At 57.3% G+C, this 54,437-nt stretch carries 72 protein-coding genes (1 of these 72 cut by a window edge); 28 read left to right on the forward strand and 44 right to left on the reverse strand.

Annotated features, from left to right (window positions below; genetic code table 11):
• The coding region (locus WKI84_RS01980; protein ID WP_337861838.1) for a hypothetical protein at positions 1-336 on the forward strand (336 nt) is incomplete at its 5' end.
• 20 nt (positions 337-356) lie between these two features.
• On the opposite strand, the gene WKI84_RS01985 is transcribed toward WKI84_RS01980, so the two are convergent.
• A complete protein-coding gene (locus WKI84_RS01985) occupies positions 357-1,277 on the reverse strand; it encodes a zinc ribbon domain-containing protein (protein WP_337861839.1) in 921 nt (306 codons plus the stop codon).
• A 180-nt stretch (positions 1,278-1,457) separates the two neighbouring features.
• Here WKI84_RS01985 and WKI84_RS01990 point away from each other — a divergent pair, with 180 nt between their 5' ends.
• Entirely contained in the window at positions 1,458-1,778 is a 321-nt protein-coding gene (locus WKI84_RS01990; RefSeq protein WP_337861840.1) for a hypothetical protein, read from the forward strand.
• On the opposite strand, the gene WKI84_RS01995 is transcribed toward WKI84_RS01990, so the two are convergent.
• The 4 genes from WKI84_RS01995 to WKI84_RS02010 form a co-directional block, all read right to left on the reverse strand.
• Complete coding sequence (locus tag WKI84_RS01995) at positions 1,779-2,096, reverse strand: hypothetical protein (protein WP_337861841.1); 318 nt, start codon at positions 2,094-2,096, stop codon at positions 1,779-1,781.
• 232 nt (positions 2,097-2,328) lie between these two features.
• Entirely contained in the window at positions 2,329-2,484 is a 156-nt protein-coding gene (locus WKI84_RS02000) for a hypothetical protein (protein ID WP_337861842.1), read from the reverse strand.
• Positions 2,485-2,561: 77 nt separating this feature from the next.
• On the reverse strand, positions 2,562-4,436 hold the full coding sequence (gene dinB / locus WKI84_RS02005; RefSeq protein WP_337861843.1) for a DNA polymerase IV: 1,875 nt from the start codon (positions 4,434-4,436) through the stop codon (positions 2,562-2,564).
• A gap of 128 nt (positions 4,437-4,564) precedes the next feature.
• Positions 4,565-4,804, reverse strand: coding sequence for a hypothetical protein (locus tag WKI84_RS02010; RefSeq protein ID WP_337861844.1), 240 nt, complete (start codon positions 4,802-4,804; stop codon positions 4,565-4,567).
• On the opposite strand from WKI84_RS02010, the gene WKI84_RS02015 reads away from it, so the two are divergent.
• Complete coding sequence (locus tag WKI84_RS02015) at positions 4,805-5,293, forward strand: peptidylprolyl isomerase (protein ID WP_337861845.1); 489 nt, start codon at positions 4,805-4,807, stop codon at positions 5,291-5,293.
• Positions 5,294-5,319: 26 nt separating this feature from the next.
• On the opposite strand, the gene WKI84_RS02020 is transcribed toward WKI84_RS02015, so the two are convergent.
• Complete coding sequence (locus tag WKI84_RS02020; protein WP_337861921.1) at positions 5,320-5,895, reverse strand: TetR/AcrR family transcriptional regulator; 576 nt, start codon at positions 5,893-5,895, stop codon at positions 5,320-5,322.
• A gap of 166 nt (positions 5,896-6,061) precedes the next feature.
• Between WKI84_RS02020 and WKI84_RS02025 the strand changes: the two genes are divergently transcribed.
• The gene (locus tag WKI84_RS02025; protein ID WP_337861846.1) at positions 6,062-7,276 is read left to right on the forward strand and encodes an MFS transporter; all 1,215 of its coding nucleotides are present in this window, start codon (positions 6,062-6,064) and stop codon (positions 7,274-7,276) included.
• Positions 7,277-7,299: 23 nt separating this feature from the next.
• Positions 7,300-8,070: a DM13 domain-containing protein gene (locus WKI84_RS02030; RefSeq protein WP_337861847.1), complete on the forward strand. Its 771-nt coding sequence runs from the start codon at positions 7,300-7,302 to the stop codon at positions 8,068-8,070.
• Between the two features lie 12 nt (positions 8,071-8,082).
• On the opposite strand, the gene rnhA is transcribed toward WKI84_RS02030, so the two are convergent.
• The gene (gene rnhA / locus WKI84_RS02035) at positions 8,083-8,565 is read right to left on the reverse strand and encodes a ribonuclease HI (protein WP_337861848.1); all 483 of its coding nucleotides are present in this window, start codon (positions 8,563-8,565) and stop codon (positions 8,083-8,085) included.
• Positions 8,566-8,570: 5 nt separating this feature from the next.
• Positions 8,571-8,771 carry a hypothetical protein gene (locus WKI84_RS02040; protein ID WP_337861849.1) on the reverse strand — a complete coding sequence of 67 codons (201 nt, stop codon included), beginning with the start codon at positions 8,769-8,771 and terminating at the stop codon, positions 8,571-8,573.
• 134 nt (positions 8,772-8,905) lie between these two features.
• Here WKI84_RS02040 and WKI84_RS02045 point away from each other — a divergent pair, with 134 nt between their 5' ends.
• A complete protein-coding gene (locus WKI84_RS02045; protein ID WP_337861850.1) occupies positions 8,906-9,079 on the forward strand; it encodes a hypothetical protein in 174 nt (57 codons plus the stop codon).
• 81 nt (positions 9,080-9,160) lie between these two features.
• Here the strand turns inward: WKI84_RS02045 and WKI84_RS02050 are convergent, their stop codons facing one another.
• A complete protein-coding gene (locus WKI84_RS02050; RefSeq protein WP_337861851.1) occupies positions 9,161-10,006 on the reverse strand; it encodes an SIMPL domain-containing protein in 846 nt (281 codons plus the stop codon).
• A 325-nt stretch (positions 10,007-10,331) separates the two neighbouring features.
• On the opposite strand from WKI84_RS02050, the gene WKI84_RS02055 reads away from it, so the two are divergent.
• Together WKI84_RS02055 and WKI84_RS02060 are read left to right on the forward strand one after the other, a co-directional pair.
• Complete coding sequence (locus WKI84_RS02055; RefSeq protein WP_337861852.1) at positions 10,332-12,659, forward strand: beta-propeller domain-containing protein; 2,328 nt, start codon at positions 10,332-10,334, stop codon at positions 12,657-12,659.
• A 229-nt stretch (positions 12,660-12,888) separates the two neighbouring features.
• A complete protein-coding gene (locus tag WKI84_RS02060) occupies positions 12,889-13,338 on the forward strand; it encodes a hypothetical protein (RefSeq protein ID WP_337861853.1) in 450 nt (149 codons plus the stop codon).
• A 79-nt stretch (positions 13,339-13,417) separates the two neighbouring features.
• On the opposite strand, the gene WKI84_RS02065 is transcribed toward WKI84_RS02060, so the two are convergent.
• Both WKI84_RS02065 and WKI84_RS02070 read right to left on the reverse strand, forming a co-directional pair.
• A complete protein-coding gene (locus WKI84_RS02065; protein WP_337861854.1) occupies positions 13,418-14,080 on the reverse strand; it encodes a hypothetical protein in 663 nt (220 codons plus the stop codon).
• An 85-nt stretch (positions 14,081-14,165) separates the two neighbouring features.
• The gene (locus tag WKI84_RS02070) at positions 14,166-14,342 is read right to left on the reverse strand and encodes a hypothetical protein (RefSeq protein WP_337861855.1); all 177 of its coding nucleotides are present in this window, start codon (positions 14,340-14,342) and stop codon (positions 14,166-14,168) included.
• Between the two features lie 146 nt (positions 14,343-14,488).
• On the opposite strand from WKI84_RS02070, the gene WKI84_RS02075 reads away from it, so the two are divergent.
• Complete coding sequence (locus WKI84_RS02075) at positions 14,489-14,686, forward strand: hypothetical protein (RefSeq protein ID WP_337861856.1); 198 nt, start codon at positions 14,489-14,491, stop codon at positions 14,684-14,686.
• 29 nt (positions 14,687-14,715) lie between these two features.
• Here the strand turns inward: WKI84_RS02075 and WKI84_RS02080 are convergent, their stop codons facing one another.
• From WKI84_RS02080 to WKI84_RS02095, 4 genes are all read right to left on the reverse strand, one after another.
• Positions 14,716-15,069 carry a hypothetical protein gene (locus WKI84_RS02080; RefSeq protein ID WP_337861857.1) on the reverse strand — a complete coding sequence of 118 codons (354 nt, stop codon included), beginning with the start codon at positions 15,067-15,069 and terminating at the stop codon, positions 14,716-14,718.
• A gap of 31 nt (positions 15,070-15,100) precedes the next feature.
• The gene (locus WKI84_RS02085) at positions 15,101-15,343 is read right to left on the reverse strand and encodes a hypothetical protein (RefSeq protein WP_337861858.1); all 243 of its coding nucleotides are present in this window, start codon (positions 15,341-15,343) and stop codon (positions 15,101-15,103) included.
• Between the two features lie 32 nt (positions 15,344-15,375).
• Positions 15,376-16,653: a FlgD immunoglobulin-like domain containing protein gene (locus WKI84_RS02090; protein ID WP_337861859.1), complete on the reverse strand. Its 1,278-nt coding sequence runs from the start codon at positions 16,651-16,653 to the stop codon at positions 15,376-15,378.
• A gap of 130 nt (positions 16,654-16,783) precedes the next feature.
• A complete protein-coding gene (locus WKI84_RS02095) occupies positions 16,784-18,436 on the reverse strand; it encodes a FlgD immunoglobulin-like domain containing protein (protein ID WP_337861860.1) in 1,653 nt (550 codons plus the stop codon).
• Positions 18,437-18,703: 267 nt separating this feature from the next.
• Between WKI84_RS02095 and WKI84_RS02100 the strand changes: the two genes are divergently transcribed.
• The 6 genes from WKI84_RS02100 to WKI84_RS02125 are packed head-to-tail and all read left to right on the forward strand — an operon-like array spanning position 18,704 to position 22,989.
• Positions 18,704-19,714, forward strand: a complete 1,011-nt coding sequence (locus tag WKI84_RS02100) for a site-specific DNA-methyltransferase (protein ID WP_337861861.1) — start codon at positions 18,704-18,706, stop codon at positions 19,712-19,714.
• A gap of 7 nt (positions 19,715-19,721) precedes the next feature.
• Positions 19,722-20,072, forward strand: a complete 351-nt coding sequence (locus WKI84_RS02105; RefSeq protein ID WP_337861862.1) for a hypothetical protein — start codon at positions 19,722-19,724, stop codon at positions 20,070-20,072.
• Positions 20,069-20,437 carry a hypothetical protein gene (locus WKI84_RS02110; protein ID WP_337861863.1) on the forward strand — a complete coding sequence of 123 codons (369 nt, stop codon included), beginning with the start codon at positions 20,069-20,071 and terminating at the stop codon, positions 20,435-20,437. Before WKI84_RS02105 ends, WKI84_RS02110 begins: the two co-directional genes overlap by 4 nt.
• Positions 20,438-20,477: 40 nt before the next feature.
• Positions 20,478-21,221 carry an NAD(P)H-hydrate epimerase gene (locus WKI84_RS02115; RefSeq protein ID WP_337861864.1) on the forward strand — a complete coding sequence of 248 codons (744 nt, stop codon included), beginning with the start codon at positions 20,478-20,480 and terminating at the stop codon, positions 21,219-21,221.
• A gap of 1 nt (position 21,222) precedes the next feature.
• Positions 21,223-21,867 carry an MBL fold metallo-hydrolase gene (locus WKI84_RS02120; protein ID WP_337861865.1) on the forward strand — a complete coding sequence of 215 codons (645 nt, stop codon included), beginning with the start codon at positions 21,223-21,225 and terminating at the stop codon, positions 21,865-21,867.
• 3 nt (positions 21,868-21,870) lie between these two features.
• The gene (locus WKI84_RS02125; protein ID WP_337861866.1) at positions 21,871-22,989 is read left to right on the forward strand and encodes a TIGR00303 family protein; all 1,119 of its coding nucleotides are present in this window, start codon (positions 21,871-21,873) and stop codon (positions 22,987-22,989) included.
• Positions 22,990-22,996: 7 nt separating this feature from the next.
• Here WKI84_RS02125 and WKI84_RS02130 read toward each other — a convergent pair whose 3' ends face one another.
• The 5 genes from WKI84_RS02130 to WKI84_RS02150 form a co-directional block, all read right to left on the reverse strand.
• On the reverse strand, positions 22,997-23,350 hold the full coding sequence (locus tag WKI84_RS02130) for a hypothetical protein (protein ID WP_337861867.1): 354 nt from the start codon (positions 23,348-23,350) through the stop codon (positions 22,997-22,999).
• A gap of 68 nt (positions 23,351-23,418) precedes the next feature.
• Positions 23,419-24,096, reverse strand: coding sequence for a DNA-3-methyladenine glycosylase (locus WKI84_RS02135; RefSeq protein ID WP_337861922.1), 678 nt, complete (start codon positions 24,094-24,096; stop codon positions 23,419-23,421).
• A 2-nt stretch (positions 24,097-24,098) separates the two neighbouring features.
• The gene (locus WKI84_RS02140) at positions 24,099-24,710 is read right to left on the reverse strand and encodes a uracil-DNA glycosylase (protein ID WP_337861868.1); all 612 of its coding nucleotides are present in this window, start codon (positions 24,708-24,710) and stop codon (positions 24,099-24,101) included.
• Between the two features lie 24 nt (positions 24,711-24,734).
• Positions 24,735-25,082, reverse strand: coding sequence for a hypothetical protein (locus WKI84_RS02145; RefSeq protein ID WP_337861869.1), 348 nt, complete (start codon positions 25,080-25,082; stop codon positions 24,735-24,737).
• The gene (locus WKI84_RS02150) at positions 25,079-25,978 is read right to left on the reverse strand and encodes a transglutaminase-like domain-containing protein (RefSeq protein ID WP_337861870.1); all 900 of its coding nucleotides are present in this window, start codon (positions 25,976-25,978) and stop codon (positions 25,079-25,081) included. The genes WKI84_RS02145 and WKI84_RS02150 overlap by 4 nt, the downstream gene beginning before the upstream one ends.
• A gap of 289 nt (positions 25,979-26,267) precedes the next feature.
• Here WKI84_RS02150 and WKI84_RS02155 point away from each other — a divergent pair, with 289 nt between their 5' ends.
• From WKI84_RS02155 to WKI84_RS02165, 3 genes are all read left to right on the forward strand, one after another.
• Positions 26,268-27,728, forward strand: coding sequence for an ammonium transporter (locus tag WKI84_RS02155; protein WP_337861871.1), 1,461 nt, complete (start codon positions 26,268-26,270; stop codon positions 27,726-27,728).
• 95 nt (positions 27,729-27,823) lie between these two features.
• Entirely contained in the window at positions 27,824-28,240 is a 417-nt protein-coding gene (locus tag WKI84_RS02160) for a hypothetical protein (RefSeq protein WP_337861872.1), read from the forward strand.
• A gap of 56 nt (positions 28,241-28,296) precedes the next feature.
• Entirely contained in the window at positions 28,297-28,482 is a 186-nt protein-coding gene (locus WKI84_RS02165) for a hypothetical protein (protein WP_337861873.1), read from the forward strand.
• Between the two features lie 12 nt (positions 28,483-28,494).
• Here WKI84_RS02165 and WKI84_RS02170 read toward each other — a convergent pair whose 3' ends face one another.
• On the reverse strand, positions 28,495-29,661 hold the full coding sequence (locus tag WKI84_RS02170; RefSeq protein ID WP_337861874.1) for a cation:proton antiporter: 1,167 nt from the start codon (positions 29,659-29,661) through the stop codon (positions 28,495-28,497).
• A gap of 182 nt (positions 29,662-29,843) precedes the next feature.
• On the opposite strand from WKI84_RS02170, the gene WKI84_RS02175 reads away from it, so the two are divergent.
• A complete protein-coding gene (locus WKI84_RS02175) occupies positions 29,844-30,023 on the forward strand; it encodes a hypothetical protein (RefSeq protein WP_337861875.1) in 180 nt (59 codons plus the stop codon).
• A gap of 21 nt (positions 30,024-30,044) precedes the next feature.
• On the opposite strand, the gene WKI84_RS02180 is transcribed toward WKI84_RS02175, so the two are convergent.
• Positions 30,045-31,073 (reverse strand): DNA glycosylase, encoded by a 1,029-nt coding sequence (locus WKI84_RS02180; protein WP_337861876.1) that lies wholly within the window; start codon positions 31,071-31,073, stop codon positions 30,045-30,047.
• Between the two features lie 41 nt (positions 31,074-31,114).
• On the opposite strand from WKI84_RS02180, the gene WKI84_RS02185 reads away from it, so the two are divergent.
• Positions 31,115-31,432, forward strand: a complete 318-nt coding sequence (locus tag WKI84_RS02185) for an AbrB/MazE/SpoVT family DNA-binding domain-containing protein (protein WP_337861877.1) — start codon at positions 31,115-31,117, stop codon at positions 31,430-31,432.
• A gap of 54 nt (positions 31,433-31,486) precedes the next feature.
• Here WKI84_RS02185 and WKI84_RS02190 read toward each other — a convergent pair whose 3' ends face one another.
• The 3 genes from WKI84_RS02190 to WKI84_RS02200 all read right to left on the reverse strand — a co-directional run bounded on the left by WKI84_RS02190 (position 31,487) and on the right by WKI84_RS02200 (position 33,271).
• On the reverse strand, positions 31,487-32,314 hold the full coding sequence (locus WKI84_RS02190; protein ID WP_337861878.1) for an alpha/beta hydrolase: 828 nt from the start codon (positions 32,312-32,314) through the stop codon (positions 31,487-31,489).
• Positions 32,315-32,446: 132 nt separating this feature from the next.
• On the reverse strand, positions 32,447-32,956 hold the full coding sequence (locus tag WKI84_RS02195) for a hypothetical protein (RefSeq protein ID WP_337861879.1): 510 nt from the start codon (positions 32,954-32,956) through the stop codon (positions 32,447-32,449).
• A gap of 93 nt (positions 32,957-33,049) precedes the next feature.
• Complete coding sequence (locus WKI84_RS02200; protein WP_337861880.1) at positions 33,050-33,271, reverse strand: hypothetical protein; 222 nt, start codon at positions 33,269-33,271, stop codon at positions 33,050-33,052.
• Between the two features lie 100 nt (positions 33,272-33,371).
• Here WKI84_RS02200 and WKI84_RS02205 point away from each other — a divergent pair, with 100 nt between their 5' ends.
• On the forward strand, positions 33,372-33,737 hold the full coding sequence (locus WKI84_RS02205) for a hypothetical protein (protein ID WP_337861881.1): 366 nt from the start codon (positions 33,372-33,374) through the stop codon (positions 33,735-33,737).
• Between the two features lie 20 nt (positions 33,738-33,757).
• Here WKI84_RS02205 and WKI84_RS02210 read toward each other — a convergent pair whose 3' ends face one another.
• The 13 genes from WKI84_RS02210 to WKI84_RS02270 form a co-directional block, all read right to left on the reverse strand.
• Positions 33,758-34,237 (reverse strand): plastocyanin/azurin family copper-binding protein, encoded by a 480-nt coding sequence (locus tag WKI84_RS02210; protein ID WP_337861882.1) that lies wholly within the window; start codon positions 34,235-34,237, stop codon positions 33,758-33,760.
• Positions 34,238-34,291: 54 nt separating this feature from the next.
• Positions 34,292-35,962, reverse strand: coding sequence for a cytochrome b N-terminal domain-containing protein (locus WKI84_RS02215; RefSeq protein ID WP_337861883.1), 1,671 nt, complete (start codon positions 35,960-35,962; stop codon positions 34,292-34,294).
• Positions 35,940-36,518, reverse strand: a complete 579-nt coding sequence (locus WKI84_RS02220) for a twin-arginine translocation signal domain-containing protein (RefSeq protein WP_337861884.1) — start codon at positions 36,516-36,518, stop codon at positions 35,940-35,942. Before WKI84_RS02220 ends, WKI84_RS02215 begins: the two co-directional genes overlap by 23 nt.
• Positions 36,519-36,629: 111 nt before the next feature.
• On the reverse strand, positions 36,630-37,127 hold the full coding sequence (locus WKI84_RS02225; protein ID WP_337861885.1) for a pentapeptide repeat-containing protein: 498 nt from the start codon (positions 37,125-37,127) through the stop codon (positions 36,630-36,632).
• Between the two features lie 80 nt (positions 37,128-37,207).
• The gene (dph5, locus tag WKI84_RS02230) at positions 37,208-38,323 is read right to left on the reverse strand and encodes a diphthine synthase (protein WP_337861886.1); all 1,116 of its coding nucleotides are present in this window, start codon (positions 38,321-38,323) and stop codon (positions 37,208-37,210) included.
• Positions 38,324-38,369: 46 nt separating this feature from the next.
• Positions 38,370-39,524 (reverse strand): M20/M25/M40 family metallo-hydrolase, encoded by a 1,155-nt coding sequence (locus WKI84_RS02235; RefSeq protein ID WP_337861887.1) that lies wholly within the window; start codon positions 39,522-39,524, stop codon positions 38,370-38,372.
• An 18-nt stretch (positions 39,525-39,542) separates the two neighbouring features.
• Positions 39,543-40,484 carry a lysine biosynthesis protein LysX gene (gene lysX / locus WKI84_RS02240; RefSeq protein WP_337861888.1) on the reverse strand — a complete coding sequence of 314 codons (942 nt, stop codon included), beginning with the start codon at positions 40,482-40,484 and terminating at the stop codon, positions 39,543-39,545.
• Positions 40,481-40,651 (reverse strand): alpha-aminoadipate/glutamate carrier protein LysW, encoded by a 171-nt coding sequence (locus WKI84_RS02245; protein ID WP_337861889.1) that lies wholly within the window; start codon positions 40,649-40,651, stop codon positions 40,481-40,483. The genes lysX and WKI84_RS02245 overlap by 4 nt, the downstream gene beginning before the upstream one ends.
• A gap of 9 nt (positions 40,652-40,660) precedes the next feature.
• Positions 40,661-41,890, reverse strand: a complete 1,230-nt coding sequence (locus WKI84_RS02250; RefSeq protein ID WP_337861890.1) for a 2-isopropylmalate synthase — start codon at positions 41,888-41,890, stop codon at positions 40,661-40,663.
• 159 nt (positions 41,891-42,049) lie between these two features.
• Positions 42,050-43,522: an argininosuccinate lyase gene (gene argH / locus WKI84_RS02255; RefSeq protein WP_337861891.1), complete on the reverse strand. Its 1,473-nt coding sequence runs from the start codon at positions 43,520-43,522 to the stop codon at positions 42,050-42,052.
• A 20-nt stretch (positions 43,523-43,542) separates the two neighbouring features.
• Entirely contained in the window at positions 43,543-43,791 is a 249-nt protein-coding gene (locus WKI84_RS02260) for a hypothetical protein (RefSeq protein ID WP_337861892.1), read from the reverse strand.
• A complete protein-coding gene (locus WKI84_RS02265) occupies positions 43,737-44,072 on the reverse strand; it encodes a hypothetical protein (protein ID WP_337861893.1) in 336 nt (111 codons plus the stop codon). The genes WKI84_RS02260 and WKI84_RS02265 overlap by 55 nt, the downstream gene beginning before the upstream one ends.
• On the reverse strand, positions 44,069-44,317 hold the full coding sequence (locus WKI84_RS02270) for a hypothetical protein (RefSeq protein ID WP_337861894.1): 249 nt from the start codon (positions 44,315-44,317) through the stop codon (positions 44,069-44,071). The genes WKI84_RS02265 and WKI84_RS02270 overlap by 4 nt, the downstream gene beginning before the upstream one ends.
• A 184-nt stretch (positions 44,318-44,501) precedes the next feature.
• Here WKI84_RS02270 and WKI84_RS02275 point away from each other — a divergent pair, with 184 nt between their 5' ends.
• Positions 44,502-44,792 carry a hypothetical protein gene (locus tag WKI84_RS02275; RefSeq protein ID WP_337861895.1) on the forward strand — a complete coding sequence of 97 codons (291 nt, stop codon included), beginning with the start codon at positions 44,502-44,504 and terminating at the stop codon, positions 44,790-44,792.
• 316 nt (positions 44,793-45,108) lie between these two features.
• The gene (locus WKI84_RS02280; RefSeq protein ID WP_337861896.1) at positions 45,109-45,459 is read left to right on the forward strand and encodes an iron-sulfur cluster assembly protein; all 351 of its coding nucleotides are present in this window, start codon (positions 45,109-45,111) and stop codon (positions 45,457-45,459) included.
• 22 nt (positions 45,460-45,481) lie between these two features.
• Here WKI84_RS02280 and WKI84_RS02285 read toward each other — a convergent pair whose 3' ends face one another.
• Genes WKI84_RS02285 through WKI84_RS02300 form a run of 4 tightly spaced genes read right to left on the reverse strand, consistent with a single transcriptional unit; the run spans position 45,482 to position 48,947 of the window.
• Positions 45,482-46,345 (reverse strand): succinate dehydrogenase iron-sulfur subunit, encoded by an 864-nt coding sequence (locus tag WKI84_RS02285; RefSeq protein WP_337861897.1) that lies wholly within the window; start codon positions 46,343-46,345, stop codon positions 45,482-45,484.
• A 23-nt stretch (positions 46,346-46,368) separates the two neighbouring features.
• Positions 46,369-46,719 (reverse strand): succinate dehydrogenase, encoded by a 351-nt coding sequence (locus WKI84_RS02290; protein ID WP_337861898.1) that lies wholly within the window; start codon positions 46,717-46,719, stop codon positions 46,369-46,371.
• 7 nt (positions 46,720-46,726) lie between these two features.
• On the reverse strand, positions 46,727-47,227 hold the full coding sequence (locus tag WKI84_RS02295) for a succinate dehydrogenase (protein ID WP_337861899.1): 501 nt from the start codon (positions 47,225-47,227) through the stop codon (positions 46,727-46,729).
• A 1-nt stretch (position 47,228) separates the two neighbouring features.
• On the reverse strand, positions 47,229-48,947 hold the full coding sequence (locus WKI84_RS02300; RefSeq protein ID WP_337861900.1) for a succinate dehydrogenase/fumarate reductase flavoprotein subunit: 1,719 nt from the start codon (positions 48,945-48,947) through the stop codon (positions 47,229-47,231).
• A 186-nt stretch (positions 48,948-49,133) separates the two neighbouring features.
• Between WKI84_RS02300 and WKI84_RS02305 the strand changes: the two genes are divergently transcribed.
• Positions 49,134-49,523, forward strand: coding sequence for a hypothetical protein (locus WKI84_RS02305; RefSeq protein WP_337861901.1), 390 nt, complete (start codon positions 49,134-49,136; stop codon positions 49,521-49,523).
• Between the two features lie 41 nt (positions 49,524-49,564).
• Entirely contained in the window at positions 49,565-49,936 is a 372-nt protein-coding gene (locus WKI84_RS02310; RefSeq protein WP_337861902.1) for a hypothetical protein, read from the forward strand.
• A 59-nt stretch (positions 49,937-49,995) separates the two neighbouring features.
• On the opposite strand, the gene WKI84_RS02315 is transcribed toward WKI84_RS02310, so the two are convergent.
• Positions 49,996-50,781 carry a matrixin family metalloprotease gene (locus tag WKI84_RS02315; protein WP_337861903.1) on the reverse strand — a complete coding sequence of 262 codons (786 nt, stop codon included), beginning with the start codon at positions 50,779-50,781 and terminating at the stop codon, positions 49,996-49,998.
• 308 nt (positions 50,782-51,089) lie between these two features.
• On the opposite strand from WKI84_RS02315, the gene WKI84_RS02320 reads away from it, so the two are divergent.
• The gene (locus tag WKI84_RS02320) at positions 51,090-51,365 is read left to right on the forward strand and encodes a hypothetical protein (RefSeq protein ID WP_337861904.1); all 276 of its coding nucleotides are present in this window, start codon (positions 51,090-51,092) and stop codon (positions 51,363-51,365) included.
• Here WKI84_RS02320 and hisS read toward each other — a convergent pair.
• Positions 51,362-52,651, reverse strand: a complete 1,290-nt coding sequence (gene hisS / locus WKI84_RS02325; RefSeq protein ID WP_337861905.1) for a histidine--tRNA ligase — start codon at positions 52,649-52,651, stop codon at positions 51,362-51,364. The two genes, WKI84_RS02320 and hisS, sit on opposite strands and share 4 nt — an antisense overlap.
• A gap of 99 nt (positions 52,652-52,750) precedes the next feature.
• Here hisS and WKI84_RS02330 point away from each other — a divergent pair, with 99 nt between their 5' ends.
• Both WKI84_RS02330 and WKI84_RS02335 read left to right on the forward strand, forming a co-directional pair.
• Positions 52,751-53,194 (forward strand): archease, encoded by a 444-nt coding sequence (locus tag WKI84_RS02330; protein ID WP_337861906.1) that lies wholly within the window; start codon positions 52,751-52,753, stop codon positions 53,192-53,194.
• Between the two features lie 121 nt (positions 53,195-53,315).
• Positions 53,316-54,437 carry the 5' portion of a hypothetical protein gene (locus WKI84_RS02335; protein ID WP_337861907.1) on the forward strand. The gene runs 3 nt beyond the window's last position, so only the first 1,122 of its 1,125 coding nucleotides appear in the window; the start codon lies at positions 53,316-53,318; its stop codon lies beyond the right edge, outside the window.

Raw genomic sequence — 54,437 nt, forward strand, 5'->3', positions numbered from 1 at the left:
CTTGCGGCAAGGGAAGGCATCAGGGGGACGCTGATCCCGGGTCGGGCGATAATCGCAAGGGCAGAGGGAGAGATGACGCGCCTTGCCGAGTTTTCCGGCTGCGTCATGCTTCTGTACGGCATGGACGGCGACCCCGGATGGGGCGGAAGGCAGACGCGCTTTATGGGCGAGGTGTACGCAGGCGACGCGCTTGAAGCAAGATACAGGGTGGCAGGCAAAAAGAATGATGATGAAGAGAAATACGGCATCCTGCGCATAGACTACGAGATAGCGAAAAAAGGAGAGGCCCGCCCGGCCGTCGTGTCGCGGGGCAACCTCTACAGGATAAAGAAATAAAGAAAGAGAGGTTTTTTCAATCACTGCTTTTGGCCGCACGCGGGGCAAAAGCGCGCGTCCTTTGACATCGACGACCCGCAGCTAGTGCAGTATTTCGTCGCAGTCGTCACGTTCATCTGCCCAAAGCTGCGCAGCACCTTGTCCTCGCCGACCAGCTCGTCTATGCCGGCAAGCACGCCGCGTATGATGTCGTCGTTCAGGTTAAAGACCGGCCTGGCGGCCCTGCCCTTGTCGTCTTTGCAGGCAAGCTGGATCATCAGGTCGTCCTCATGCAGCCCCTTTTTCCTTGTGATTATGGTGGCCTCTGAAATGTCTGTTGCAGGTATGATCATCTCTTCCACCCCGGAGGTGGGCTTGAAGACCAGCCGGTTCTTGCCGCCCTTTTCTCTAAAGAGCACCAGCTTGCCCCCAAGCGACTGCCCCTTCCATCCCGGCCACCCTTCAACATAGTCGCAGTCGTAGGCCCGGCTGTCGACGGCCGCGGCTGACGGCGCGCCTGCAGCATCTCGTGCCCCTGCCGTGGCAGGGCCTGCTCTTGCGCTGTCTGCCAGGAACCGTGCTTGGTCGCGTACGAACTTCCACAGGTTGTCTTCGAATTTCTTGGCAGTGTACAGCTTGACAAGCGACGCAGTGATGCCTACAACAGGCACGATGAACAGGGGCGCAGAAGTCACCAGGTTCTTGCCCCACTCGCCGGTGCCTACGGTGACTTCAAACTTTTCAGGCGAGCCCTTTATGGTAATGTCGGTGCTGCGCCTCGCCCCTGCAGCCGTCCTGAGCGCGCCCGCCTTTCTCGCTTGTATGAAAAACCACGAGGCCGGCTCGGTCTGGTCCTTGGAGAACGCGACTTCAAAGTTGTTCTCCTGGAGGTAGGTCTCGATCCTAGTGGCCAGCCTTCCAAGATCTGTATACAGGTTGGTAAAAGTCTCTGTTTTGCCCATGGGTTGCGGTTTTCCAGCGTCTTTCCTATATTGCTTTCCGGTTTCGACGGCTTTGTTAAAAAGTCAGGAGTTGAGTGGGAAATCTTGAGCTTACGATCCTAATTGAACGGGGCCATATCACTTTTTACACAAAGCCGGTTTCGACACTAAGTTTTTTTAACCTAAAACCATTGGGTAAAGGTGGGAGTGCCGGGGCTAAAGCACGACAGGGTAGCAGCGGTTGTGGTTTCAAACCTTGAAGGGGTTCTGGGCCACCGCATCATGGACGCCCTGGTGGACAAGATAAACTGCGACTACCTCGGGAGCGAGATGGAAGTCGTGCAGGCCATCGAAAGCCGGCCCGAGCTGTTCGAAAGGGCAGTGTCGTCGATACTCGGCAAGGGAGGAGACGTCATACTCTCCGTGGTGTGCAGAAAGGTGTACCAGGAGCTTGGTCTCGACCCGGCAGCGTGCGAAGGCAGGGGCTTTGCAGAGAGCATCAAAAAGCTGCGCGACTGCTGACTAAAAGCCTGCCTTTTTCAGCTTTGAGCCGCAGTTTGGGCACGACGCCTTGTTGTGCTTTGTTCCGCAGTTCATGCAGTAATAGTCTATGCCCTTTGAGGCAAACGGGTTGCCGCCGCCAAAGAAGGACGGGCCGGCCTGCCCCATCCGGCGCATCATTGCGCGCCTGCGCCAGTACGCTATCCCGATTATGACTCCAATCAACACGACCAGCGATATAGGGAAGGGGAGGATCAGCGAGATGGCTATGCTGATGGCAAAATAGATGCCTATCCACATCAGCTGGTTCATCATGAATTTCTTGGTCGCTTCGTCCATCGGCAGCAGCTCTCTAGAATATCTTGGATATGCCCTTATTTAAAAAGATGCGAGGCCCGCCCCCGAGATGAACCTCTTATGGGGAAAGGTTTGTTGGAGGCGGGCGCGTACCTCGGCGGCCCCTCTCATCTTGTAGAGGGGCGGGTTGGCTGGCGGTACGATAGGGATTGTTGGCTGCAGGATGGTAATAATGAGTGGGTGTACAGTGTCTTGCAGTTTACGCGCAGCACTGTTATTCAGAAGCAGCAAAAGGGGCGAGCCGGTGCATCGCATGGCTAGATATCGCCTCGTGGGCGGATGCGTCCCTCGGGTCCAGAAACACCAGGCTGCACTGCTCGCAGTAGAACAGGACTTCGGCGTCAGGCACGGTTTCTGGCCTTTGACCCATGTTTGTACATGGGTGAATGCGCAAGTGCAGCTATAAGCGCATCGGACGAATATTGTAGACGTACATAACAATATACGTTAACCAAAATCTAGAAGCGTTGTCTGTTTCTGGCCGCCGGGAGAGACGAGGTTGGTGACCCGCAGCCCGACCTTGCGCACCGGCTTGCCGTCGTATGAGAAGCGGTCCGCAAGCACGGGTATCGCAGAGGCTATGGCCTCCCGCCCCGCCTTGGCGCCCTGAAACGACACCTCCCTCGACTCGGTGGCAAAGTCGCTTCGCACCAGCTTGACGCCGACGGTGCGGAACATGTAGCCTTTCCTGGCGATGCGGGAATAAAGCTCGTCGACCAGGCCGTGGAGGTGGGCGATCACCTCGTCCCGGCTCCTGGCGTGGAGCTCAAGGCTGTGCTCTGTGCTCACCGAGACATGGTCGTCGCGGGGCTGGACCGGCTCGTCGTCTGCCCCCGTCGCCACGTGCCACATCCAGACTCCCATGTTTTTGCCAAACAGGGCTGCAAGCCTTTGCACGTCGCAGGCCGCAAGCTGCCCTATCGTCTCTACCCCCATCGCCCTCTTGAGCTCCTGCTGCGTCTTGGGGCCGATGCCGGATATGCGCCCCACCTCAAGCGGGGCCAAAAAGTCCTGCAGCTGGTCCGGGTAGACGATGGTGGTGCCGTCCGGCTTGACAAAATCGCATGCTATCTTGGCCGCCGACTTGGTCGGCGCTATCCCGACAGAGACGGAGAGGCCGCAGCGCTCCAGAATAGCCTTCTTTATATCGGCCGCATAGCGTTCCGGGCCCGCTCCGGGGGCGGCAGCAAGCCTGTCGGTGCAGTCGACAAACGCCTCGTCGATGCTTGCCTGCTCAAGCACGGAGGCAAACCCGGCCAGGACGGCCATCACCTTCTCGGACACCTGCTTGTAATACGGGATATCGACGGGCCGCAGGATGAGGTCGGGGCAGAGGGCAAGCGCCCTTGAGAGGGGCATGGCAGACTTTACCCCGAACCGGCGCGCCGCGTACGAGCACGACGACACCACGCCCCGGGTTATGCTGCCGGCAGGCTGGTCGGTCATGATGACTGCGTGGGGCGCGCCCCTGAGCGCCGGCTCGCGCAGCTCCTCGCATGATGGATAGAACGCGTTGAGGTCGATGCAGGCAACCGCCCTGCCGGTCCACCACTTTCTTGCACCCTGCTGCGAAAGGTTTGCTGCGGAGACGGGCTTTAGAGTAAGAAGAGGGCCGGCGTACTTTTTCTCAGGCAGCCCGAGCGCGGCAAGGGCGGCGTTGGCAATTCCGGGGTGGTCTGCAATGATCACAGTGGTTTCGACGCGCCTGTCGTCCTGCGCCTCTTGCCGGGCCTTGTCCACCCACGCCTTCCACATGCCACTGTTGTCATTGCTTCCTTCTGTTGCCGCCCCGGCCAGGCGCAAATAGATGGTGTCAGACGTGACTGCGGCCTGCGGCGGGCCCTGCCTGCCACTCGACCACATGAGCGCCGTGCCGCGCCTCCTCATGATCCCGTATGCAAGGTCTGAGAACCACGACTGGTGCACGGGGTCGATCACGACGGAATAGCCGTGGTAGGTGCACGCGTCAAGCGTCTCTTCAAGCCACCTGCGCCCGCCGTCTGCAAACTCGATGTCCGGAGCCCGCACGACGACTGCGAGCACCTTCTCCTCGACAGGCGCCAGCCCTTCCAGAAAGGCTCCGAGCCGGCCTTCCCCCTCCACCGCCTCCAGCGGAGGCAAGCGCACTGCGAACCGAAAAGCCGGCGGCGTCTCGGCGGCCCAGTGCTTTAGCGAGAAACGGTAAGTCGCTGGCAGGGCGACTTCGACTATGTCAAAGATCCTCGAATAATAGGACAGGTATTCCTTGGGCGCAAGCGAGTCGGGATACAGGCCGCGCAGGAACCTCCAGCCGGCGCATCCTGCAAAGTACTTCAATTGCAAAAGGCAGCTTTTTGGAGGAGGGATATAACGGATGAGATACCTGCGGGGGAGGGTGGGGGGTTAGAGGGAGGGAGTAGATAGGTGGGGACATGATAGTGAGGGCGGCTGGAGATAAAGAACAGAACAGGTCAGGCGCTTGCCACGCGCTCGACTGCTGGATGGCACGAGTAACAGTAGCCGCACTTGACGCAGGCATGAGGTGTCCTCTTGCCGCAGAGCCGGCACTCGGCATACCGCTCCTTCAATGGCGAGAGGTATTCATGGCACCGCATGGCCAGTCTACAATAGTTGATCGTCGAACCTGCTAATGACCTTTCTCCTCCCTCCTCAGTTGGTTCAAATACCGCTGCCAGCTTTAACGCCGGCATATGCCAACCGGCAAGATAGAGACGAAATTTGGAGACATAAACATCGAGTTCTTTCCAGACGTGGCCCCAAAGCACGTAGAGAATTTCAAAAAGCTGGCCTCGTCTGGCTTTTACGACGGCACCCTCTTCCACAGGATAGTGCCCGGCTTTGTGATACAGGGCGGCGACCCTCTGACCAAAAAGATGGAGAACAAGTCGAGGTGGGGCACCGGCGGCCCGGGATGGACGGTCAAGGCCGAGTTCAACAAGATAAAGCACTCCCGGGGCGTGCTTTCGATGGCAAGGGCGATGGACCCAAACAGCGCCGGCTCGCAGTTCTTTATCGTGCTCAAAGACTCTAACTTTCTGGACAACCAGTACACCGTCTTTGGCAAGGTGACCTCGGGCATGGACGCAGTTGACAAGATAGCCGCGCTAAAGACGGGCCCAAACGACGCGCCCGTGGACGCCGAGCAGGCCAGAATGGTAAAAGTGACGTACAGCGACTAGATATTTAGGCAGGCCGCGGCTGACAATCAGCCCATGCCGGCGTACGCCGCCCTCATCATCGAGGCCCACGCCTTTTTCACGGTCGGCTCGCTCACCCCGCACAGCTTGTAGATGGTGAGCCCCACCCAGGCAGACATGAACGCCCAGGCAAGGCTGTCAATGTCTATGTCGCTCCTGAAAAAGCCGCGCTCGACCTGCCTTTGCAGGTACGATACGATTACGCCGTGGACGCGCAGCCTGTGCTCGTGCATAGCCTTTTTCAGCCGGGGGTTGCGCGTGGACTCGACCAGCATCTCAAAGATGACGCGGTCGTCGCCGGGGCGACCAATCTTGCGGAACGTCTCGTAAAACTGCTCTGCGTCTGCCACCAGGTCCTCCCTGGTGGGCGCTTCGGCGTCCAGCGGCTCACGAAGCTGGTTGATATAGTGCTCGCTTATCGCGATGAACAGGTCCTCTTTGCTCTTGAAGTAGAGATAGAGCGTGCCCTTGCTGAGCCCTATCCGCCGGGCGATGTCGTCCATCTTGGTGCGGTCAAAGCCTGCCTGCGAAAAGCTCTCTATGGCGGCGTGGATTATCCTGTCCCGCACCTCGGCCTTGTGCATGCTGGTCACTTTTGGCACTAGGCAGACTCACACCTCGGCATTGTGAAACAGAGTTGGCACCAGTCGCTAATAAACATAACTGACTGGTCAGTCATTTTTATAGATGCGCGGTATATTAGGAGCTTGCGAGAAAAAAGATGTCCATTGCCGGTGCGGGTGAAAGTCGTTGAAGTCTTTTAGCCTCAAGGCGCTCAACCTTGTAGAGAGCGCAGGCATCGGCGCGACTGCCACCTTTATGCCGCTGTTTGCAAACGCGCTCACAAACTCGTACGTGCTGGTGGGCGCCATAGTCGCAGGGTACGGCCTGGCGCAGGCGCTTTCCTACGCGTATTTTGCAAGGATCTACGACGGGCGCGGCTCCCGGGCGCGGCTTGTGCTCATCAGGCTTGGCTACCTGCTCTGCGCGGCGGCGTTTTTCATGCACCTGCTTGCGTTTGACGGCCTGTCGCTCTTTGCCATCAGGATCTTTGCCGGCGTCGCAACCGGCGTCTATGCAGGGGCACTCATCGCCAAGGCGTACGAGGCAAGCGCAAAAAAGCTGGCCCTTGCAGGCATCATCTCGTTTGGCTCGCTTGGGTGGTTCGTGGGCACTATTGGCGCCGGCGCGCTCAAGGAAGCGTTTGCCGGCGACGCAAGGGTCGTCTTTGCGCTCAGCGGAGCCATGTTCTTTGCAGGGTTTGCAGTGTCGCTCAGGCTCAGGCACTCCCCGGCAGACGATGCAGAGACGAACAAAGAAGATGAAATGGAAGGCAAGACTGGGGGCGGCAGTGTGCGCACCACGCTTGAACTTTTGCGCCACAACAGGACGGTCTACTCGTCGTTCTTTTTGCGCCAGTTCGGGGCAAGCGCCGTGTGGAGTATGTTCCCCATCTTTCTGGCAAAGGAGCTTGGCGCCAGCGATTTCTGGATTGGCGCCATATACGCGGCAAACGCCATGACCCAGTTTGTCTTCATGAACAGGTTTGGCAGGTTCACGCATTCCAACTATTACAGGTCGATACAGCTTGGGGCTGCCCTGTCAGCGGCCGTGTTTGGCCTGTATTTCGTGGCGCAAGAGTACTGGCAGGCGTTCCCCATACAGGTGGTGCTTGGCGTGTCATGGAGCACGCTGTACATAGGCTCGCTCCTGCTGCTCCTGGACAGGAACAGGGAGAAGGCGACTTCCAGCGCGCTTCTCGAATCGACGATAAGCGTCGGGGCAATAGCAGGGCCGCTTGCAGGCGGGATAATTGCCGAGCTTTTCGGGATCAGGTCTGTGCTGCTCTTTGCGTTTGCAGTCACCGCAGGGTCGTTTGCCATGTCAAGGACGCTGAAAAGGCAGGCAGTCAGTAGCAGCGCAAATGTGAGCAGATCTGGACGAGATCTGGAAAAATCGTTTTAATAATCGGCGCAGCTGCAGCCTCCATGAACAGAAAGAACGTCATAATCGCGATAATCGCAGCCGCAATTCTGGTGCCTGCTGCAGCGTACGCCGCCGCGCCGCTTTTTGTCAGCACCACGATAGACGAGCCGCTGCCTCCTACAGCAGTGTCGTCAGAGGCAGGCATGAACGACGCGGCAGAGCCGGCACAAGAAAAAGATTCTACTGCTGACGACGACGATGATGATGATGCCAAGCACATGGCCGCGGAAGGCGGCCGACAGCAGCAAGGCGAGACAGCGATGGAGGAAAAGGGAGAAGCAGCCATGGCCGACAAGAAAGAAGAGAAGGGAGATGTCATGGTAAAAGATGAAAGCGCCGCAGCGATGGATGATGAAGATGAGGAAGAGGAGAAAGACTCAGCTACTACAAAAGGTGCAATGGAGAAGGAAAATGAAGCCACTGCCGGCACCGCCGCAGAGGCCACGACAGAGGAGATCGGGGGCGTCTTTTCAGGCGCCGGCGACGGGTTCCACAACGCCGAGGGCATCGCAAGGGTGCTGCACCTGGAGGACGGCAGCGCGCTGCTGAGGCTTGAAGACTTCAAGGTGACAAATGGGCCTGACCTCTACGTCTACCTTGCGACTGACAGGGGCGTGACAGACTATGTTGACTTAGGCAGGCTCAAGGCAAGCAGCGGGAACCAGAACTATGAGCTGCCAGAAGGCGTCGACCTGGAAAAGTACGACAACGTCGTCATCTGGTGCAAGTCGTTCTCTGTGTATTTTGGCGGGGCCCAGCTCTCGGCCGCCTGAATGATCCCTTTCTCATTTTTTGGCTATCTTGTCAAAAAGCGCAGGGTTGTCGATGAACGCCTGGTTGTACGCCCTGTTTGTCAGTCTGTCGGCTTCCCGGTTCTCAGACCGGGGCACCCACTCTATTCTGACATCCCTGAAGCGGGCCTTTAGCTCGGCAGCCTTTCTAAAGAGGGGCACGATGCGCTTTGTGCCCACCTTGAACCGGCCGTTCATCTGGTTCACCACCAGCTGCGAGTCGCTCTTGACCACTATCTTTTCAGGTTCAAGGCCGCTTGCTGCGAGCCACTCTAACGCCTTTATCAGCGCGGTGTATTCGGCCACGTTGTTTGTCGCGTCGGGTGAAAAAGGCTCGGCTGCAAGGCCGTGCTCGCTTTTGAGCGTGGCGCCGCTGCCTCTGTCCTTGACCACGTACGCGTAGCATGCAATGCCGCCCGGGTTTATCGGCTGGCACAGGCCGTCAAAAAACACCTCCACCTCTTTTGCCTTTTGCAACAGTACTATCGAGGAGGCGCGCTGGTTATCACCTTATCGCCCAGCTCCTGCGCGGCGTCAGAGACCTTGCCGGCGATCCCCTTTACCACGGGGTTGTCGCCGACTTTTTTCACGCCTTGTACGACGCCAGAGAAAAAGGTCTGCCATCCAAGCCCCAGTACGGCAAGTACAAGCATGCCCAAGGCCACCCACGTGATGACGCCCACGCTTTAGAGAGGCCAAAAATCGATATTAACGCTTGAGTAAGAGGTTTCTATTAGAATCAGCTAAATTAAAGCTAAAGGTAAATTTGTCATCTGTCGATGTCTTTTCACCTTTTTTGCAAAGGCTGCAAATAGAAATGACGCAGGCAGAACCGCACCAGGGCCGGCACAACTACTACCAAAAGTACGCAAAGAGCTCAAAGACAGAGCTCATAGACGAGATCGCCAGGCTGACAGAGCAGGTGCGCGCAAAAGACGACGAGATATCACTTTTGAAGAAAAAGCTTGCGCTGTACAGGTCGCTAAAATAAAAAAGCAGGATAAGAAAAATTTTGGAGGAAAGGGCGAGGGGCCACTTTTCCCCTCTCCCTCTCGCATGGCGGAATTACTTCTCAGGCTTGCACTCCCATCTCAAAGACGACCTGGACGGTCATCTGTATGTCCTGCTGTCCTGGCAGTATCGTCGTCCCGTCGGTCGTATTCTGGCCTGCCTCGTCAAAGTTCTTGTAGTAGACTGGGAAGAACACGTCGTTGAGGTTTATCGACTTGACGCTGACCACCTGCATCCCGACTGCAGCCGCTGCCTTTTCTGCGCGGGCCTTGGCGTTCCCTATGGCCCTGGCGATGAGGCTGTCGCGGATCTCTTCCTGCTTTGCCTCGGAGACAAAGAAGTAAGCGCCGCTCACGTTGTTTGCGCCTGCTTCCACCGCCGCGTCGATGACCTTGCCCACGTCTGCCTTGGCGTCGAGCGTCACCGTCACAGAGTTGACCGCCCTGTAGCCTGTCACCTCGCTCTTGGGGTGGCACTCGGGCGGCTGCGGGTAGATCTCGATGCACGGCGGGCTCACGCTCTCGTATATCGGGAACACGCTGTACGAGCCTGTCTGCGTCTGGTTTGCAGTTATCCCAAGGCGCGCAAGTGCGTCAAGCACGCGCTTCATTATCCGGGCATTCTCGGCCGCTGCCTTGGCTGCCGTGTCCCCCTTGGTGTCCACGCCAATGTCCACGCGGACTTTGTCAGGATCGACCTTGACCGTCGCGGATCCCGAAGTCGATACGGTTGGTTTCTCATCCTTTGTCTGCTCTTGCGGCTGCGGACTTTGCGCAGCCGCCAAAGTCAACATCTGGCCGCCGGTGATGCTGGCCGCGACCAGCCCTATTGCAAGGATGCCTGCAATCAGGGCAAAGTTGCGTTTGTTGCTGTTGTTGTTGCCGTTTGTCTTTTGCTGTTCAGACATGACGGCCATTAGTTTGTGCCCAGTCTACCTAAGCCTAGGTTTCAGAACGCGTTCCGCGCCCCTGTTTTGCATTTCAGAACGGAGGCTTTTTCGTCGTTTGGCGATAGTATAACTATGTAAAATATGCAATTTCCTTTGCAATATTTATAGGATTCCTGTGTTTCGGGCTGGCAGATGACCTTTAAATCAGCCAAACGTCGAATATTGGCGTGGAACGCTGGAACGGCGGCGTCAGAACACCCCAGAAAGGGTGTTCTAAACTCTAGAATTAAGATGGAAAGGTTGGTTAATAGCATCGTCGGAGAGAGGGAGTGAACAAGAGATAATGGCAAGGTTTTCCATGTACGGCATGGCCGGCATAGGCATTGCGGCCGCCATAGGGTTTGTGCTCGTCCTGAGCTCGATAAGTACCAACATACCGGTAACTGAAGTAACCAGGATCGTCGACGAGGGAACGCTGCAGCAGTCTGGAGGCCAGACCCAGGCGGCACTTACGGTAGCGTCCAGCCAAAAGCTGATCAAGTTTACGTCTCTTGACGAGATCAGGGCGTTCCTTGTGAATGTAGAGAGCAACAGAGGCGCCCTTATGTCGAACTTTGGCGGCGGAATGACAAAGCTCCAATCAGGGCAGTGGAGTCCATCAGCTTCTACTACCTATGGGCCAGAAATTGCCGCCGCGCCGCCTGCGATCCAGCTTACTGTAACTGACGCAGACAGGAACGCCGACACGTCGATGGCGTCAGGTGCGGCAGCAGGTTCGACGTTTTCCACCACCAACGTCCAGGTCGCCGGCGTCGACGAGCCGGACTTTATGAAAAACGACGGCAAGTACGCCTACGTGCTGTCAGGCGACAAGCTCACGATAGCAGAGGTATACCCCGCCGAGTCGGCCAAAGTGGTGGCCAAGGTCGGCCTCGACATACAGCAGGGCCAGTACCTGCAAAACATGTTTCTGAACAACAACACGCTGGCTGTGATGTACCAGGAATACGGCCAAGACAACATAATACCGCAGTACGAGGTGGCGCCGCAGCCCGTGTACGTGCCCAAGACGCACGTCATTGTGCTAGACATCTCTGACAGGGAAGACCCCAAGCTGTTGAACGACTATACGCTGACAGGCGCGTACAACAATGCAAGGATGATAGGCCACTACGTCTACGTGGTGACGACAAGCGACCTCTACAGCTATTACCAGCCTCTGCTCCCCAAAATAGCGTGGGCCGGCAGCGCGCTGGTTCCAGACGTTTACTACTTTGAGAACCCCGAGCCGTACTATAATTTCAACACGGTCGCGTCGATAGACATACTCGCCGCAGGCAAGGACGGCGGAGGGGCGGTCAACTCCAAGACGTTCATGATGAACCCCGCCTCGACGCTGTATGTGTCGGAAAAGAGCATCTACATCGCCTACCAAAAGTACCAGCCCTACCACTATTACAGCCAGGCAAGCCGCGAGCGGTTCTTTGAGGTGGTGGTTCCGCTGCTTCCACAGGAGGCGCAGATGCGGATCAAGACGATAGACGCAGACCAGTCGCTTTCTGACTCGCAAAAGTGGGACAGGATGGCGGCCGCCCTCCAGGACATGTACAACATGATGAGTGAGCAGGAAAAGGCGCAGTTTATAGAGAAGGTGCAAAAGGCGCTTGCCGACTACGACGCCAAGATACAAAAGGACGCCATGAGGACGGTCGTCCACAAGATAGCGATAGGCGAAAACGGCCAGCTCGACTATGTCGCCAAGGGCGAGGTCCCAGGCAGGCTGCTGAACCAGTTCTCGATGGACGAAAAGGGAGACAGGTTCAGGGTCGCCACGACGGTCGAATACTACTCGCCGTCGTCGCAGGGCCTGTACAGCAACGTGTACGTGCTCGACTCCCAGATGAACACGGTGGGCAGGCTGGAGCAGATAGAGCCGGGCGAGTCCATCTACTCTACGCGCTTTATCGGCGACCGCCTGTACATGGTGACGTTCCAGAGGATAGACCCGTTCTTTGTGATCGATCTGTCCACGGACCAGCCCAGGATACTTGGCGCGCTCAAGCTGCCCGGCTACTCGACGTACCTGCACCCCTATGACGAAAACCACATCATAGGGCTTGGCAAGGACACCAAGGACAACGGGTACGGCGGCGTGATAGCCACAGGGGTAAAGGTGGCGCTCTTTGACGTGTCCAACGTGTCAAGCCCGCGGCTTGTGGACAGCTACACGATAGAGGGCTCGGGCACCGCCTCGGAGGCCATCTACGACCACAAGGCGTTCTTCTTTGACAAAAACAGGAACGTGCTCTCCATACCGGTGACAAGCTACGACGCAGAGCCCAAGCACGACGCAGAAGGCAGGTACATCCAGCCAAAGACGTGGCGCGGGTTCTATGTGCTGGACGTGAACGAAAGCAGAGGCGTAGAGCTTAAAGGCAAGATAGAGCATCCCGCTGCAGGCGGACAGGGTGGCGGCGACGGAGTCTACTACTATGGCCCGCAGGGCACCGGCAGGTCGTTCTTTATCGACGGCGTGCTCTACACAGTGACGCAGAACAACCTGATCAAGATGAACGACATCCAGACGCTGCAGGAGCTGAACAAGCTGGAAATTGGGAGCACGGGTGGCATCATAAAGTACCCCGAGCCTCTCAGAGAAGAGGCAGGATGAGAAGAGGTCGAGGTGCAGACGCCGCAGCTTTTGTTGCGCCGGCTAGATGACGTTGTTATTGCCGGCGTACCGCCTCTTTCCTTCTCCTTCTTTCTTTGTCATCCTTCTCTCTCTTGGCGAGCAAAAGAGTGTCTTTGGCAGAGGCAGCACATGCGTATGTGTAAGCGCATACGTTCTGCGGCCTGCTCAATGAGAAAATAATTTTAGATACCGCGCTGTACCCCATCTCATGTCTACTATAGAAGGAGAACAGGGAACGGCAGTACAGCCGGAAACAACAGAGGAGAACACGATGGCAGCAGCAGGAGGAGGAGAAGGAGCCGAAGCCTCCAGTCAGTCGCCATCAGCAGCCCCATCGCTCCCGATGCCAGAGCGCACCGTGTCAAACGAGGAGGCGATGATAGCACAGGTGCTGTCCAGAGTGAAAAAGCAGGCAAAGCAGATTGAAAAGATGCAAAAGACCGTAGGCCAGATCCTCGACTCTTTGAAAAGGGCCGACAAGGAGCGCGCCAAGCATGGCAGGCAGGTCGAGCAGCAGAACAAAAAGATGATGTCGCAGGTGGCCCAGCTGCAAAAGCGCCTGGCAAAGGCAGGCAAGAACGCAGGCGGCAAAGGCAGAAACAGCAAGGCAAGGTCAAAAGCAGGCAAGAAAAAGGCCGCCGCGGCAAGAAGGCGCTAGCCGCCATAGAGAAAAAAAGAAGAAAAGAGAAAGAGGGTAGGCAGCAGTAGTAGCGCCGCGCTGTTCTCTTTTTATTTATTTACTTGACCACTACTTGGCCGGTCATCCAAGGGTGGATCGCGCAGACATAGTCGTACGTGCCTGCCTGCTCGAACTTGACCGAGAACGACGTCACAGGCGGGAGCCCTTCCGGTGCCTGCCCTTCCGGCCAGATGAACCCAGAGTTCAGGTACTGCTCGGAGCCGCGCATGGCGTACTGGGTGTTTGGAGGGAGGTATGACGCCTTGCCGTCCCCGTCTATCACGGCGACGTTGTAGGCGCGCGCATTGGCCCCGAGCATGGCTGTAGCGCCCTGCGGGCCGGGGAATGTGAACGCGTCAGAGTTGCCCGGCGCAAGCGGCTTGACCGCCGTCGAGTTCGATATCAGGTAGGGCTGCTCTATAGGCGCAAACATGGCAGGATCCTTGAAGAACGTCACGGTGTGCGGCTCGGCCACGCGCGTCGGGTTGTACCAGACCACCGTCTCGCCGACCTTGATGTTGGCGACAGGCGGATAGAACTGCGTCAACGGCGCAACGGATCCACCGCCGCCTGCCCTGACCTTGAATACGCCATTCTTGTAGTCCATGTGCCGGCGGCTCTTGCCCACGTCGGTTGCGACCCTGTCTTCCTTTGCAGCCATCGTGCTCATGGCGGTGCCTGCAAGCAGCGCGGCGCCAGCGGCTATGGCCAGCGCCATCAATACATATCTTTTGCTCACCATCGTCATATTATTGCTGGTCGGTGACATCAGGTCGGTCAATAAAAGACTTGTGGAACCGGGATCGTCAGCGTTTCAGCGTAGCGCCCTTGACCTCGCTCAGAAAGCCAAGGAAGGTTATCGTGTGCTCTTTGCTACACTTGGCACACACGAGGATCCCCGTCTGCGAGTTGCTGCCGCCCACCACCCTGTCCGTATATTCGATGAACTTGCCGCAGTCGCACTTGATCTTTTTTACTGCCACAGCCGACCTAGAGGTGTCGGCGTATTATATAATCTTCCTCTTCTGGCACACAACGCGCCTCCAGACCTGCAAAATCTGGACCGGTGGTGAATGCTACATCCTGATGGCGAGTGCTCCGCAAGGCCGTTCACGCACCCTGATATATCATGCACGCCTACTTGCCTGCAAGAGAAAAGATGATCATGACAACGACGGCGGGGCACCATGGCAGGTACCGGTCATCTTGTCGCGAGTGCGGCCACGAGCTAAAGCCGCACCTGCTGTGCGCACAATGCGGCGAGCACATCAGCTGGACATGCTCAAGGTGCGGCAGGATAGACGACTCTACTCACGTCCACGGCTAGCTAGCCATCCCCCGTCATTATTGTTGTTATTATTGCCGCCGCTGATGACTTGCATCATAGTCATCCATCATCCGCCGGTCGTACGCCTCGATTATCTTTTGGAGCGCCGAGTCCTCCTCCCTCACCGCTTCCAGGAACTCGTCCAGATACCCAAGCTTTTTCACTTTCTTCAAGGTATCCTGAAAATCCCTGTTGTGCGCCTTTTCCATCTCGGCAACCCGGGCGACGCCGCCTCCAAGCGCCGAGCGCACCAGTGCCTGCTGTATGAGCAGCCGGTTGTACCTGCTTGATGCAAAGTAGCGCCTGAAAATGTTCATCCGGCCGTCCTTTCCTGCCTGCCCAAGCTCTTTTGCAGGCGGCAGGTGGTACGTGATCATCGTCACAACGTTGAAATCGCGTCAGGCCAAATATAACCTAGACCGTGGGCGAGTCATTATCGCCGCCGGCGCCGTCCCTTTCAGCAGCGTACACCTGCCGCACGTCAGAGTAGCCGCGCTCTTGGGCGTACAGCCACACCTTGCCGCACACGGCGCAGGTTATGCGCCTTTCCCGCGCACAGTGCTCCAGCTCGTAGTGGCTGCAGCGTATCTGATACTGCCTCTTGTGTGCCTCCATCTCGCGCAGGGTGTCGATGTGCCTGACCGAGTTTTCCGACAACGATTGCGCAGCCGCCTGCCAACAATATAACGCTATAGGACGTGCCTCTTGCCCCGGTACGCCACCTGCACCGCGTCCACGCCGGCCAGCTTTTTTGCCTTGTCCGCCACCTCTGCAAGCCACTCGTCGTCGGCGCCCTTGGCGTTCCTGATCGTGACGCCCTTGTACGCAACTGCCCTGTCGCTCCCTGTTTCAGGGGCCGCAAGCACATAGTCGTCGACTTCAATATCCTTGAACTTTTGCCTGATGTCGGCTATGAGCGCCGACGCCCCCTCCGGCAGGTAGATAACCAGCTGCCGACGTGGCCGGCGCAGCATGATTGCCGCTGCAAGCGCGGCTCCGGCCGCTGCTGCCGCCGCTGCAATCACCACAATTATCGTCACCGCCACACCAGGCGTCGAGGCTGAAGGAGAAAATAAAGCGGCAACAGGAGCAAGCACGCCACGATCAGGCAGGGGAGCAGGTTCGGGCGCCACAAATCCGATGATGGCTATGGTGCCGTCGCCGGCAGGCGGAGGCAGCCGGGTCTGCCCGTCGCTTCTGGCAGTAAGGTAGTAAGTGTATGTGCCGGCAGGGACTTGCTCGCCCAAGGCGCTTCTCCCATCCCACGAGACGGAATTGGCTCCCATTGCCAGCGTGCCGTCTATGCTCTGGACAGTCTGGCCATGCTCATTCTTTATGCGCAGGACATAGCTGCCCGCCGCAGACGAGTAAAAGCGGATCTGCGCGGTATCGCCGGCCACGGCATCGATCTGCGGCTCTGACAGGAGGGCGATTGCCGGCGCCGACGGCGGAACTATCAGGCCGGAAATCGCAACATAGTCTCGGATGCCAGCGTCGTCATTGATGTGGCCGTACGCAGGGCTCCCTTTTTCAGGCCCGTCTGCAAGCGCCATCTTGTCAGACAGGGACCGCAGGACATGGTGCTTTTCAGAGAACAATTCTTTTGCCGTTACCTTGTCTGCAAGTGGGACGATGAAATAGTGCCTGAGTGAAGGGGCAGGCGAGACCGTCCTGCCTGTCACAGCCTGCACGCCCACAGAATCCGACAGCTTGCGTAAGACGGGCGACGCAGTTTTGCCGCCCCGGGAGGCCGAGTCGGCAAATGCCACCGAATCGGAGACAGACCTTGCAAACGACTTGGAGCCGCCCGTGGCAGTGGCGTCTGATAAAGCAACTGCGTCTGACAGGTTCACCTGTAACGACGCAGGCAGACGACCGGGCACAGCCGACACTGCGTCACCAATGGTGATGCTTTCTGAAGTATCTGCAAAAGCAGTTGCGGTTGACGCTAGGACAGCTAGCATCATGGCAAATATAGAGAGCAGACACCTTCCAATCCCCATTTACAGGGATTTTTTCCAGATATTACGTATAAAAGTGCCATGAAAGAAGAAGACAGAAAAATCCTCCATTCTGGACGGCGGCAAGCCTGGGCAGCTAGACCGTCGAGGCGCCGCTGCCGTCGTCGTCCTGGTGCCGGCGGCGCACCTCAAGCGAGTCAGAGCCGGTGATGCTCTTTACCCTGTCGGCAATCTCGTCGAGCCAGCTGTCGTCGGCGCCCTTGGCGTTTTTGATAGTGACGCCCTTGTACAGGTCGTTGCCTCCCGGCTCGACATAGTCTTCCACCACGGCGCCGGGGAATTTCCGCTTGATATCGTCGATGACTTCGGCCGCGGCGGCCGGCACGTACATGACAAGCGGCTTTTCACGCCTGAACAGGAACAGGAACCCTGCTGCTCCTGTCACTGCCGCGGCTATGATTATCAAGTAGAGAGGGTCGATCTGGCCGCCAGGCTCTTTTGCCTTTGGCGTGCCTATGATGGCTATCCTGCCGTCGCCGGCCTCCGGAGGCTGGCGCACGCCGCCGTCACTTCTTGCAGTGATATAGTACCGGTATTCGCCGGGGGGCGCCTGCTCTCCCGACGACTGGACTGCGCCGTTCCATTCAACGGTGTTCGGGCCGGCGCTCATGCGGCCCTTCAGGTTTGCGACCACGTTGCCTTCGCTGCCCGTTATTTTCACCTCGTACGAGCCAGCCGTGGTGGAATGGAAAGAGATGTCAGCGACCTCGCCAGGCAGCAGGCTGACCTGCGAGGGCGAAGTGACGGCGATGGTCGGGGCCGTTGGCGGCACGACCAAGCCCGAGACGGCGATGTAATCCCGTACTGCGAGGTTCGACTCAAGGTCGATGTGGGGCGAGCTGCGTACATCGTGTGCATCGCCAAGCGTCAGGCCGTCAGAGATGGACCGTTCGAATACATGCGGGACTGCTGCAGGAGGGGGAGAAGGTGGAGGATTCCTTACTGGCGGGTTTTGCGTGCCAGGGTTTGGCGAAGGCGCCGGCTGCGGTTGATGGGCAGGAGGGTTAGAAGGCTGCGGCGGCGATGACGCGGCATGGCGGGCAGGGCTGGCCTGATCGCTTGCCCGGAGCGAATCTGAAACGTCGCGTGTCAGCTGCCGCGGCGCACTGGCAACCCGCGAAGCCGAATCGGTCGCGCTCAATGAATCAGACAGGTTGCGCGAGAGGTGCACCGAACCCCTCTGGGTATCGCCCGAGATAGTATCACCGAACCCGACGCCGTCGCGGACCTCTGTAGGTGGGCGAGGGGCTCTTTCCATGCGCGGCATTATCGAGTCATCTAACGAAAGGTTGTCAGATAGCTGCACGTCAGGATCCAGTGCAGCAGGCAGCAATGGCGGTGGCGAAGGTGAAGGCTGAGGAGGAGGAGGAGAAGGAAGAGGCATCTGCTCGATTTCAGCGGCAAGCGCCATGGCCTCGTCGAAATTCTGTTGCAGCAAGAGTGGCTGTTGTTGCTGTTGTTGCTGTTGTTGCTGTTGTTGTTGCTGTTCCTCGCCACCGCCGCTGCCTCCTGCCTCTTGGTCGAGCTGCAAAAGCCCGGACTGTTGCAATAGTCCTATCAGGCCGGCGTCATCTCCCGTCCTATTGCCGCCGTTATCCCTTCCGCGACCACTGCCCTGGCCATTATTGTCGCCCCTTTCATCGCTGCTGCTGTTGCTGTTGTTATTGTTGCCGCCGCCCTGCGACTGGGCGAACGCTGGAGTAAAGAGCAAAGGGCCGGCCGAGCCCATCAGCAGAACAACAGATAGGCCAAGGGCCAGCCAGATTTTTCTGTCACTTCTCCGATTACCATTATTACTATCACCATTACAGTTGCTATTGCAAATCATCATCTGGTGTATGTCCTCTATTTTTACACGCGCAGCGGGCGCCGGAAAAAATTTTGAAAACATCGTATAAAAGGCCCATGAAGAGAGAGTGCAGAAAACTTTCAGCAAAAAAGATCATGTACGTGCCGCCGGGAACAAGGTTATTTAGAATCGTGTGCAATCCTGCATGTGCCAGCAGCAAAAAACAGCAGGCGCTCGCCGACAAAGACGAGCGGCTTTGGGGTGTCCAGAAGGGAAAGCCACGACTCGTCCGGCTTTTACGGCCGCAGGCTGTACGGCGGCAACAACAATAGTGACAACGATAATGATGATGATGGCAATAATAATAATAACAACAGCAGCAATGGCGACGCAGCGGGGCACTACCCCGAAAACAGGCTCCCCGAGGGCTGCGCCAACAGGATTTTTTGCAAGAGCAGCGAGCGGATGGACGAGCTTCCGGACTCTTGCGTCCACCTGCTTGTGACCTCGCCCCCGTACAACGTCGGCAAAGAGTACGACTCGGATCTCACTTTGGGCGAGTACAGGCAGCTGCTTCAGAGCGTCTTTGCAGAGGCGTACCGCGTCCTTGTGCACGGCGGCAGGGCGTGCATCAACATCGCAAACGTCGGCCGCAAACCGTACATACCGCTCCACAGCCACGTCATAGCAGACATGCTTGCAGCAGGCTTTCTCATGAGGGGCGAGGTGATATGGAACAAGGGACCTAGCGCCGGCGCGTCCACCGCCTGGGGCAGTTGGCAGTCTGCCGCAAACCCTACGCTGCGGGACACGCACGAATACATACTGGTGTTTTCAAAAGGCACTTTTTCAAGAAAGGCAGCAGAGGGTAAAAAGAGCACGATATCAAAGGAGCAGTTTCTGGAATACACCAGGAGCGTATGGGAGTTCCCGGCCGAGTCTGCAAGGAGGGTCGGCCACCCCGCGCCGTTCCCGGTGGAGCTCCCGCACAGGTGCATCCAGCTGTACACGTTTGAGGGCGACGTGGTGCTCGACCCGTTCTGCGGCGTAGGCGCAACCTGCGTCGCGGCGGCTGCAAGCGGCAGGCTGTTTGTCGGGTACGAGACAAGGGCAGAATACACAGAAAAGGCAAATGAGAGGCTGGCGGCGCTACCGCGGCCGTCAACAACGACGGCTGCAGATACCATGCAAAAAAGAAATATGCAGCGTCTGCGCTAGCAGAGGCGTGCCAGCAACAGAAGGAGAAACGACGACAACAACCGTCTACCTGAAATACGAAACCCTTGACGACATGCTGAAGGTGATCATTTATTCCGCGCAGTCGATGCTCGGAGTCGTGCCGATGCTGTACTACATCAACCATGAAAACAGGCACCTGCTCTTCATCCAGACGGGCACGGTCGGCAACGCGACCGTGCACTATATCGCCCAGAAGGATAGGCCGGCAAAGCGGTTCATACAGCTAAAGAGGCTGACCGGCGACTACTCGTACGTAGACGGGATAGGCACGGACGCGCAGTCGCTGTACGTGCCCATACTAAAGCTTGAAAAATCGACCCTGAAATTCCCGGCATGAAGCAAGGAAGAAGAAAGGGCAGGGGCAGCAGGGCAACAGACAGAAAGGCAAGGTCGGCAAACGAGATAACAGAGCAGGAAGTCTCGGCTTTTCTTGAGGCGATCAGGGGTTTTGACGGCTATCCCAGGCTGCGCGACCTCGGCGGGCTCCTCCCTTCCATGAGCGACTACAAGATAAACGTCGTGTTGCGCTACCTGCAGCGCAAGGGAGACATCATCGTGGACAACGACGGCTACATCTCGTGGGTGAGGCCGCCGGAGGGCGGCGAGAAGGAGAGCCTCACCCTGGCCGACGTTGCCAGCATGAGCGACGATGTCAAAAGACTTCTGAGCAAGGACGATAACGGCGACGGCACCGGCAGTTAGTTAGGCATTTTTATATCGGCCACGCCTTTGCCCACCTGAGATGAGAGGCAACGGCACCGGCAGGAATATTGCTGCTACTGCCATCACTTCGGACCAGATGTACGCCATAGAGGAGAACGGCCACTCTAAAATCGGCATGCGCAGGTTCCTCATGATGGAAAACGCGGGCCACGGCATATCAGACCTCGTGGCAGACAGGGCAGAAAACAGAAAGGTGGTGGCCGTGTGCGGCACCGGCAACAACGGGGGCGACGGCTTTGTGGCTGCGCGCCACCTGGCAGGCAGGGGCGCCGGCAAGGTTACGGTTATACTGCTTGGCAGCCCGTCTGACATCAAGAGCGAAGAGGCAAGGCTCAACTGGGGAATAATAGAAAAGATGGACTCGGTAGAGATAATATTTGGCAAGGAGGTTGACGGCGCAATCCGCAAAAAGATATTGCAGGCAGACATCATACTGGACGGCATATTTGGCACAGGCATCAAGCGCGACATTGCAGAGCCGCATGCGACGGCCATAGACCTGATAAACGAGGTCAGGAAGAAGAAAAAGGCGTACGTGGTTGCAATAGACGTGCCCTCTGGGCTTGACCCAAACAGCGGCAGCATACACGACAGGTGCGTGACGGCAGACTGCACGATAACCTTCCACCGCATGAAAAAGGGCCTTTTGGCAAAGGGGGCAAGAAAATACACTGGCAGAGTATACGTCGAGCGGATAGGCATACCGCCAGAGGCAGAAGAGGGAGTGATAACGAGGGCCAGCAGGAGGGTGCGCACGCAATAGCATGACGACATCGACGAAAACGACGACAAAAGTGCTACAGATACCGGTGGGCCAGATGGCCAACTTTACGTACATTGTCGCCGACGAGGAGACCGGCGAAGCGGCAGTCATCGACCCGTCGTGGGACCTCGAAGAGGTTTTCGGCGCGCTGAAAAAGAACGGGTGGAAGGCAAAGTACGTGATAAACACGCACTCCCACTTTGACCACGTGCTTGGGAACGAACAGGTGGCCAAGGTGACCGGCGCCAAAATAGTCCAGCACAGCGCGTCGCAGCTGGATAAAGACATCGCAGTATCAGAAGGCGACGTGATAGAGGTCGGAGGCGTCAGGATGAGGGTCGTCCACACGCCGGGCCACTCCAAGGACAGCGTCTGCCTTGTCATAGACGGCGAGGCGGTGTTCACAGGCGACACGCTCTTTGTGGGCAACTGCGGCAGGACCGACCTACCCGGGAGCGACCCACGGGAGATGTACCGCAGCCTGTTTGAAAAGGTGGCAAGGTTTGACGAAAAGCTCGTAATGTATCCGGGCCACAACTATGGCTCAAGCCCCACGTCGACGATAGGGCGCGAGAAAAAGTTCAACCATGTCCTCCAGCCCCGGACCGAGCAGGAATTCCTCGAGTTCATGGGCTCAGGTGACTGACTTATGCAGTTGCTTCGAGACATAGTCTGTAGTGGCGGTGGCAGCGGTGACAGCAAAGCAGGTTTCTCTGCCAAAAAGCCCGTCTTTGTTTGCGTCATATCGCACACTGCCACAAGCGAGGTCCCGGGGCTGACTGTGGCCGGCGCAAACCCCGAAATGATAAAGTACACGTCGGCGGCAGACGCCGAGTTCCTGTACCACGGACACTGCAAGTGCATACCGGCAGTCCCTGCCACGCCTGACGGCAAGCCCACGCCGGCGGTGATAACGAGGGCCGCGCTGGCCCTTGCCAGCATGCCGCTTTTCATAGCCGACTCGGGCGCCAAGGTCAAGCCCCAGGTGCCGGCCATATCGTTTGGCCTCCAGCCCGGAGGTAACATTTCCATCGAGGACGCCATGCCCCTGCATGAAGCAGAAAGGGCATTTGGCTACGGCAGGCTGCTTGGCGCCCAGCTGGCAATGACATCCGACCTTGTGGTCGTGGGCGAGAGCATACCTGGCGGCACCACCACGGCACTCGCAGTCCTTGGCGCGCTCGGAGTGGACGCCAGGTTCAGGGTGAGCAGCAGCATGCCAGACAACCCGCACAAGCTAAAGAACGCTGTGGTGGACAGGGCATACGCGCGCGCAAAAGGCGTCAGGGCGCCACTGGAGGCGGTGGCGCGCTTTGGCGACCCCATGATGCCAGCAGTGGCAGGCATTGCAGCAGGCGCAGTCGAGCATGGCAGGGTCATGCTGGCAGGCGGCACCCAGATGGCGGCCGTGCTTGCAGTGATGAAGGGTCTTGGCGTCCCCCTTGCCAGAGTTTGCATAGGGACTACAAGCTATGTGGCAGGCGACAGGTCGGCAGACCTTGCCGGCCTTGTGCGCCAGATCTCAAAGAGGACGCCGGTGCTTGCGTGCGACCTGCACCTTGGCGAGTCTTCCAAGCAGGGGCTGCGCGCGTATGCAGACGGCTTTGTCAAAGAAGGGGTCGGTGCAGGCGGCGCGTCGATAGCGGCCATGATGAAAACAAAGGCGGACGGCAGAAAGATGATGAAAATAATAGAGCGCGAGTATTCGCGCTCGATAGAAAAAGCATCGGTGGCTGAGATGGCGGCAACAGGACCGCCGCAACCATGATCGGCGGCTATTTGAGCGATATCTCGATCGTGTCCTTGGCGCCGGCAAACATCTGCGCCATCAGCTGCTCCTGCAGCTTGTAGAAGTACGACTTGAGCCCGACGCCGTAGCCGCCTATCTGCTGCTGGACTGCAGACACTAGGTGCGGGGCCATCCTGTCAGAGACTGCAATGTAAAACCGCGTCTTTATCTTGGCGTCCTGCGAAATTCGCAACTCGTGGCTTGCAACCGGCGGGGCAGACTTTTTGGCCTGCGCCTCTATCGCGCCATAGATCCTAAAGAGCATGTCGGGCTTTATCTCGCACTTGTCGTCGTCCATCGTGATATGGAACGTCTTTGGAGTTGGTCTTGGCGTTTGCATCGGCATTGGCCGCGTTCTGCCGTAAAAAGCAGGGCAAAGAGCTTTGTTTTACCTTCAAGCTAGCTTGTTTAGCTGCTTCTGCTATGCTGCTCCGGTATGGAGGGTGCGAAGGCAGGAAGCCTTCTTGAGACAAACCTGCTTGAAGGGTCGACAAACCTCCAGGGCAGGTCTGCCGCCTTGGTTATGCCTATCCTTGGAGTCGAAACCACCTGCCGCCTTCCTCCCTCCAGGTCGCCGGCCTCCTCTATGCAAAGGCCCGACCCCGGCACAGTCATGTCAAGCCCGTTCTGCAAAAGTGTGATGCCCATTGCCTGCGTCAGCCTGCCGGGCCCCGACGCCAGGAGCAGAGGGTTGCCTGTCCCCCTCAGATTCTGCATCACGCCGACTCCTTCTACCGGCTCGATGCTGCGTATAAGGACGGCGCCTGCCGGCGCCCTGTCCGGCGAGCGCGCAGACACGTTCACGCAGTGGTGGCTGCCGTAGGTGAAATAGACGTACGCCACCCCGACAGGGCCGAACATGACCCGGTTCCTTGCAGTGGGGCCCCGGTGCGCGTGGCTTGCAGGGTCGTCGGCGTGCCCGTACGCCTCCGTCTCCACAATGACGCCGGCAAGCCTCCTCTTTTTGTCGAGTACCCGGACGAGCACCTTGCCTATCAGGTCGTGCGCGACCTGCGGCGTCGGCCGGCTGTAAAACTCGGGTGGAAGCAATCTGGATGACGACGAGGATGATGAGCGGGATGCCATTGTCACATAAAGTCCTCCAGCGACGAGTCGGCGCCGGCGTTGCTACCGGCGTCGCCCTTTTGGATCTCCCGGGCAAGCTTTTTCAGGTCGGCTTCAAGGAGCGAGAGCATGCTGCGGTTATAGATGGCCGCGGCTGGGTGGATCGTTAAAAAGTATTTCTGGCCTGCCTTTTCTATCACCTTGCCCCGGTTTGCCGTGATAGAGCCTCCACCAAGGAACGACGAGTAGGCCGTCCTGCCCAGTATGCAGATTATCCTTGGCCGGATGAGTGCCACCTGCCTTTCCAGGTACGGCCTGCACGCTGCCACCTCGTCTTCTTCTGGCACCCTGTTGTTTGGCGGCCTGCACTTGACCACGTTTGTGATGAACACCTGCGAGCGGGGTATGCCGGCGCGCTCGAGCATCTGGTCAAGTATCTTGCCGGCCGCGCCGACAAACGGCCTGCCTTTTTCGTCCTCGCTCCTGCCCGGCGCCTCGCCCACAAACATCACCCGGGCTGCAAGCTGCCCCTCGCCGGGCACTGCGTTCTTTCTTGTGCGCGCCAGTTTGCACAGCGGGCAGCCCATGACCTCTGCAGCCACCTTTTCAAGCGAGTCAGCCGCCGTCTCGACCACAGCTCTTTTGGACAGTACAGCACCTTAATGTCTTTTCTTCTTGTCTCTGTCTTTCCGATAGTAATGGTAGGCGACAAGAACGGCGCCTATAACCGCGGCAAAGAGCGAATAGGTGTACGAGTTGGTCACGATAAAGCAGTTGCGCTCCAGTTCGTCCCTCCCTGCCGCTGCCGTCGCCGGCGATGGCGGCATTGAGGAGCCGCCACCACCACCGTCTCCGCTGTCGAGCCGGGCAAGCTGTGTAAGGCACGCGGCGCCTTGCACGTTCAAAACCACGGCAAGCGACGAGCCGGCCGCAAGCATGACAATGCCTGCTGCAAGGTACTTGCTTTTGCTGCTGTCATAATAATTATTATTGCCAGCGGCAGTCATTTCCCCGGAGCAGAGCCTTTGCTGTCATAATTCCCGGAGCGTATCTGCCGGATTATGTCCAGCACGTCGTCGGCGTCTGCAGCTTCGGGGTTGACCTCCAGGTACATGTTGAGTGCGTTGAGCGCCTCTTCCACCCTGCCGCTTTTCAGGAGCACGACGCCCTTGTCCCGTATAGCGTCTGGGTTGTACTGGTCTATGGCCAGGACCATCTCGTTTGCCACTTCGTACCGTGCCATGTCCTGCGCCTCGAAATAGCTCCCCTTGAGGTTGTTCAGCATGCGCACTATAACCTGCGCGGCCGTGGCCTTTTCGACAAACGCCCGGGTCAGCGCAATGTTCTGGCGCGGGTACGAGTGCTCAAGGAGCGCCTTGAGCGCATAATCGTCCATTATCCGGCCGTGGTTGAACGGGTCGACTATTATCTCGCCGTTGTCCCCTTCCATCACGTGCTTGATCAGAAAGTGTGCCGGAAAGTTGACCGGGAGCATCGCAAAGTTGACGCCCTGCGCCACCCGCATGTACAGTATAGACAGAGTTATCGGTATGCCCGTCCTTTGCTCGACTACAACGTTGAGGTAGCTGTTCAGTGGGTTGTAATAGTCGTCCTTGTTTGGCCGGAATTTCAGGTCGTTGAACAGGTGATTGTTGAGGGCCTCTATCACCTGGGTCGGCCTCGGCGGGGTGGTGGCCGCCTTTTTGAGCGCCTGCTGCACGGGCGCGCTCATCTGGTCTATCGCAGACAGGGCGGAGGCGACGTCAAGGTCAGGGTATGCGAGTATTCGCGAAAGGTGCAGCGCGTATTCGGCAAGCCGGCTCGCATCGTCTGACACGGTGACGTGCCTGACGACGCTCCTCTCCCAGTCCTGTATCTTTTTTTCGATATCGAGACCGGCCAATGTACCCTTTCACAATGCCTTTTGCGCCTATTTATGTCAATCATGGCGCTGCAGCATGCTTTTCCGGTCCCGGCTTTCATGACATAAAAAACAAAAATTACGCTAAATATCGAACTTTGGCCCAAAAAGATAATTGCCATGCTTTTATGTCAATCCAAAATACTTGCATGCCAGCAAATTTTTAACTAAATGCTTTTATTCAAACCTCTTTGCTCTGACCTTCATGAATGCAGACAGTAAAGTGAAAACTTTACTCAGCTCAAAACTCGGTCTGGCGGGTCTGGCAGCGTTGCTGGTTGCGCTTGCAGGCGTAGGTCTTTCTGGCAGCGCATTTGCATACACTGTTGATGATCCGGCAGTGAAATACCACTGCTTCCAAACCAACGATGACGGAAGCTACAAGTTCCAAACAGACGAAAATGGCAATCCAACGGATCAGCTAATTCCATGCGAGATCAACTCAGGCGACACCGCATGGATGCTCACATCATCTGCTCTGGTGCTCATGATGACTCCGGCAGGCCTGGCAATGTTCTATGGCGGCCTCGCAAGGAGCAAGAACGCGGTGAGCACCCTGCACATGGTGTTCATCACGACAGGCGTCATCGCGGTTCAGTTCGTGCTTTACGGATACAGCCTCGCCTTTGGCCCTGACGCGACGGGCAACGGCTTTATAGGAACGCTTGATTGGGTCGGGCTGCAGAATGTCCTGCACGACGTGCCTTCTGCGGCGTATTACGGTATAACCGGCCCCAACATCTCGCACCAGACATACATGGTATTCCAGATGATGTTCGCCATCATCACACCTGCCCTTATCGTGGCGTCGCTGGCAGAGAGGATGAAGTTCAGCGCGTTCATCATATTCATCGTCATCTGGGCAACGTTCGTATACGACTTTGCAGCGCACTGGACGTGGAGCATCTCTGGCGCAGACAACTATGGCCTCACGCCAGGCTACAGCAACTTTGGCTGGCTGGGAACGCTGGGCTCGCTTGACTTTGCAGGAGGGTCTGTCATTCACATCACGTCCGGCTGGTCAGGGCTTGTAATCGCGCTGATGCTTGGGCGCAGGCTCGGCTACGGCAAGGTGCCGATGGAGCCCCACAACATAGCCCTCGTTGTGCTGGGCGCAGGTCTGCTGTGGACCGGCTGGTTCGGCTTTAACGCAGGCTCGGCGGCAGCGGCAGCCACAAACGCGGTCAGCGCCTTTGTCGCAACGCAGGTGGCGACAGGCATGGCAGCAGTCACATGGGCACTCATATCGTGGGCGCACACTGGCAGGCCGTCGACGATAGGCGCGGCTTCGGGCGCAGTGGCAGGGCTTGTGGCCATCACCCCGGCTTCAGGCTTTGTGTCGCCAATGTCGGCCGTCGTCATAGGCATCATAGCCTCCATAGTCTGTTACGCGGCAGTCGCGTTCAAGAACAAGCGCAAGTGGGACGACGCGCTGGACGCATGGGGAGTGCACGGCGTTGGCGGTCTTGCAGGCGCTCTGCTCACGGGCATCTTTGCAGAAAAGAGGTTCACCCCGTGGGGGGACGACGGCCTTGCGTTTGGCAACCCGGCGCAGCTCTATGAGAACGCGGTGGGCGCGTTTGCGTCGCTTGCGTGGGCGATGGGCATCACTGCAGCCATCATCAAGATAATGGACGCAGTGTGGCCCGGAGGCATCCGTGTCACGCCAAAGGAGGAAGAAGTCGGCCTCGACCTGGCGCAGCACGGCGAGCGCGCATACGTGACAGAGTAGGGAAAAGAATCTCCCTCTTTTCCCTTTTCTTTTTCTTTTTTGTCTTGGGACAGATTCTAAAATAGTCTGCTTTATCCATTTGTCGGCGGAAGAACATGGTAAAGAGCTCGCTTGCAGTGTTTGGAGTTGGCATGGGCGCAATGTTTGTGCTGCTCTACGCCGCAATGACGTACGAGCCAGCGTTTATGAGCAACGATGATGATGGCAGGACGTACACCCGGCTTTCATGCGCTCCGGCAAACAGGGAGTTAAAGTTTGGCTACACATGCGCAGACATCTTGGAGGCGGCCAAGATAGCCAGAGACGATGCAAGAGTCATCGAGGCGGCCAAGGGCAGCGACTTGTACCTTGTAGGCTATGCTTTTGTGGACGACGCGGGGCCAGGCGGCGTTTCACAGTCTGAAGATCCAAAGCATTACCCGTTCCTGAACTTTTTCTCGACTGCCGACAAGAGGCTCGTTTCCGTGTGGGTAGACCTTGAAAGCAGGGTAGCAGTAGAGATCTACAGATAAAAAGGCTCCAACAATCTTATATCTTGGAGCGCCTACCTCGCAAGATAGCGAAAGATATGAGCTCTCGGGGAAACTTTACGCAGGGCCAGACGTGGGGCGCGCTCAAAAAAGCGTGGAAGGGTTACAGGATAGCCAAGGTCCAGTCAGACAGGTCCAAGATGGAAGAATACGCAAAAAAGATAAGGACGCTGCAGGGCGAGCTTGGGATCAAGCAGGCGTCCTTTCCGGAGCTGGGCCTCTAGACACCAACAATATCATTCATAGACTGCCACGACGCGGGTCCCAAACTTGACCAGCATCGGGCCTATGAACGTCGTGAGCGCGACCACCATGCCGACTACGGGGAAGAGGAACGGGCTTATTACCCCAAGATCTTGGCCGGCCTTGAGCACGATAAACGAGAACTCGCCAAGCTGGGCCATCGAAAGCCCTATGCCTAGCGCAAACTGCTTGTCAAAGCCAAACACCCGCACGCCCCCGTAGACTGCCGCAAGCTTGCCAAGCACGGTCACGGCAGTAATGATCGCGACAGGCACCCAGTATTCCGCTATCGCAGTCAGGTCCATGAGCGCGCCTATGGTGACGAAAAAGATGGCGGTGAATATCTCCCTCGTCGGCATGATGAGCGTTGACACCTGCTCGGAGAATTTCGTTCCTGCTATTATGACGCCGGCCAGAAACGCGCCGGTGGCCGCCGAAAAGCCCAGCTCGTACGAAAGAAACGCAAGCCCAAACGCCATGCCAAGCGCAAACAGGACGGTTATCTCGTACCTTTCCAGGCGGGCGACCAGGGCAAAGAGGCGCGGGACGAGAAGCACGCCAACCACGATCGTCCCGCCGATAAAGAGCCCTATCTGGCCTATCGTCGTCATCACTTGCACAAAGTCAAACGAGCCGCTGATGACCCCTGCGTGCATGGCGCTTATCATCACGACCGCCACCAGGTCTTCTATGACCAGCACGCCTATCATCAGGATGGAAGACGTCGCCTCCATCTTGCCCATGTCTTCTAGCACCTTGACGATGATGGCAGTCGAGCTGATAGACAGCGCGGCTGCCAGGAACATGGCGTCGTAGAACTTCCACCCAAGGCCGGCGCCCACCGCAAAGCCTATCCCGAGCATCACCAGCACCTCTATCACCGCGATGCCGGTTCCAAGCTTGCCTATCGCGCGCAGCTGGCGCAGAGGGAATGCAAGGCCGACGCCGAAGAGGAGGAGCACGATGGCAATGTCTGTAAAGTTGTTGAGCATCTCCGTGTCCTTGATGAGCGAAAACGGCCCAAAGGGCCCGATGAGTATGCCTGCCACCAGAAAGCCCAGAATCATGGGCTGCTTGAAAATGTAGGCGAGCGCGCCGACCCCGGAGCAGACTATGAGGAGGTATCCAAGGTCTCCTACAAGCTCGATGCCGGCGCTCAATCCAGGTGTCTCCCTTGTGGATTCCTGTGATGTCTTTATGGCGGCAAGTCAACAATACTTTTCAAACCGCGACCATTTTGTTGGCAAGGCGGCGGCCAGCAACAGGCAGACAGAGGGAGGGAGGGAGGAGGGAGAAATTATGCACTAAGGTTAAATATCACACGCACTTTTTTCGCGGTTGCTTGGATCACCGGGAGAAGGATGCCGAGATAATAAGCGAGATCCTGCTCAAGGCGGCAAGCGAGCCAGATTTCAGGAACACGCTGATACGCGACCCAGGAGTAGTCCTTGAAAAGTATGACGTCTCTGCCGAAGCCAAGATGATCATACGCAAGAGCATACGCGACCTGACGCAGCAGTAGTAACAATAACAACAATTCTAGTCACCATTTCTTGCCCGACTCCTGCCGCATGTGGTAGTAGAGATACTGCTGCGCATAGCCGGCACAGGGCCCGAAATGGCGCCGGGCGGCGCCGGACAGCTCCTCGTACTGGCGCGCAGTCAGTTTGCCGCTGGCAAGTTTCTTTTTCTTATTTTCCACCTCGGCTGCAAACCACGGATAGTGGGATGCAAGGGCGCGTGCTATCCACACGTCTATAGGAAAAGATTCCAGCTTGTCCAGTGAAAAGAGCAGTATGCAGTCGGCTATCTTTGGGCCTATGCCGTATACCTTCAAGAGCTCGGCTTTTGCTTCCGGATATCCGGCCTTTTTCAGGGCGGCAAGGTCCAGCCTGCCAGACGCCATGCTGTCTGCGGCCAACTTGACTGCCTTTGCCCTGTAGCCAAGGCCGCAGGACCTGAGCTCGGCCTCTGTCGCCCTGCTCAGCGCCTTTGCGGCAGGAAAGGCGTAAAAGCGGCGGTGCCTACTCCTCCCGCCACCTTCCTCTTCTTCTTCCACCTCGATTGCGTCGCCAAACTTGCGCGCAAGGGCAGACAGCATCCGCCGTATCATCGGGATGTTGGTATTGCTTGCGCACAGAAACGAGAACAGGCATTGCTCCGGGTCCTGCCTCATGAGCCGCAGCCCCCGGTACGTGTCCACCAGCTGACCCAGGAACGGGTCCCGGGACGACATTTCCCGCAGCAGCAGGCCGGCGTCGTCGTCAAGCCGGAACAGGCTCCGCTCTATTCCCGACTGGCCGCCGGGAGGAAAAGACGCAAATTCAAACTCTTTGTTATCATCAACATCATTATTTGGTTTTGCAGAGAACCTCACTATGCGCGGGCCGTCCACCCCGTACCAGTACCTGTCCACCTTTTCCCACAGGAACGTCTGGCCGCTGTTGACGCTCAGCTCGGGGTCAAAGTCCTGGCGCAGGATGGGAGAGGACGACGGCGATGTTGCTGTTGTAGTTGTTGTCCTCCTCTGCTCATCCATGCCAAAAGACGAGAGGCGAGGGTAATTGAACATTGCCGCTAAGTTAAATAGATGACAGCCACTTTTAGCTCTCGATGAGCGACAACAGCAGCGGCAGCCCGGCAGCGGCCGCCGACCCGGCCACAGAGACATTCAAGAAGATGATGGAAAAAGGGACCGAGGCGCAGAAGGACATTGCAAGGCAGATCTCTTCCTTCCAGATGGACGCCATGCAGAACTATTTTGCCATGCTCAAGGGCCTGAGCTTTTACAACGCCATGTTCAAGACCACCGTGCAGAGCGGCGGCAGGATCTCCATCCCCGAAGCCGAGAGGCAGGCCCTCGACATCGAAGACGGCGACCTTGTGCAGGTCATCGTCATCCCCATAGAGCGCAAAAAAAGAAAGGAATGAGGCCGACGACAATAACAATTATCCAGTTGTATGCGGCGGGGATGTTATAATCAGCTAGAGCTCGATTTCTTTGCCGCCGGCAAGAAACTTGAGCACGATGCGGTTGAACGTGAGGGGCTTTTCCACGTAGGGCGTGTGACCGCAGTCCTTTATCACCACAAGCTCGCTGTTTGGTATCTCGGTGAACTCTTTGGCGTACTGCACGGGTATCATCTTGTCCGCGTCCCCCCATATCACGAGGGTGGGGGCCATCACCTTTGAAAGCCGGCCGCGCAGCGGCGGCGCGTAGCGTATCCCAAGGAGAGTAGACATGAACGCATATTTCGCGTTTGGCAGCCTCATCCTGTTCACAAAGTCGGCCACGGTCTCCTCTGTTACTGCGGCAGGGTCGTGCGCCATGGCCCGGAAGGCGCCAAGCGCGTTATCGTACGTCGGATAGAGGGCGGCCATGATGTAGCCGTCGAGCACCGGCGTCGACGTGCGCATCATGCCGGCAGACGAAACCAGCACCAGCTTGTCCAGCCCCCGGCCGTTGCGGATGGCATACTCGGCTGCGACGTGGCCGCCAAACGATGAGGCGACGACGCTTGGCTTTGAGAGGCCGAGCTGGTCAAAGAACTTGGCTATAAAGCCCTGGAAAAAGTCCATGGTGTATTCCACGGTCGGCTTGTCGCTGTATCCAAAGCCGATGATGTCAGGCACTACGACGCGGAAATAGCGCGCAAGCGTCGGGGCGACGCGCAGCCACCGCTCGGACGAGGCACCTATGCCGTGCAGGAGCACGAGGTCTTTGGCGCCGGCGTTCGGCTTGCCGTAGTCGAGGTACCTGATTACGTTGCCGTCAACCACGGTCGTCCGCTGGGGCAAGGAGCTTTCCCGCAACAGGTTCTTTCACTATCCCTAACGAGGTTTGCTTAATATATTTACATGCCAAAAGCTTGCATAGGAGCGGCAGCAGCAACAATAACGGCCGCGGCGCAAAATAGTAGCAGTCAGCAGAAACGGCAGGCCAGGCTAGGCGGCAGAGATCCTGCAGAGGAACGTCTTTTCGTAGAGGTGTGCCACCCTGCGCTCCTCCTCTTTTCTGCGCCTCTGCTTAAGCAGGAGGCCGGCGATGTTCTTTGCCCTGCACAGGTGGTTAAAGACTACCATGTGGCAGCATCCGGCTGATCTATCAAGCAGCCTGCGTATGGTGTTGCATATCCGGCGCATGAGCGGGTCGCGCACCTCCGAGATGCCCTGCAGCTGCTCGACGCTCGTCTTTGAGTCGCTGCGTATGTTCACGACGAGGCACTTCTTTTTGCGCCGGCCTTCTGGGAGCAGGCGGATGTGGCGCTGGTTGTCTGCAAGTGCAAAATATATTGCCAGCATCTCCATCCGCTGTACCCCGTACCTGTCGTTTTTTGCCAGAGGCTTGAGGGCGCGTATCCTGCTCAGGTTGTTCATGTGGTTGTACCAGGCAATATGACCAGAAGGCGAGCCGTCTGCATCTATCGTGATGACGCTCGAGAGGCGCATCCGCAAAATAATATTGGCAGCAGTCAGACTTAAGCGTTCTCTCCCGCAAGTGTGCTTGCTTTTACTGGCCGTCCAAAAATTCTCTCTCCCTGTGTCGAATCATTGCGCCCGTGCGTGGCGGGCGTACTTTTTCATGAAAAACTCGCCGTTCTTGCGCACGACGTCCCTGAACAGCTCGGGCTGCGTCCTGAACGGGGGCGTGTCAGACTGAAAGTGGCCGCAGCGCCAGCATATCCACTCCGTCCAGCTGCCGTCCCGGTATTCATACAGCCTGCCCCCGCATTCAGGGCAGCGGCAACAATTACTACTGCCTCGGTGCACAGCAGACTTTTCCGGAATGCTTTTCTATCCTGATGCTCAACGATTTTCAATCAATTGCTGGAATTAGTTTAAATCCTCCTCCCGTCGCCCGGTACAGAGGTTGGCAGGCGGCGAAGTCTCAATATCGCTTCAGGAAAAAGAGCTAAAGGCAGGCCAGGAGCTGCACGGCAGGATAGCAATAAACTACATCGGGAGGTGGGACAGCGTGGTCATCAACTCCCAGATAGAGAACGCAACAAGCGACGTCTTTACGTACAGCATGCTCAACGGCAAAAAGGTCAACTATCCCTACGCCAGGCTGTCGATATTTCGGACAGAGCTAAAGGGGGCTACCACCATCGATTTTGTGGCAAGCACCAAGCACGTGCCCCAATCAGAATCCTCAAACGTCAAGTTCCGCGTCTCTCTGATACAGGAGCACAAAGAGATATTCTCAGACATTGCCTACATCAAGGTAGTAAAGTAAAAAGGAAAAGAGAGGACAGTCTAGGCAAAGTTCTCTACTACTTCTACCTCGCCCTGCATCCACGGATGGGGCTCGCAGTGGTACGGATACTTGCCCACCGCGGTGAAGGTGAAGGTATAGTCCTTGCCCGGCATCACGAACGGCTCTTCTGCGCGTGCCTGCGACTCGAACTTGCCGTTTATCTTGTCGACGTATCCCGTGTCGGTTGTCACAGTGTGCGGGACGGTGTCATTGTTCTTCCACACGACCCTGTTGTCGATCCCTATCGTCGTGCGCAGGTTCTTGGGCTCAAAGAACTTGCCGTTTGAGTCTAGCGACGAGCCGGGAACTATGATCACTTCGGCGGTTTTTTCAGGGTTCAGAACCTCTTCCGGCAGTATCGGCTTGGCGTTGACCTGCGGGACATAGACGAACTGGTAGTAGCCAATGCTGACTGCGACTGCTACGACGAAAGCAACAAAGCTGATGCCGCCGGCGTGGTTTGAAATCGGAGTGGTCATCTAGCTACAGCATCAACTCCAGATTTTTCACATATAAAGTTTGAGACGGGCAGGTCAAGGCTTGGGCCCCTTGATATCAGGCGGGTTGTCTGCTGTCGCGGTTGTTGCTGCTGGCGCAGGAGTGCTAGATCCAGCTGATGCGGTCTTGCCGCCGCTGCTGCTGCCACTGGCAGAAGGAGCAGGCGAGCCTCCTCCTGCTGTGGCGGCTTTTTGCTGCTGCGGCGGCAGCTGCGCAGGCTTTTCTGCCGGCTTTGCCGCCGGAGTGGCTGACGGCTGCGGGCCTGCAAGCGGCTTTTCGGCCGGAGCTGCAGGCGCTGGCTTTGGCGGCAGCTGCGCAGGCTTGGGGGCCGGCGGGGTCGGCTTGGGAGGAGGCGCCTTGGCCTGTGCCTTGCCATACCTGTAGAGGTGGAACATGCCTGCAAACACCAGCATCATGATGCCAACTATAAAGAGCGAGTAGTTCTTCATGCCCTCAAGCACTGCATAGTAGGCTGCGATGTTCAGGTACACCTGGAAGCCGATGAGGACTATGAACAGGGCGTAGAGCCACTTTTGCGAGAACTCGATAGACGACTTGCCGGCTTTTTTGGGCTGCGCCTTGGCGTTGGCCTCTGCGTGCTTGGCCAGCTTGATCATCATGTAGGTAAAGCCAAACGACAGCGGCACGAGCATTATCATGACCAGATAGAAGAATATCGGGTCGATGACGAGGCGCTCAAGTAGGGCCTTGGAGCGGTCAGGGTCGATGTAAAAGCCCCAGTACGTCGTAACGATGATCTGCGCAAGGCTCGTGATCCCCACGGCGGTGATGATGGGCCTGTCCTTCCACGAGAATTTCTTGTACCTGTCAACGAATGGTATGAGCAATAGCGCGCCGATGAACAGGCCTGGCCATGCCACGCCTGTCACGAACTTGTCATACATTGTTCGCAAAAAGGCGTACAGCCCCGTGAGGTACCACTCGGGGACGGTGATACCAGGCGGCTTATCAGGTTCAAAAGGTAACCCAAGACCCACGGGGAAGACGCCGCCGGTGAGCATGATGGCTCCTGTCACTGCCATGACCATTGGGACGTCAAATACCAAGAAACGCGGGAAGTGGACTACCATCAGACCCAGCAGTGCGATGGGCAGCATGAACACATGGAAGGTGTAAAAGCGCAGGATAAAGTCGTGGAAACCTGCGCCAAAGAACGCGTCGCGCATCTGCGGCCCCATGATGGGTATAGAGTTTGTAAGCGACGCCGCGATAGATATTGCAAGCTCGGCGCGTTCGGAGAATATGATGTCGTATCCCGTGAACGCCTCGAGGATTGAAAGGACGCCCAGTATGATGCCTGTCACCCAAAGTATCTCGTTGCGTATCTTGTACCTGCCAGAGAAGTACTGGTAGTACATGTGGAGCAGGGCGAGCATGACCATGCCGTTTGAAGCGTGGTAGTGTATGTTACGTATGTGGAACCCGTAGGGGATGGTGTCGTTGATGTTTTTCACGCTGTTCCACGCCCTGTCGAGGATGGGCTCGTACCAGAGCATGAGCAGGGCGCCCGTAATTCCAAGGATGATAAAGACTACAAAGGTAAGCATGCCGAGGAAGCCAAGCGGGCTGACGAACCTGCCAGGGAATGTAAATTTCATCCCCATGAATATAGTTCTCTCTACCCCGGCGTACATCCACCGGAAGAACCGGGTCAGGCTGTTTTCATACGTTAAGGAAGCGCCCATATCCTACTATACCATTCCTATCGGGACTCCACACAGGAGGCAGTATCCAGATGTCGCCCTTGCTGTCGACTTCGACGTCGAGCCGGGGAAGCACGTTTGAAGGCGGGCCCTGCAAAGACGCCGGCCCTGCAAAAGCCTTGCCGGTAAACGGGTCATACATGCTGCCGTGGCAAGGGCACTCGCCCCTCTTGCGGCCAGGGTCAGGAAAGTATTTCCACAGGCACCACAAGTGCAGACACACCATGCTGTATACGCGGAAAGCAGAAGCGTCGTTCTTTGCCCCGCCAAGTTCTTCAGGGAGGCGGATGAACTGCCAGGTGCGGAACGCCTCCTTGTTGAGGACAGGGTCTTTTGCACGTGGGTAAATGATGGCTTCAGAGTGGTTGATCTTGAAAGTTTTGACGTTTGCCTGCGACCCATCAGGCAGCAGGACGGCCTGCCTTTCGCTCTGGCTGCCAGCAGGGTTTGGCAGGAACTTGCCCCACTCTACAAAAGGCGTAAACGTCATGACGGTGCCAGCAGCGGCCATGAGCTTGAGAAAGTCACGCCGTGACACTTTGCCTCCCTGAGCCGGAGGGGTCTGCGCCATACACTGAAAATGCCCGCGTGATAATTAATAAACGTTTGTCCTAGTTGTGTGCATGTGTGTGTGTATGCGCGCGCAAGATCAATGCTGCTTCTTTTTTTCCGCAGCAGCCCACGGAGTGCCGTCCAGCTTGGCATATTTCAGGTAAGAGGCCATCCTGTCGGCTCCGGTCACGTTGGCGTTCTGCAGGTTTGCTTCCACAAAGACCGTCTGGGACATTCTGGCGCCGGAGAGGTCTGCATCCTGCAGGTTTGCCCACATAAAGTTGGCTTTTGTGCAGTCGGCACCTGCCATCTTGACGTTCTTCATCTCGGCGTACATGAAGAGGGTTTCATGGCAGTTTGCGCCTTCGAGGTTGGCTCCGTTGAGGTCCGCCTGCACAAAGTTTGTGCCGGAGAGGTTTGCCCTTGAAAGGTTGGCGTTTGTGGCAGTCACGCCGTTAAGGTAGGCACCGGAAAGATCCTTGCCTGACAGGTCTGCGCCGGAGAGGTCCGGCCTGACAGTCAGGTTCTTCATCCTCCACTCGTTGAACTCTTTTACCTTGCCTTCCTGCAGCATCTTCAGAGCTTCCATCGACATGATGTGACTATGACCTTCCCCTGTAGGTCTTCGGGCGCCCTGCCTCACATATAATTCATAATTCGTCATCGCCGCCATCTTCAGGGGTTCCAGGGGTTGATGCCCTTTTGGAACCTGAGCGCGTCTATCAGGCCCTCGGCGTACCCGATGCTCAAGACTGCAAGCTCGTGCCTGCCCTGCGAGAGGAACCGCTCGGCGTCAGAGATGTAATATTCGGCGTTGTCCAGTACTTCGAACATGCCCTTGTTGTTTTTTCCTTCGCCGCTGCTGTTGCTGCCGCCGCCATCTTGGCGGAGTATGTTGCGCATCTGCTGCACTGCCTCCTTGGCCTTTGGCGCGTACCGCTCGACCATCTGGGCAGACATGCGCCGGACAGCCCGGGTGTTGTCAGGCGAAGGGCTGTCCAAGTTGACCGTGAGGGCGGCCAGCGCGTCCTCCTCTGTAAAGTGGAGCGCCCCTGTGATTATGATCGAGTGCGGCCCTTCTCCAAACCCGACCCCGGCAAGCGACTTGACCCTGCCGGACACCAGGCGCTGGTCGTCGCTCCCAACCCTTGACGCCACCACGACAAAGGTTTCTTCCGAGAATATGCCATACCGCTGGTCGCGCTCTACATCGAGGAGCATCCTTATGGCCTGACACGGGTCGAGAAAGAACAAGCCTTTCTTATTATTGTCGTTGTCGTCGTCGCGGCGATATTCAGTCAGTATCAGCGTGTGAGCCCCTGCAAGCAGGTTGTCAAAGACGGTGTTGTAGACAGAGATTGCCGACTTGGGCTCTGACATCATGGTCACCGTCCTGCCAAACTTGTAGATGTGCAGGCCAGACTCGCCCATTATCGCAGATATGCCGGACGCGCCGTGCAGCACCTGCGTTTCGATGGAATTTCTGGCCGCCCTTGCGCGCAGCTCGCTGTGCGTTGTCGCTATGAGCGGGTCGCCGTACGTGACTAGCGCGACGTTTTTGGTCTTGGCCGCTTCAAGTATCTCCCTCCCGTCCTCTACGAACCACCTCTGCACATGGACTGCTTTCGTGTTGCCGCCGCCGGCAACAGACTCGATCCCCCGTATGTCAGAGTCGGAAAGCAGGCTTGTGAACCTCTCGACGTATATGGTGTCGCACTTTTTCAAGACTTCGACTGCCGCAAGGCTCAGCCCCCTGTAGCCGTTGATGCCTGCACCTACGAACCAGAGCATGTTTGTTGTTACAGCGCTTGTAGGGGCGCCTGCTGCCTATATTATGTTACTTTTTCTTGCTGCTGACGCCGGCCTGCTGCTGTTGTTGCTGTTTGCGGGCGTGGTGTATGCGCGACATGTGGAAAAGCGCCCTGCTATAGACTTCGATGCTTGACACGTACTCTTCGATGTTGACCCGCTCGTCTGCCGTGTGAGAGGCGTGGGGGTCACCGGGGCCGTACGTTACCACCGGTATCTTGAAAGTGTTGCCAAGCACGTTCATGTCGCCCGTGCCCGTCTTGCGCAAAAGGGTCGGCCGCTTTTTGCGCACGTCGAGTATGCCAAGCGACAGTGCCCGGACAAGGGGCGACAAGTGGTCGGCCTCAAACGGGTCCGTCCTGTCCTCGATCCTGTAGGTCGCCTTGACGCCCTTCTCCTTGGCAGTCTTTGCAATCACCGCGTCAATTACGTCGAGCACGTTCTGGCACGTGGTTATGGTCGGGATGCGCATGTCGACAGTTATCTTGCACTTCTGGGGCGTCACGTTGTGGCTTGACCCGCCGCTTATCTCTGTCAGCGTGCAGCTGATCGAGTTTGCCTTGCTCTCAGCAGTGCCCACCCGGGCTATCTCTGATTTTATGGCATTCCAGAAGTCGTACATCTCTTCGACAGAGTTGCGGGCAAGCCAGGGGGCGCTTGCGTGCGCGCTGTCGCCCACGTCGCACGTGAGCCTGATCGCAAGCCGCCCTTTGTACGCTATCGTGATGTTGTCGATGCCTGACGGCTCGCCAAACATCGCATAGTCGACGCCTATCTTGCTCTTTACAAGGTGCTTGACGCCGGTGGCGTTGCCCTCCTCGTCGACCACGCCGGCAAATATCACGGTGCCGGCCTGCTTTGGGAACTCTGACGCCGCCAGGAGCATCGCTATCAGCGGCGCCTTGGCGTCTGAAGCGCCCCTCCCGTACAGGTGGCCGTCCTCTATCCGGACAGGCACCTGCCCCGGTACGGTGTCCATGTGACCGCAAAGCAGTATGCGGGGCTCGCCCGTGCCCTTTGTCGCAATAACATTGCCAACGCTGTCGATGTTGACCTGCTCAAAGCCAAGCTCGTTTGTGCACCTGTCCTTTATCATGTTGGCAAGCGCGGCTTCAGAGCGCGATGGGGTGTAGAGTTCAAGCGCCTTTTGCAAGAGCTCGACTGCATAGCTTGGCGAAACCAATTCTTTTTCTTCCCCTTCTTACCTTTTGTTGCTGTCGTTATAAAGCGACAGGGCGTAATCAACCATCAGGCCCGGTATGTCCACGCCGGTCACCCTGACTGTATTCTTGAACTCGGTCGTGTTGTTGACCTCGTGAACCATCAGGCCGTCCCTGTCGCTCTCCATCAGGTCGACGCCCACAATCTGGCCGCCCACCGCCCGCGTGGCCTTTATGCAAATGTCCTGCAATTCCTCTGTCACGGGGCAGACTTCGGCCCTGCCGCCAAGCGCCATGTTGGTCTTCCACTCGCCTTCGCCGGAATAGCGGTATATGGCCGCAACGACGCGGTCCCCGACTACGATTGCGCGTATGTCCCGGGGAGGGCGCTTGACAAACTCTTCAAAGTAGTAGATGTGGTATAACGGGAACATGTGTTCCCTGTCTTCGATGACTGCCTGCGCCGCGTCCTTGTCGCGCAAGAGCCCTATCATGCGGCCCCAGCTGCCGACAGTCGGCTTGATGACGGCGGGGTATCCAAATTCCTGCAATGCCGCAATCGCCGCTTCTTCAGAAAAGGCGGCCACCGCCCGGGGCGTCCGGACGCCGGCCTTTTGCAGCTCCATGTGCGCAAAAAGCTTGTTGCCGGTTATGCTTGCCACCCGCAGCGGGTTTATCACCTGCGCGCCCAGCCCTTCCAGCGCGGCCGTGGCGTGCAGGCTCTTGAAGTAGCTCACCGACCTCTGCAGCACGACCTTGCCGGCCCAGCCGTTGTTGCTCTTCTTTTCATCCTTGCTATCGCTGCCGTCGTCGCAGGTGCCGTTCAGCCGCACGCGCAGGCTCTTGATGTCTACGTTGTCGATGGCCACGCCTTTTTTCTTGGCGGCCTCGTAAAGCGACTTTTCTTCCCACCGGATGGTGTCGTAGAGCAGGGTGAGCGAGTTGTTGTTGCTATTGCTATTTTTTCCGGCGCCCGCGCTCACTGACCCCAGTCCTCGCCGACGACCTCTGCGGGTTTTATGCCAAAGCCGCCGTTGGCTGCCTTGGTCAGCTCGTAGCTGGCGCCGCAGTCAGGGCACGTGACAATTTCGCCTTCTATCGAGTCGGCAGGCACCTTGATCTCTGCATCGCATTCTGGACAGTTGACCATGTCTTATCTCTATTCCTTCGACCCTACTTTCAGGGGCGCGTCATTAAGTATCTTTCTCTCCAGGCGGTCGTCCAGGTACAGCTCGAGTATGTCGCCCATGCGCAGCTCCTTCAGCCCACGGGCCAGCTGCTCGGCCTCGTGCTTGCTCGTCTCAAGCCCGAGGAGCGACAGCAGGTACGCGGCGCCGTTCTTGCCTGCAAGCTCGCCAAAGACTATTTTGCGCCGGTTTCCGACCACCTTTGGCTCCAGTATCTCGTACGCAGCAGGGTTGCGCAGTATGGCGGCAAGGTGCGTGCCGGCCTTGTGCTTGTAGGCGCTGTCGCCGACTATCGGCTTTGATTCTGGAATGGGCAGTTCGATGTATTCAGACATTGTCCGCGACAGGTCGCGCAGCATGTGCAGCCGCAGGTCGTTGTTTGACTTGTATATCAGCGACAGCGCGACTGCCGTTTCGGCAAGGGACGGGATGCCGGTGCGCTCGCCAAAGCCGTCTATCGTGGTGTGTATCTGGTCTGCCCCCGCCTCGCAGCCTGCAAGCGCGTTTGCCAGCGCAAGGCCCACATCGTTGTGGCAGTGGACGTCAAGTGATGAGCGCGAGTTGTCGATGTGGTCGTGCACCATCTTGACAAGGTGGTACATCCCTTTCGGCCTCATTATCCCGACGGTGTCAGGGATGCTTATCCTTTCGATGCCGCGCTTGTTCATCTCCTTGCACATCTCTATCAAAAACTCGGGCTCGGTCCTGCTTGCGTCTTCCATAGTAAAGCGCGACTTTAGGCCGTGCGCCTTGATATAGTCGGCCACCTCCAGGGCACGGCTCTTTGCCTCCTCCCTGCCTATCTTTAGCTTGGCGGCAAGGTGGATGTCAGAGATGCCCATGTACGTGGCAACCCATGTAGCGCCACAGTCGATGGCGACGTCGACATCGGACTTGATGGCCCTCACGTGCGCGACAATGTCGGCGCGCAGGCCCTGCTTGATTATCGTCTTTGTGGCCTCGGCGTGGTCCGGCGAGACGACGGGGCTTATTTCTATCTGGTCTACCCCGAACGAATCGAGCATCCATGCGACCTGGATGCGCTGCTTTATCGTGAAGGAAACGCCGGGGTGCTGCTCGCCCTCCCGGAGCGTGCTGTCAAGTATCCTTATCTTCCTGCCTGCAGACGTGGCGCCGTCCTGGCCCCCCATCCTGTTGTACATGTGCGCGTAATAGTTCGGGTCGTCTGATTTTAGCGACATTTCTGCTACTGCATAACTGGATTCGGATATGATATAAACCTTATCGCACCTAAAACAGCGGTTTTCATAGCCTTTCTCGGCAGGAACCGCTAATTTCAGAGCAAAAAACCACGAAAAACGGCTGCCCGCAGGGATTAAAGTGCGGTAACTGTTACAAAATCACGATGACAGGTACCTGTCGACGGCTTTCGCCAGGTTGTCGAAGGAGCCCTTGACGAATTCCGCCCTCTTCTGCACGCCCTCCTCAAACCCTGCAAGCCTTTGCCTTGCCGCTTTTACCATTGCCTCCTGCTCTTTGGGGCTGGGCGAGCCTTCAGACCTGCGCAGCTCTATCGAGCGCGCAGGCGTCATCCCCCTCACAATTTTTGCAAGCTCGGATGGCGAGAAATCCAGCTTGGACTGCTTTAGCACCGAGCCGATCTCTTTTTCGCTCAGCTTTGATAGAGGCACGCTCTTTTCCGCGGCCCTGCCCACTAGCGCGCCGACTGCCTTGTGTGCAGCGCGAAACGGAACCCCCCTTGACACGAGCTGCTCGGCGATGTCAAGCGCAATCGCATAGCTGTCCTTTGACGCGGCAAGCATCCTTTCCTTCTTTACTTCCAGGGTGCGGACTGCCCCGTCCATTACCCGGACCATGTCTATGGCCGCCTGCGACGCCTCCAGCAGCTGCGGCTTTAGCTCCTGCAGGTCGCGGCTATAGCCGGATGGCAGCCCCTTGACAATCCCGAGCATTGCGACCAGCCGGCCGGTTATCACCGCCGCCTTGGCCCTTGCTATCTCCATCGGGTCAGGGTTCTTTTTCTGCGGCATCGCGCTCGAGGTAGAGCTGTAGCGGTCTGCAAGCTCGATAAACCCAAACTCGGAGGTCGACCAGATTATAAAGTCCTCGGCAATGCGCGCAAGCGTGCCTGCAAGTATTGCAACGGCAGCAACATATTCTAAAAACGCGTCGCGTGAAGTCGTCGCGTCAACCGAATTTTTTACCAGCCCGTCAAACCCGAGCAGGACTGCCGTGCGCCTCCTGTCGATGTCTATGCTCGTCCCCCCGACCGCGCAGGCGCCAAGGGGCGATTGATTAACCCTGCCAAAAGAGTTGTAGACGCGCTCCAGGTCGCGGAACAGCGCGTCGGCGTATGCAAGCATAAAATGAGAAAACGTCCCCAGCTGGCCCTGCTGCGTGTGCGTATAGAGGGGCATCACCGCGTCCTTGCTCTTGTCGGCCCTGTCCAGCAGGCCGCCTATCAGCTGCACAAGGGCGCCGCACAGTGTGATAATGTCGTCGCGCACCTTCATGCGTATGTCGAGCACGACCTGGTCGTTGCGGGAGCGTGCCGTGTGCATCTTGCCTCCTGCCTGCATGCCAGCGTGCCCTATCACGAACGCCTCCAGCGCCTCGTGTATGTCCTCGGCGCCTTCCGTGTCAATGGCTCCGGGGTTCTTTTTCGCCTCCTCAAGAGCGGCCAGTATCTTTTTCAGCTCTTGCAGCTTGACGTGACCCTTCTCGTGGAGCATGATGGAATGCGCCTCGCTTCCGACGATGTCGTAATACAGTATCGACTGGTCGTGCTGTATCGAGGACAGGAAGCGGAGCACCTCGTCGTCCATCCTGCCCCGGGGTCTGGAGCGGTACACGCTTGTCCATTAGTGGCGGTTTATTTTAACTTGATTCCCGGGCCCCTGCCCATGTTACGCCGTACTGCAAGATACGCAATGCCGCCTATCGCTGCCAGGGCCACCGCTATCGCCATCGCTGGCGTCGCATAGTCGCCGAAAAAGAACTTGGTGCCAGACCAGGCGGCAGGCAGCGTGGTGAACACGTCAAGTGCGGAAAACTCTTCCCGCTCGCCTACTGCCAGTGTGTATTTCCTGCCCTCGCCCTTGCCAAGTCCAGAGTCGAACACGACCCCAGATAGTATGTGCCGGTCGCCGGCAGGCTCTCTATCACTATTTGCTGGCGCTCCCAGTACGTTGTCTGGGTGAAAGGCTCGTAAAATTCAGGCGACGGGATCTGCCCCGAATATACTGCCACGACTGCATCCGTCCCTTCAGGGATTTTAAATGGAACAGAATACGAGACCACGCTACCAGTGTGGTCTTCGATCTCGGCAAACCCCACCGCCGGGCCGACAAGAGCAAGTGACGGTGCAAATTCCCTCACTGGCTCTAGCTTGGGCACAGTCACATGTGCAAAGAATCGCTTCCCGGCGCTGGCTTCAAACCGTAATAGTCTGGCGTTGCAGGGTCCAGCTCTTTGGATATGGCCCACGGGGCGCGGTGATCCGGGATCAGCTGCGCAGAATAGAAATCCGAATTGTCGCCCTGCACGTCAAGCGGCCTGTGGGCGGATGCGGCCAGAGGCGTCATGGCCGTCAACGCTGCTGCAAGGATAAAGATCGCAAGCGCGCCGGCTGCTGTTGCCGCTGTCATGCGTGATCGGGACGCGCATCGTTATTAAGGGTTGGAGCATCTCGCGTTCAAGGTTAGGCACCATGATGACGATGATGAGGAGACGCGGCATTTGCAAGAATGTTACCACAGCTAGCTTGCATGCAGCGGTTTGTAAACAGGTACGAGCTAGCTCCATGTTATATCGTTTGCAGGCCATTCTGGCATGGAATCTACCACCCTAGTCCAGCCCCCACGCCTCATAGAATATCCAAACGACCTGTCCGGATGCGACGCGCTAGAGCTTGGGCACAGGCGCCTGCTCTACATGTGCTCAAAGAGCGATGGCGGGACGGCGTTTGTAGTCGTGCTCGGGTACTATGCGGGCCAGAAAGACGACTTTGTCACCAAAGACCTCATAGAGCCTGTTGACGAGAGCAGCCACTACTCGATAAGAGAGGTGCTGACAAGATCATTGGCGCCCGAGTACGCAGGCGCCCACATGTTCTTCCTCTGATTTTTTGCGGGTCGGATTGTTTACCCGCCTTCACAGACTGCAATTGTTTACTCTTTACAACTTAAATAGTTTCTATCCTAAACTAATGCAGTGAAAGCCATTGAAGAGAACGACGATAACAATAGAGAGCAATGCTGCGCCCCAGACTGCTGCAAAGGCGAAGAGCAGACCTGCGACTGCGATTGCTGCGGATAAGCTGAATCCGGCTGGGGTGTCCATCTCTCACCCTGTCTTTTCTTTTTTTACCGAAATAGATCGATGACGATGATGATGAATGAATGATTAAATACGGTGTTTTGCAATGTATCTTCCAGACATGAGTGAGGCTAGCGCGCCCAAAGCTGACGAGCTGCAGCAGACCAAGAGAAAGATATTCGACGAGCTTACAAAGATAGTCGACCCCGAGATCGGAGTGTCGATAATGGAGCTCGAGCTTGTCGACAAGGTAGACATCAACTCTGGCAAGGTAGCAATAGACCTCCACCTCACAAGCCCGTTCTGCCCCGCAGTGTTTGGCTTCAAGATAGCGCAGGACGTGCGCGACAACATCTACAAGCTCCCGGGCATCAACGACGTCAAGGTGAACGTGAGCAACCACTTTATGGCAGACGCGATAAACAAGCAGGTGAACGAGAGCAAGTACCCTGCCAAGCCCTCGGCGGCCTGACAGAATAATTTTTTGTTTTTACTTACTTGCTCCGGTCCTTCAGCTCGGCTTTGCCCTTTGTTTCTTTTGACATCCCAAGCAGGTGGCCGCGCAGCAGCTGGATGCCAAGCGCAGGGTCGACGCCCTTTGGACAGACGGTGCTGCACGAGCCGGCAAAGTGGCACCTGAAAATGCCGTGCCTGTCGTCCACCATGTCCAGCCGCTCCTTTGACGCTTCGTCGCGGTTGTCTATGAAATAGCGGTACGCCTGCGCAAGCGCCTGCGGGCCGGGGAACTTGGTGTCCATTGCCACAGTCGGGCACGCAGAGTAGCAGAGCCCGCACTTGATGCAGTACGAAAACTGGAGGAACTTGTCCACGTCTTCAGGCGTCTGCATGAACTCGGACATGGCGTTGACGTTTGCCGTGTCCATGTCTGCCTTGTTGTTGTGTATGTATGGCTGCACGTCGCGGTGGTGCTTGAAGAACTGCGTGAAATCTGTCACCAGGTCGCGCACGTGTGGAAAGTTGGCAAGCGGCTCGCACGTGATGACGCCGCCCTCAAGCTCGGACACCTTGGTGTAGCAGGCAAGGCGCGGTATGCCGTTTATCTTCATGCCGCACGACCCGCACGAGGCCATCCTGCACGAGTAGCGTATGCCTATGCTGTGGTCGTTGTATGCCTTGGCGTGCAGCAGCGCGTCCAGGACCGTGGTGGACCGCTGCACCGGCACTTCGAAAATGTCATAATGCGGCTTCTCGCCGGCCGCCCTGTTGCCCCGCAGCACCTTGAGCGTAACAGACGTGCGAAGTATCTCCTTGCCGCGGCGCTCCCTCTTGCGATCCAGCCGCTCTATCTTTTCAATCGTCTTTTCTTGCTCACCTGTTGCTGTTGTTGTTGTCGTCATTTTTTTATTGTCACCATTTTTTCTCACCCAAGCGAGAGCCCGTTTGCCACGATTATGGTGCGAGTCCCGTATCCGATTATGCCTATCATTGCCGCTATCGTCACCATTGTCACAAAGCCCTCCCAGTTCTTGCCCTGCCTCATTTCAAGCAGTATGACGCGAAGGCCGTTAAAGCCGTGTATCGCTATTAGCACCAGTATCGACTCGAGCAGAACCACGTAGGGCAGGTTGTGGTAGTTTGCAACCACGTTCTCGTACTCCAGGCTCAGGTTGTACGGCATCACAAGGCGCATCATGATGTGCACCGCCACCACCACGAGCGCGGCGATGCCCGTGATGTAGTGGATCTTCATTATCTCCGATTCCTTCAGCATCTCCCCTCTATTCGCCTCCTCCACCACCAAAGAGCACCGACGCGCCGTACAGCATCGCCACGGCGGCAAGTATCAGCGCTATCCATATGCCTGACTTTTGCCTGTAGTTGAGCGACACGGCGTCGTACGGGTAGTCTGGCCGGCCGGGCTTGCCAAGGCCGCGGCCGCCGTGCGCGAATATCAGGCGTATGCCGTTTGCAGAGTGGAAGGTGCTCATGCCTATAACCAGCAGCAACACCGTGTGGCCCATCGGCGTCTGCGTCAGCTCGAGCATCGCGTTCCACGCGTCCACGCCCCCGGTCAGGTTGCTGGTCTCCCACACGTGCGCGATGAAATAGGCGAGCAGGCCGACGCCGGTCAGCCTCTGCAGCCAGTAAGAGACGCGCTCCCACCCGTAGCGGCCGGGGTTGAGCCACCCCTTGATGCCTTCGCGGTTGTTGCGGTCAGTCAGGCTATTGTTGTTATTGTTGTTATTGTTGCGGTGGTTGTTGGTCTCTGCTGCTTCCATGTCAGTACTTCCTCTCCACGGGCGCATACCGCGTAAAAGTCACCGGCTGCCAGGCCATCCTCGGCTCCCCCTCGCCGTCATAATATGCAAGTGTATGCTGCAAAAAGCGAGTGTCGTCGCGGTCTGGATAGTCGGTCCTTGCGTGTGCTCCGCGTGACTCTTGGCGGTTCAATGCCCCTACAAGCACCACTTCGGCGGTACGGAGCATTGAATCTATCTCCATCACGTTGACAAAGTTGGTGTTGTACTCTTTTGCCTTGTCGTCGACGTGCTTCCACATCGACGCCTTGAGCTCGCGCACTTTTTTCAGCGCCTCCGACAGCCCCTGCTCGTTGCGGAACACGTACGCCTTTTCATCCATGACGTCGGTCATCTCCTTGCGCACCTGGTACGGGTTGACGCTTCCAGAACCCCGGAAAAGCCCGTCATAGATGCGCTTTTCCTCGCCGGCCACCTGCGAGTGCGATATGTCAAGCGAGCGCGATTTCTTGGATTGCGCGTGTTTGGCGGCAAGCTCGCCCGTAATGCGGCCCCACACGATGCACTCTGAAGTCGAGTTGGCGCCAAGCCTGTTTGCCCCGTGCGTGCTGTTGCATGCCGCCTCGCCGGCCGTCCACAGGCCCGCAAGCTCGGTTGCGCCGTCAATGTTGGCGTGTATGCCGCCCATCATGTAGTGGCAGACTGGCCTCACCTCAATAGGCTCGTCGATGATGTCGATGCCGGAGAATTTTATCCCGATTTCGCGTATGCCTGCGAGCACCTCCTTGATGCGCTCTGCGCCAAGGTGCGTCAGGTCGAGCTTCATGCAGTCAAAGCCGGTCTCGTGCTTGAACCCCCGGCCCTCCTGTATTTCGCGTATCATCGAGCGGGATACCACGTCGCGGGGAGCAAGCTCCATCTTGCCCGGCGCGTACTTGCTCATGAACCTCTCGCCCTTGTTGTTTATCAGGTATCCGCCCTCGCCCCTTGCGCCCTCGGTGATGAGGATGCCAGACGGCATGATTCCTGTCGGGTGGAACTGGACAAACTCCATGTCCTTCAGAGCAAGGCCTGCCCTGAACGCCATGTCCAGGCCATCAGGTGTTGACGAGAACGCGTACGTCGAGAAGCTGTAGATCCTGCCTGCCCCGCCGGTGCAGATTATCCCGGCAGGCGCCTTGAACACCACGAAATTGCCGGTCTTGATCTCGATTGCGGTGACGCCCTGGAAGGAGGACCCGTCGCGCAGTATCGAGGTGCAGAACCACTCGTTGTAAAAGTGGATGTTGTCGTATTTCTGGCACGTGTCGTACAGGGTCTGCATCTCGTAAAAGCCGACCTTGTCCTGCGCAAACGTGGCCCTCGGGAACGAGTAGCCGCCGAACTTGCGCTGCGCTATCCTGCCATCCTTGCGGCGCGACCAGGGCATCCCCCAGTGATCCAGCTGGTATATCTCAAAAGGCATGTTGCGGACGAGCCGCTCGGCCACGTCCTGGTCTGCCAGAAAGTCGCTGCCCTTGATTGTGTCGTATATGTGCGATTCCTGGTTGTCGCCCTCCTCCTCGTACAGCACGGCCGCAGTCCCGCCCTCTGCGGACACCGAGTGCGACCGCATGACCTGCACCTTGGAAATGACTGCGATGCTCAGGCTCTTGTCTGTCGCGGCCGCCGCGATGGCGGCGCGAAGCCCGGCAAGCCCGGAGCCAATTATGAGGACGTCATGCGAGATGGTGTCTGCCAATTGTTACGACGCTAGCAGATGTTCCATTCTCTTAAATATCTTTGTGACTTGGCATGCGTGTTCAATTATCAGCACCGGCGTGTATATCACGCTAAAGCGCGGGGTCAAAACCACTCATGAATGCTCGTGCCCGTTGATGAAAGACGATATTAAGCAGGCCCACCAACATAGAAAAGGGTATAGCCATTGTGGAAAAAGGCTTTTGACGTCGCAGTCTCGGCCATGCTCCTGGCCTTTTTCATAGGCTACGTAAACATACACGCAGACATTATCGGCCTGAAGGAGAGCCCCGTCCCTGTCAGCCACCAGGTGGAGGAGTTCTGGGAGTGGTTCACGTGGATAGTGTTTGCCGCCCTTGCACTTGATGTCTATCTAAAGTACCGCAAGGTGCGCAACCCCAGAGAGTTTTTGAAAAAGCACTGGCTGGACATCCTGATGCTTGCGTTCATGCCCCTGTTTGCAGGGTTCAAGCTGGCCAAGATATCGATAAAGCTGGTCAAAGGCGCCAAGATGGTCAAGTCCGGCTTTAAGGCGTTCCAGGGCGCCCGCAAGATCCAAAAAGCAGGCAAGAAATGATCCATAACCCTTATAATTCATCTTCCCGCAACTGCACCTGCTTGATACTGCTTTCGGCAATCGCTGTGGCGTATTCCTGGCTGTACCAGAACCTGATAAGCCCACTAGAGTCAGTCGCCAGAGATTTCCAGTTTGCCGCTATCTGCGCTATCACGGTCGCCTTTATCATAATCAGCATGTTTTTGATGCTCAGGCAGGCCAAAAGACTCCCAAGATCGTACATGGTCGAGATTGCAGACGTGTACGGCGAAAAGGTGTCGATAGACGGCGTCAGGCAGGATTTCCAGACCTACGAGGCGGCAGAGAGCTATGCGCGCATGTACAGGCAAAACATGCCCCTCTACCGCTTTCGCGTAGTCGGGGTCACAGGCCCTGGCACCGTCAAGGCCCGCGACATCAACAGAGGGCACTAGCCACATTTAGAAAAATACAAGATCTTTTTTACATGCCATATAGATGCAGCCGGCATCATTTACTTCTTTGGCAAGCCGACTTGTGCCAGGGCACCGGGCTTGCATGAAACCGGCTCGAGTGAGCCTTTGATGTACAGCTCTACGATTGCGTTTTCTTCGCACGGGCCCAGAGTCCCTATGGCCGTGCCGTTGACAGTTACAATGTGCGGGTGCATGACGCTCCCAGGATAGCTGGCGTGCGACAGCCCTAGCGCATGCCCTATGCCGTGCCTGAGCGCAACAGCGTTGATGTTTGAATCTACGAGGCGCCCGAGCTCAAACCCGCGCATCTCGGCAGATATTATTTCTTTTGTGACCTTGTTTGCCATCAGCCTGGTAAACCCCACCTTTCCTTCTGGGTGCGAGTCATTTGTCAGGTACAGCCTGATGTCTGCCCTGTCAAAATCATCGGTGTATTCCAGGACAGGAACCTTGTCCGACTGCTTTCCAAGCTGGTAAAGCAGGTCGTTCCAGCCAGAGTAAGGGACAGTCCCTCCTACATTACCACCACTACTACTACCACTACCGCTGCCGCCACTTGGTGCGAGCGCCTGCTTTATCCGCTCACGCGAGCTTTGTTGCAGCTCTGCCCCTACCGTACTGTCGTACGTGACAGACATGGTGACGACAGGCTTGTTCCACCGGGCATTGAGCGCTATGGTGTCTGACGCGTCAGGGTCGGCTATAACCACGTGAGCAGATTCTTCATAGCCAAGGTTCTCTGTAAAGAGCGCAATCTTTTCCTGCCTGATTCTCTCCTGTTCCTGGAGTTCTGCAAACACGAGCACTGTGCCGATCGATATCATAATAGCAGTCACGCCCAATAGCCACCATATCGCAGCTTTAGACATGTAGCACAAACCAGTAAAAAATTTCTCTATAAAAAGATGATCGTAGGCTTGTGTATCCATCTGATCGGCACAGGGCGCAAACCTCTGGATTCCCGGGCACAACCAGAGCATTTGGCGCAAAGTAAGTCGATTCAACTATTGCCGGCGGCAAGCTTCCCTTGCAAGAACCATAAATGCAAAAGGTCGCCGCGGTCTTGGCACAGGAGCGGCTAGCAGCGACATAAATAAAGATATAAAATACTGAAGCCACCCCCCGCTTTTCGTTGGATCTTTCCAGCCACCTGACCAACAGGGCAAACCCCAAGGTCTTTTTGGCGCCAAACACCTCTGATCAAGAGATAGTAGAAAAGGCAAAGCAGAGGCTGGCGGAAAATGGCCTTGACGCAGGGCTTGTGCAGGTGAACTATGACATGCAGCAGCTCGACCCCGGCGACCTCTACGTCAGCTACGACCCGCCAGACCTGGTGGTGAGGGCGGTGTACGAGAAAAAGCCCTCCGGCATAGTCAAGATGAAGAGCGTCGCCATGATAAAGCTCTAGGCAAGCATGTCAGCCACTGACTGCGCGATTCCGTGCACCGGCTGCAGGGTCTCGACCCCGTCTTTCATGGATTTTACTGCGACCTTGCCCTGCGCGATTTCCGCGGGGGCCACTATTATTGTGACTGCGGCGCCTTTTGAATACGCGTCGTCCAGCTGCTTGCGCAGCGCCCTGCCCAGCATGTCGTACTCGGTCACCACGCCGGCGTTGCGCAGGAGCGACGTGATCTCTAGCGCCTTGCCCCGGACGTCGTCGGTCGCGCAGGCCACGTAGGCAAGCGGCTTCTGGGCAGGCTTGAGCGCCCCGTGCTTTTGCAGGGCAAGCACTATGCGCTCTATGCCCCCGGCGGCCCCGGTGGCGCCAATGTCCTTGCGCCCAAAGGCGTCGGTCAGCCGGTCATAGCGGCCGCCGCCCACCAGCGCGCCGCCACCGCCTCCCCCCCCGCTGTCAAACACTTCAAAGACCATGCCCGAGTAATAGTCCAGCCCGCGCACGATCCCCAGATTCACAGAGACGTTCCCAACGCCCCTTGCCTCAAGCGAGGCCATGAGCGCGGCGAGCTTTTTCCATCCCGCAAGGCCCTCGACCTGCTTGCCGGCTGCGGCCAGCACGTCTGCCACGTTTCCCTTAACCTTTGAAAGCTCGATGAGCGACGACAGCTTTTCCGGGTCGACTGCGTCCTTGTATTCCGCTAGCACGCCCTGCGCCCCCCTTTTTGGCACCTTGTCGACTGCCCTGAAAAGCTCCAGAATCTTGGCTTCTTCGGCTATCCCAAGGCGCGACCGTATAAACTCCTCCACCAGCTCCCGGTTGTTTACCTCTATCGACACGTCAAGGCCGAGCTTTTTGAAAAACACGGAAACAAACTCGATGACTTCGGCGTCTGACTCTTGCGAGAACGGGCCATAGACTTCAATGTCCCACTGGTGGAAATACCGGTACCGGCCGGCCTGCGGCTCGTCGTAGCGGAACACGCCTGCGAACGCTGCCAGCTTGACTGGCATCTTCAGGTCGCGCCGGGAGACCATGTAGCGCGTCAACCCTATCGTGAGGTCGAAGCGGAGCGCGACCTCTCTGTCCCCCTTGTCCCGGAAGGCATAGATCTCGTTTGAAATCGACGCGCCGCTCTTGGCCTCAAGCGTCGACAGCATCTCAAGGGGCGACGGCTCCATCAGTTTAAAATTGAACAGGCGGGCCGTCTCGAAGAACCTGTCCCGGACAAAGTTTATGCCTGCCAGATCCTCGCTTTCAAGGTCCCGCATGCCCCGGGGGAGTTCAAGCTTCACTGCACTAGCACTACTGGCAGGTTGGCATTTAGATTTTGCGCCCCGTGGCCGGCGCCTGCCCGCTGGATTATATTATTATAACATCGTATTGATGTAGGAATGCTGATGGCCGGCGGCTATTACCGCTTCCTTGACCACATGACAGACGCAGTCATCGAGGCGCACGGCGCTAGTTTGGAGGAGGCGTTTGAGCAGGCCGCAAGGGGGCTCAACGACACCATGATCGACCTTGCAGAGGTCAGGCCGGACAGGGAGATAGAGATAGACGCAGAGGGCCACGACCTTGAGAGCCTGCTGTTTGACTGGCTCGACAAGGTGATGCTGCTGTTGGTGGCGGACGGCATTGTCACGTCCGATTTTTCAGTCAGGATAAGAAAAGAGCGCGACGACAGGTACACGCTGCACGGCGTTGTAAGGGGCGAAAAGCTGGACCTGTCAAGGCACAAGTACAAGGTCGAGATCAAGGCAGTCACCTACCACGAGATGGTGGTGAGGCAGGAGCAGGACGGCGGTGCCACAGTAAGGTTCCTGCTCGACCTGTGACAGACGTTAGCGTTATATGTGATGCAGCCATGCGATACCACGCTTGCGATACTCTTTTCCCACAACCAGCCTTGCAATAACGTGCGCCGTGCTCCTTTTTGCGTCAGCTATAGTAACAATCATGCCTGCGGCGTTTGCCGCCGGGACAGGCGCGTTTGAAGGCGCACAGATCACCAAGATTGCCGACCTAGACGCGGTTAACAAGGGAGTGGGCGCAGGCAACGCCACCGCCCCGTTCATCGACAGCATTGACTGGTACGGCGGCAACAGTACCGACGAATCTTTCTTTATCTTTCGCTACTGCACCGAGCCGGAAAACTGCGTCATAGGGACTGCGACCCCCGACGGTGGGCTCATCCAGAGCGCGTTCAACCCGCCGGCAGGCTATGCAAATCTGTCTGGCGCCAAGGTGTCGCCGGCAGGCAACGCCCTGCTGTTCAAGGCCATGCACCAGAGCGGCAGGGAAGACCTGTTCACGTATTTCAAGGGGAGCACGGTCATGTACCAGCTGACAAACGGCACGGCGATAGGGACGTACTCTTGGCTGGCTGATGGCAACGTCACGTACTCGGAGCCGAGGGCAGAGCTGACGTGCCTTGACGGCGCGGCGTGCAAGAACCAGCAGTTCTCGTACAGCACCAAGATCTGGGCCATAAGGCCGACAGGCGAAAAGCTGCGGACAATATACGAATCACCAAACACAAGCATAGCCGATTACGCAGTCAGCCCGGACGGCAAAAAGGTCGCCTACGTGGATTTCATGGGCGAGCCTTTCGACCCGAAAAAGCTGTGGAGGCTGTCGGTGTTCTACTCTGGCAGCATCAAGGTCTTGGAGAGCAACAGGGACGGCGACGGGTACTACTCGCCTTCGTGGACGCCGGACGGGAGCGCCATCCTTTACGGGTCTGTATCGCAAAAGCCCTTTGCAGCGCGGGGCAATAGCACCCTTGGCGCGTCCGGGTGGCTCGGCCTCGTCGGGGCAGACGGCGAGGAGAGGGGCAGAATGATACTTGGCGGCAATACTGAGGGGCGCGGGGCAGTCCCGTTCGGCGCGGCGATCACGCACGACGGCAGCAGGATAATATTTGCAGTCAACCAGGACGTTGAAGGTGACGGCATCGACGGCGCAGGCATCTACAGCATGGCCCTTGCGCACCCGATACCCGAGTTCCCGTTTGCGGCAGCAATTGCAGCCGTCCCGGTAGCGGCAGCGATAGCGTGGTTCCGGCTACGCTGGAACAGA

It is taken from the genome of Nitrososphaera sp. (assembly GCF_037447015.1).
Classification (GTDB): Archaea; Thermoproteota; Nitrososphaeria; order Nitrososphaerales; family Nitrososphaeraceae; genus Nitrososphaera.

Coding starts and splice junctions, on each gene's coding strand:
- WKI84_RS02275 (WP_337861895.1), top strand. CDS start 44,502: ATGGAATCTACCACCCTAGTCCAGCCCCCACGCCTCATAGAATATCCA.
- WKI84_RS02060 (WP_337861853.1), top strand. CDS start 12,889: ATGTCTACTATAGAAGGAGAACAGGGAACGGCAGTACAGCCGGAAACA.
- WKI84_RS01985 (WP_337861839.1), bottom strand. CDS start 1,277: ATGGGCAAAACAGAGACTTTTACCAACCTGTATACAGATCTTGGAAGG.
- WKI84_RS02295 (WP_337861899.1), bottom strand. CDS start 47,227: ATGGAAGCAGCAGAGACCAACAACCACCGCAACAATAACAACAATAAC.
- WKI84_RS02135 (WP_337861922.1), bottom strand. CDS start 24,096: ATGGCATCCCGCTCATCATCCTCGTCGTCATCCAGATTGCTTCCACCC.
- WKI84_RS02330 (WP_337861906.1), top strand. CDS start 52,751: ATGCTGATGGCCGGCGGCTATTACCGCTTCCTTGACCACATGACAGAC.
- WKI84_RS02315 (WP_337861903.1), bottom strand. CDS start 50,781: ATGATATCGATCGGCACAGTGCTCGTGTTTGCAGAACTCCAGGAACAG.
- WKI84_RS02075 (WP_337861856.1), top strand. CDS start 14,489: ATGCACGCCTACTTGCCTGCAAGAGAAAAGATGATCATGACAACGACG.
- WKI84_RS02215 (WP_337861883.1), bottom strand. CDS start 35,962: ATGGGCGCTTCCTTAACGTATGAAAACAGCCTGACCCGGTTCTTCCGG.
- WKI84_RS02010 (WP_337861844.1), bottom strand. CDS start 4,804: ATGCCGGCGTTAAAGCTGGCAGCGGTATTTGAACCAACTGAGGAGGGA.
- WKI84_RS02015 (WP_337861845.1), top strand. CDS start 4,805: ATGCCAACCGGCAAGATAGAGACGAAATTTGGAGACATAAACATCGAG.
- WKI84_RS02115 (WP_337861864.1), top strand. CDS start 20,478: ATGAGAGGCAACGGCACCGGCAGGAATATTGCTGCTACTGCCATCACT.
- WKI84_RS02270 (WP_337861894.1), bottom strand. CDS start 44,317: ATGACAGCGGCAACAGCAGCCGGCGCGCTTGCGATCTTTATCCTTGCA.
- WKI84_RS01995 (WP_337861841.1), bottom strand. CDS start 2,096: ATGGACGAAGCGACCAAGAAATTCATGATGAACCAGCTGATGTGGATA.
- WKI84_RS02250 (WP_337861890.1), bottom strand. CDS start 41,890: ATGTCGCTAAAATCAGACGACCCGAACTATTACGCGCACATGTACAAC.
- WKI84_RS02120 (WP_337861865.1), top strand. CDS start 21,223: ATGACGACATCGACGAAAACGACGACAAAAGTGCTACAGATACCGGTG.
- WKI84_RS02020 (WP_337861921.1), bottom strand. CDS start 5,895: ATGCACAAGGCCGAGGTGCGGGACAGGATAATCCACGCCGCCATAGAG.
- WKI84_RS02290 (WP_337861898.1), bottom strand. CDS start 46,719: ATGCTGAAGGAATCGGAGATAATGAAGATCCACTACATCACGGGCATC.
- WKI84_RS02245 (WP_337861889.1), bottom strand. CDS start 40,651: ATGGTCAACTGTCCAGAATGCGATGCAGAGATCAAGGTGCCTGCCGAC.
- WKI84_RS02285 (WP_337861897.1), bottom strand. CDS start 46,345: ATGACGACAACAACAACAGCAACAGGTGAGCAAGAAAAGACGATTGAA.
- dph5 (WP_337861886.1), bottom strand. CDS start 38,323: ATGCTCTGGTTCGTAGGTGCAGGCATCAACGGCTACAGGGGGCTGAGC.
- WKI84_RS02055 (WP_337861852.1), top strand. CDS start 10,332: ATGGCAAGGTTTTCCATGTACGGCATGGCCGGCATAGGCATTGCGGCC.
- WKI84_RS02160 (WP_337861872.1), top strand. CDS start 27,824: ATGGTAAAGAGCTCGCTTGCAGTGTTTGGAGTTGGCATGGGCGCAATG.
- WKI84_RS02095 (WP_337861860.1), bottom strand. CDS start 18,436: ATGGGCTCGGCCGGCCCTTTGCTCTTTACTCCAGCGTTCGCCCAGTCG.
- WKI84_RS02000 (WP_337861842.1), bottom strand. CDS start 2,484: ATGGGTCAAAGGCCAGAAACCGTGCCTGACGCCGAAGTCCTGTTCTAC.
- WKI84_RS02125 (WP_337861866.1), top strand. CDS start 21,871: ATGCAGTTGCTTCGAGACATAGTCTGTAGTGGCGGTGGCAGCGGTGAC.
- WKI84_RS02030 (WP_337861847.1), top strand. CDS start 7,300: ATGAACAGAAAGAACGTCATAATCGCGATAATCGCAGCCGCAATTCTG.
- WKI84_RS02045 (WP_337861850.1), top strand. CDS start 8,906: ATGACGCAGGCAGAACCGCACCAGGGCCGGCACAACTACTACCAAAAG.
- WKI84_RS02165 (WP_337861873.1), top strand. CDS start 28,297: ATGAGCTCTCGGGGAAACTTTACGCAGGGCCAGACGTGGGGCGCGCTC.
- WKI84_RS02145 (WP_337861869.1), bottom strand. CDS start 25,082: ATGACTGCCGCTGGCAATAATAATTATTATGACAGCAGCAAAAGCAAG.
- WKI84_RS02225 (WP_337861885.1), bottom strand. CDS start 37,127: ATGTCGATGGAAGCTCTGAAGATGCTGCAGGAAGGCAAGGTAAAAGAG.
- WKI84_RS02090 (WP_337861859.1), bottom strand. CDS start 16,653: ATGATGCTAGCTGTCCTAGCGTCAACCGCAACTGCTTTTGCAGATACT.
- WKI84_RS02280 (WP_337861896.1), top strand. CDS start 45,109: ATGAGTGAGGCTAGCGCGCCCAAAGCTGACGAGCTGCAGCAGACCAAG.
- WKI84_RS02180 (WP_337861876.1), bottom strand. CDS start 31,073: ATGTTCAATTACCCTCGCCTCTCGTCTTTTGGCATGGATGAGCAGAGG.
- WKI84_RS02050 (WP_337861851.1), bottom strand. CDS start 10,006: ATGTCTGAACAGCAAAAGACAAACGGCAACAACAACAGCAACAAACGC.
- WKI84_RS02130 (WP_337861867.1), bottom strand. CDS start 23,350: ATGCAAACGCCAAGACCAACTCCAAAGACGTTCCATATCACGATGGAC.
- WKI84_RS02110 (WP_337861863.1), top strand. CDS start 20,069: ATGAAGCAAGGAAGAAGAAAGGGCAGGGGCAGCAGGGCAACAGACAGA.
- WKI84_RS02185 (WP_337861877.1), top strand. CDS start 31,115: ATGAGCGACAACAGCAGCGGCAGCCCGGCAGCGGCCGCCGACCCGGCC.
- WKI84_RS02210 (WP_337861882.1), bottom strand. CDS start 34,237: ATGACCACTCCGATTTCAAACCACGCCGGCGGCATCAGCTTTGTTGCT.